Raw genomic sequence first — 57,671 nt, 5'->3', positions numbered from 1 at the left:
TGGTTTTGAGATCCCACAGTTTAATCGTCCGATCGTCGCTGCCAGTCGCTAAGGTTTTTCCGTCAGGACTGAACGCTACCGATCGCACCCAATTTTCGTGACCCTGAAGCGTTTTACAGCACTGTCCTGACTTGACATCCCACAACTTGACCGTTCGATCCTCACTCCCACTGGCTAAGGTTTGACCATCCGGGCTAAAGGCGACCGACCAGACCTGATGGGCGTGTTCTTGCAAAGTCTGGAGGCATTGCCCTGTCTTGAGATCCCACAGTTTAATCGTTTTATCATCGCTACCACTCGCCAGGATATTCCCTTGAGGACTAAAAGCGACCGACCAAACCCAATTGGTATGTCCTTGGCAGGTCAGTAAATTTTTCCCATCTGCTACTCTCCACACCCGCACCTCGCGGTTAGTATCCCCAGTCGCTAGAAGTTGTCCGTCGGGGCTAAAAGCAACGGCGAGGGCGAAGCTCAAGGGTTCTGTAAACACAGCTTTGGACAGGTCGGCATCAGCAAGATTGACCTGATGTAAATTCACTTCTCGTAAATCAGCCTGCCAGAGGGTGAGATGGGAGAAGTCATAACTTGTTAAGTCTTTTTGCAATTGAACGAGCAGATTGAGGATATTGCCACCTGCATATCCGGGTTGTCTCGACCATTCATTTCGTAGTTTTGAAAGCAGTTGAGTCAAATGACGCTCAACGTTGTATTGCCCGTGCAGTCGGGTCATTAAAGTGTTTAAAACGGTTTTAACAATTTGTTGAATCTGAATCTCTCGGATATAGTCTTTGCCCTGAGGCTTGAGCAAGGCGTGGCTGTGCAGGATGGAAATCAGGGGTCTCTGGTTTTCTGCTAACAATTCCCCATTTCCGACTTCTAAATGTTGAATTTCTTCACAGACTTGGGCAATCAATCGCTCAGTGATGTACTCCATCACCACAGGTTGCTGGGTATAGCTGCCTGACTGCTTTTCGAGCAGCGATCGCCAACTGAGAGAACCCAATGCTTCCAGTAGGTCTGCACGAGAAACGGTGGGAACGATATCCTCTGCCAATTCCGAGAAGGTTGTCCATTCTCGATTAATGGCAAGCCAAAACATAATTGTTTTTTCTAGGGGCGAGCATCGCTGACACTGCTGGTCTAGCAGTCTGTGAATCCCATTAAAAATTGTGGTATTTTGAGCGAGAAAATCTTGAATCTTGCCATCGAAAACATCTTGAATGGAAGTGGCAACAATCTTCAATGCCAAAGGATTACAGCCGTAGAACTGACACAAATGCTGTTGTTGTGCTTCAGTTCCAATCAATCCTTTTGCTTGAATTAATGCTTGAGCTGCCTCTGGTGAGCCGCTCAGTTGCAAGGTTCGCACAGGTAACGGTGAATTCCCATCAACTACGCCTTCTAAGATGCCGACTTCAGCAGGCTTCTCCCGACTGGTCAGCACCAGGCAACTTTGATGAGCGGTTTCTGCGATCGCTCGCAGCAGTTCCCCGTAGCCTTCATATCCCGGACGATACTGCCCCGGACAACTGACCTGAAAAAGGGTTTCTGCATTGTCTAGAACGATTAGGCAGCGAGAATTTCGCAGCCAATATATTAGTCGTTCAAGCTCACCGCCCGTCTCTTGTTGTTCCGATAGAAAAGAGATCGAGTCGTGCAAAAGAGTTTGGAGGGTGGGAGCATTTCGTAGCGATCTCCAAATTACAAAATCAAATTCTCCCTGGATTTCCTGCGCTAGTTTGGCGGACAAGGCAGTTTTTCCAATTCCACCTATGCCTAATAAGACAACTAGCCGACAGCGATACTGTAAAATGCACTGCTTGAGCGTGTTTAGCTCTTCTGTCCGTCCGTAAAATAGGCTTACATCGATGATTTCGCCCCAATCGCAACGAGGTTGCCTGTCGTTTTGAGGGGGTGTATTTAATTCAGAATTTGTATTGAGTAATTCAAAGCTTTTTTCTCGACTGCTTATCCCTTCAGAATCTTCATTCAGCAGGCGATCGTAGAGGTCGCGGGTAATCGGGCTAGGATCGATTCCTAACTCTTCCCGTAAAAGCGTCATGCAGCGGTGGTAGATTCGCAAGGCACTCGCGCGATCGCCATTAAGCGCGTGCAGTTGCATCAAGTCACCATAAGTTGCTTCGTTGAGCGAGTCCGCTTCTAACAACTGCTGGGCATAGCGCATCGCCGTCCGGATATCCCGTTGCTCCTTTAACAGGCGAACCAACCATTCCAATTCTTGGATAAAAATTTGTCGCAGTCGTTCCTGTTCCGGAAAAATCCATTCGTCGTAACAGTTGGGCAGTAAATCCCCCTGATAGAGGGCTACCGCCTCTTCTAACAGGGTTCGGACGGTTTTCCGGTCAGCCGCTCGTTCTGCCTCCTCCGCTTGAGCCACTGTCCGCTCAAACTCTGCAACATCTAACGTAAAAGGTGCGTCTGAGCGCCACTGTAGCGTTTTCGTATCTACTTCAATGAATCGATCCGCGTCCGGCAAAACCCGCCGTAAGTGGTGCAGTTCTCTTCTTAGGTTCGTTCGGGCTTGCTCGTCTGTTGAGTCAGCCCAAAACAGGGAAGCCAGCCGCTGACGAGGCTGAGGCGTGCCTCTGTGCAGCACCAGATATGCCAGCAACGATTGCGATCGCTCCCCGCTCACGTCTGTCACCGGCTTTTCGTCATAAGTTAGGCGAAAGCCACCTAGCAATACGATCTCTAAAGTAGGCAGCATCATATTTTTACTCTGCCCGTCCATTTGGTACTCAGTCTATAACGTTTCGCAGTTTACTGACAGCCGCTTGCGATCGCGGTTAATACTCATCAACTTATAACTGCTATTTGTCAGTGTTGTTAGAAATAAATTATTAAATTCCGAGAAAAAGCCGTTTGGGGCATTCTTGCCTTAAACCTCAACTTTCCAGTAAGTAAAAGTTGCTATTTTTATAAAAATAGTTCCCCGCCCCCTTCATTCATTGTTGTTGCAATATCATCTTCTGATAGTTTTTTGTTTATACGTAATACAATACTTAAAAAAATAACTTATATTTTAACTAGGTTTATTTTTCCTGCATTAAAGTAGTTAGCTTACGCTGATTATCCATAGAATGTTTATCGGTAAATATTTTTAGATATTGAAATTAAAATAATTAACGAATAACTTTATTTTCACTTTACAGATTCGGAGATTTTAGTAACTAACTCCGAGGCTCGACCTATTAAAGATTTCTCAATATCAACGTTATAATTTGGATGATTAATAATTGCATTTACGACTTCTCCCAAATCAGCATTCCCTTTCCTTGTTCCCAGTCCATTAATCGAGCATTCAATTTGCCTGACACCCCAACTGAGAGCTGCGATTGAGTTCTCTACTGCTAATCCCATATCATCATGACAGTGGACAGAAATCGTAGCCCGATCGATATTTGACACCCGATTAAAGAGCATATTCAGCAACCCTGAGAATTCTATTGGCGACGATAAACCAAGGCTGTCAGGGATACTGATTGTTCTGGCACCGTTTTTGATGGCTGTTTCAATTGCTTTGCAAAGAAAATCCGGTTGGCTTCGAGGAGCATCAAAAGCACTCCACTCCACATCCGCGCAGTAGTTTCTGGCAAGTCCAATAGAATCGTGTATCGCTTCTAACGTTTGTTCTTCAGCCTAGGTTGATTGATGTTTCAAATTAACTTGGGTGTAAATATGAATTCTGCCTCGTGCTGCTGGTTTAATTGCTAAAGCAACGTCCATCACTTCATTCGGTTTAGAATTTGCTAATCCACAAAGGGTTGATTGTTTGATTTGTTTGGAAACAAGAAAAATTTCATCAAAATCTTTCTGGATAGCTCCTGGATATCCCACTTCAATGGCATCAACCCGCATCTCCTCTAGAAGCTTGGCAAGCTGGACTTTTTGATGAATATCCATTTTGATTACCGGGCGCAAGTTCTCCATCCCGCATTGTAGTGTCGAAGATGATAATTTTTGGTAAAGATGGTTGTGCCATAGCCGGTTTTTTTCTGCATTTTTAGGTAAGCAGTTAGTAATTTTGACCAATCATTTGCTGCCAATCACTTTTCAAGATGCCGTATTGTTCGATATCTTCAAAGGTTTCTCCTTTCCGTAAATGTTGACGACGACATCCCTCATACTGCATCCCAAGTTTTTGCATGACTCGTCCCGAACCTGGATTGCGCGAAAAGTGCGCCCCATGAATGCGGTGCAATTTAAGTACCTCGAAGCCATATTGCAGTAGAGCTTTTGCTGCTTCAGTACAGTAGCCTTGTCCCCAGTAGGGCTTGCCAATCCAGTAACCGATCTCCGCATTGTTCTGTTTGGCATCAATCATCAGATTAACCGTCCCACAGAGTTCTCCAGTTTCCCGGAGTGCGATCGCTTGCGTGATGGCTTTCTTTTCCTTAAATGCTGCCGAATGAGCCTTAATCCACGCTTGAGCCATCCCATCTTCGTAAGGATGAGGAATTAGTGTTGTATCAGCAATTTCGCGGGCGCTGGCGAAGCGTTGCACATCAGGAGCATCTGGCAAGGTGAAAGGACGGAGGGTTAACCGTTGTGTTTGAATGGTGGGTGGTTGTATCTCTGGCTCCGACTCAGCAGAACGAGATCCACCAAACACGGCAAAGCTGTAATGCTTATACCAGCAGTCTACGTTCTGAAAACCGGCTGCTTCCAACCATTGGATTTGAGCGTCGAGAGGTGCTAGACGATCGTAGGTCATCCGATGTTGAGCGGCTCGGAGATGCTCCTCGGAGATCCCGCGATCGCGCACGGTATTCAGCCATTGTTGTTGATAAAATTGCTCCAGTTGGGGTGTTCTGCCTAAAACTTGATCGGCGTTGACAAACATCCCTCCAGGTTTGAGCGCATCGTAAATTCGTTGATAAAGATGCTGCTTCTCTGAATCAGACAGATGATGAATCGATAAGCCGGAGATAATCAGGTCATAGGAATCGCTCAAATCTGTCTTAACGTAGTCTCCAATCCATATTTTGGGAGATTTGCCCATCTGCTGGAATCGAGCCTTTGCTTGCTCTAACATCTCAGTCGCGAGATCCAGCAGTGTAAATTCAGCATTCGGAAACACTGCCTGAACCATGCCTGAGTAAAGTCCGGTCCCTGCACCTAAATCGAGAACGTTTAGGGCTGCTGTGCGGTCAAATGGGATAACCTGAATGGCTGTTTGGTAAAAGTCATCAAAACAGGGAATCAGGGTGCGTCGGAGCTTGTCGTACTCAGTTGCTGCTGTGTTAAATGCCTGTTGAATACTCATATCCTTGACGTTTACTTGGTTGTTACTGATACCATTTCACTTGATATCTGCAATAGATCCGTCTGTTGCCCGCCTCAAAAGCCAGTCCTAGCCAAGGATACAAGCCAATGAGCCAAGCACAATGGTAGCCAGCCGATTAAGCTAATTTTATGGGTCTTAAAACATTTGCAATTTTGATTGTGGCAACGCTGGGAATCTGGGAAACAAAAGGAGCGATCGCATCCTCCCCACCCCCTGCCCAGACGACTTCGGGCGATATGGCGACATCGGCACCCATTGAGGATGCTGCGACTCCAGCCGTAACCCAGGTGACGCCAGGATTGGCTCAGACAGCAAATCCCATTCCTGTTGTTGAATATGATGCCAAATACGGTGATTATCTGCCACAAACGATACCGCCAGTGTCCAGTGGGGAGGGCGTCCAGACTGCTGAGGTTGCCTCCAGAATTGTCAAAGATGTGCAGATCCGCTTTGTTAATAACAAAGGGGAGTCAGTCGATAACCAGAATCGACCGATACCCAGTCGCACCAAAAAAGATTTTATTATTGGCGAACTGAAACTCAAGCCGGGTGAGGTATTTCGTGAGGATTTGCTTCAGGAAGACTTGCAGCGATTGAGGCGATTAGAGTCTTTTGAGGATGTCAATGTTGTTGTGGAGGAAGCCACCGACGGGGTTAACATCATCTATGACATCCAGGAGAATCGCTTTCCTTCTATCACATTAGGGGGTGGCAATAGCGGCGACATCGGGCTTTACGGTTCGGTAAGCTATCGAGACGCCAATATCAACGGTGTCAACGATCGCTTAGCTGCCAAACTTCAGGTGAGTGGTAAGGATGTCCAGTTTAATACCCAGTTTACCAGCCCTTATCGGGCTGGGGAGCCAAACCGCTTGGGATATAGCGTTAGAGCGTTTCGCAATCGGGATTATTCCCGCACCTTCACCGATGAAATCGAGTTGCCCAATGGCGATAGTACACGGGAAGGACGATTTGGCGGCGGTGTGGCGGTGTTGCGTTCTTTCAATGGCTGGGATGGATCGTTGGGTTTGAACTACACCCGGATTAGTACCCGCGATGCTGATTTCAATATTGCACGGGTGGATGAATTGGGAACTCCCTTATCTGTCAGCAAAACTGGCATTGATGACTTGGTAACGGTGTCGTTCGGCGTGGCGAGAGATCGGCGCGATCGCCGTTCCAATCCGACTCAGGGTTCGCTGCTAACCCTGACCACGGAACAGTCGATTCCGATTGGGTTGGGCAGTATTTTGAGTAACCGAGTGCGAGCGAATTATATTCAATATGTCCCAGTCAGCTGGATTGGCAAGGGTAGGGAAACCGAAAATCCAGAAATGGTGGCTTTAAATTTGCAGACTGGGACGATACTTGGCGAATTTCCTCCGACTGAGGCGTTTAATCTTGGCGGATTCAATTCTGTGCGCGGCTATGGTTCTGGTAAAGTTGCTAGCGGTCGCAGTTATGCCTTGGCTTCAATCGAATATCGCTTCCCAATTTTGCAGTGGCTGGGAGGGGTTGTCTTTGCTGACTACGGCTCAGATTTGGGGTCTGGTGACACGGTGCTTGGGCAACCGGGTTTGCTGCGCGGTAAACCGGGGAGTGGTTTTGGTTACGGATTAGGATTGCGCGTCAGGTCGCCCTTTGGGTTGATTCGCGGCGATTTAGGCATTAGCGACCAGGGAGAAGTCCGACTTGAAGTAACCACGGGTCAGCGCTTTTGATGGAAAGGGGATATTTGGGCGATCGCGTTTAAGTCACCCTAAAAGAGCGATCGCTTTGTACGCTGCTACCAAAGGCTTGCGATCATCATTCAGAGGATTTTGCCAAGGGTTTTCTAGCGACAAACAAGTAGTTTTGACAGACTACAGAGAAAGGATATGCCAAAATGTCATCTAAAAAATCCCAACTCCATGCCAGCAGTGGGAAATTTCCGATTGCTTTGGGAAATACGCCCCACATATTTCTGGGTAGAAAACCATAACGCTGGACTTCTAGAACCTCAAATCCGGTTTCTTGGCAAAGCGTTTTGATTGACTGGCGAGTATAACGATATTGATGATGATATTTGTTAGGCAACCGGGAAGCGATCGCTTCAATCAGACTAAACTGATTCGGAAAATGGTAACAGATAAAAACGCCACCTGGTTGGAGCAAACGGAAGATTTCCCGTAAGCTGGTAATTTCATTTCCTCCAGTCTCTCTGACATGCTCTAAAACCCCTACAGATACGATTGCATTGAATTTATTATCTGGATAGGGAATGGCTGTTGGATCTTCAGCACTCCCTTTTCTAAATTCATAAGTTGAGCTGTTTAGAGTTTCCCGAACACAAAAGTCCTCAAAAGCAAATCCAGAGGTTTTATAGCCAGCCTTTACTAAGAAATAAGAAAAATGACCGTTCCCACAACCCCAATCTAATACTTCACTTCCTTTAGGAACATATTTTAAAAAAATTTTATATAGCCGAAGATATTGATTAGCACTGATTAAGCTTCTAAATTGCCACAAACTACAATTACTATTTTGCTCTTGAATCTTTATTAGCTCATGGGTGATGCCATTAATGTTTAAGTTACTCACAGTTGCTATTTTATTAGACATTTTATATAAGATACTTCGCCATTTTAAGCTACATTTTCCTTGAGAGTTTTAGCCAAAACAACCTTATAAAAAAATCCCCTACCAGAAGGCAGGGGATTTTGTTTTAATTACCTAAAATGCATTGATCCAGCGAACTACAGGAGATCAACCAAATTTACCAGCAGTAGAGGCAATCAGGAACGCGGCGTAGGTCAAGACATAGCCAACTGCAAAGTGAGCTAGACCAACCACGCGACCTTGGACGATGGACATAGCAACCGGCTTGTCCTTCCAACGAACTAAGTTCGCCAGAGGAGTGCGCTCGTGTGCCCAGACAAGGGTTTCGATCAACTCTTGCCAGTAACCACGCCAAGAGATCAGGAACATGAAACCAGTAGCCCAAACTAGGTGTCCGAACAGGAACATCCAGTCCCAAACCGCCAGGTTATTCATGCCGTAGGGGTTATACCCGTTGATCAACTGAGCGGAGTACAGCCAGAGGTAGTCGCGCAGCCAGCCCATGAGGTAAGTAGAAGACTCATTGAACTGAGCCACGTTGCCTTGCCAAATGCCCAGATGCTTCCAGTGCCAGTAGAAGGTTACCCAACCAATGGTGTTCAGCATCCAGAACGCAGCGAGGTAGAAGGAATCCCACGCGGAGAGTTCGCAAGTACCGCCACGACCGGGGCCGTCGCAAGGGAAGGCGTAGCCGAAGTCCTTTTTATCGGGCATCAGCTTGGAGCCACGAGCATCCAACGCACCCTTGACCAAAACCAGGGTGGTGGTGTGGATGGCGAGGGCGAATGCGTGGTGAACCAAGAAATCGCCAGGGCCAATTGTCAAGAACAGAGAGTTCGTACCGTTGTTGATAGCATCGAGCCAACCGGGAAGCCAAGGCCCACCAGCCATCGAGGCAACGCTATCAGGATTAGACAGGAGAGTATCCAAGCCGTAGAGGACTTTTCCGTGAGAAGCCTGAATGAACTGGGCAAATACCGGCTCAATCAGAATCTGCTTTTCGGGAGTCCCGAAGGCAACCACAACATCGTTGTGAACGTACAGACCCAGGGTATGGAAGCCCAGGAATAGGGAGACCCAGCTCAGGTGCGAGATGATCGCTTCTTTATGCTGGAGTACTCGATCGAGGACGTTACCTCTATTTTGTTCTGGATCGTAGTCACGTACCCAGAAGATACCTGCGTGGGCAAATGCTCCCAGCATCAGGAAACCAGCAATGTACTGGTGGTGTGTGTAGAGCGCTGCTTGAGTTGTGAAGTCCTTCCCGATGAATGCATAGGGAGGCATCGCATACATGTGCTGCGCTACTAGGGAAGTAGCAGTTCCCAGCGCTGCCAGGTGTATAGACAACTGGAAGTGCAAAGAGTTGTTGTAGGTGTCGTACAACCCTTGGTGAGGTAGGTTGAATTGACCTTCAGTCTTGGTGCCAAAGAAGTTTTTGGCGTTCAGCATATCTCTGATGCTGTGACCAATCCCAAAGTTAGTCCGGTACATATGACCGGCGATGATGAAGATGACTGCGATCGCCAAGTGGTGATGAGCCATATCCGTCAGCCACAGCGATTGTGTCTGGGGATGGAAGCCACCCAAGAACGTCAGAATCGCTGTTCCTGCACCTTGAGAGGTACCGAACACATGACCAGCAGCCTCTGGGTTCTCAGCGTAGACGCCCCAGTTGCCGGTGAAGAACGGTCCCAAGCCTGCGGGGTGAGGCAGCGTTGTCAGGAAGTTATCCCAACCTACGTGCTGACCGCGAGATTCGGGAATCGCAACGTGAATCAAGTGACCTGCCCAAGCCAAGGAGCTAACGCCAAACAGACCTGCCAGGTGGTGGTTCAGCCGAGGCTCGGCACTCTTGAACCAAGAAAGGCTAGGACTGAACTTGGGCTGTAGGTGCAGCCAGCCTGCAAACAAGAAGACTGCAGACAGGACAATTAGGAACACTGCACCTTGGTACAGATCATTATTTGACCGCATACCGATGGTGTACCACCAGTGGTAAACACCTGAGTAGGCAATATTTACTGGAAAAGTCGCACCACCTTGAGTAAAGGCATCTACTGCCGGTTGACCAAAGTGGGGGTCCCAAATCGCGTGAGCGATAGGACGCACATTCAACGGATCTTTAATCCACTGTTCAAAATTACCTTGCCAGGCGACGTGGAACAGGAGGCTAGAGGCCCACAGGAAGATAATTGCCACATGACCGAAGTGAGTAGCGAAAATCTTTTGATAAAGATTTTCTTCCGTCATGCCATCATGGCTTTCAAAGTCGTGAGCCGTTGCAATCCCGTACCAGATCCGACGTGTAGTCGGGTCCTGAGCGAGGTCTTGGCTAAATTTGGGGAATTTTGTCGCCATAGTCTCCTCAATTATCAGTGCTGAGTGCTGAGGACTCAGAGCATCATACTCTTTACTCAGCACTCGTTACTCAGGCTTAAATCATCCTATTGAAAGGATTCGCGCCTCGAAGAACGCCCATATCGTGACGATCGCGCCCAGGAGGAAGTGAGCTACCCCAACGGCCCGACCCTGAATGATGCTCAGAGCGCGAGGCTGAATAGAAGGGGCAACCTTCAACTTATTGTGAGCCCAAACAATCGACTCAATCAACTCCTGCCAGTAGCCACGACCGCTGAATAGGAACATCAAGCTGAAGGCCCACACAAAGTGAGCGCCCAGGAACAGCAGACCGTAGGCTGAGAGGGCTGTACCGTAAGACTGAATTACTTGAGCAGCTTGTGCCCATTGAAAATCACGCAACCAGCCATTGATAGTGATGGCACTCATCGCAAAGTTGCCTGCGGTGATATGATCCACCGTTCCATCAGCATTGACTGTGCCCCACACATCGGATTGCATTTTCCAGCTGAAGTGGTAAACCGCGATCGCAATGGTGTTGAACATCCAGAACAGACCCAGGAATACATGGTCCCAACCAGAGACCTGGCAGGTACCACCACGACCGGGACCGTCGCAAGGGAAGCGGAAGCCCAAATTCATCTTGTCTGGAATCAGACGAGAGCTACGGGCAAACAAGAAGCCTTTCAGCAGAATTAGAACAGTGACGTGAATTTGGAAAGCGTGAATATGGTGGATCATGAAGTCCGCCGTACCCAGCGCGATTGGCATCATCGCCACCTTACCGCCTACAGCAACGATCCCGCCGCCGAAGGCATAACTTACTGGTTCTAGCTGGTTAGGAGCTGTGCCACCAGGAGCCAGAGTGTGCAGGTTTTGCACCCACTGAGCAAACACCGGCTGCAACTGAATCGCCGTATCCGAGAACATATCTTGGGGGCGACCCAAAGCACTCATCGTGTCGTTGTGGATGTACAAGCCAAAGCTGTGGAAGCCTAGGAAGATACAAACCCAGTTGAGGTGGGAAATAATTGCATCCCGGTGACGAATCACCCGATCCAGCACGTTGTTCTGGTTCACTACCGGATCGTAATCCCGCACCATAAAGATGGTAGCGTGAGCCGCTCCGCCAACGATCAAGAATGCCCCAATCCACATGTGGTGGGTGAATATGGACAACTGAGTAGCGTAGTCAGTGGCAAGGTACGGATACGGAGGCATCGCGTACATATGGTGAGCCACGATGATGGTCACAGAACCCAGCATGGCAAGGTTGGTTCCCAACTGCGCGTGCCAGGATGTGGTCATGTTTTCATAGAGACCCTTATGACCGTCGCCTGTGAAGGGACCTTTGTGGTTCTCTAGAATTTCCTTAATGCTGTGACCAATCCCCCAGTTCGTCCGATACATATGACCGGCGATCAGGAAGAGTACTGCCAAGGCTAGGTGATGGTGTGCCGTATCTGACAGCCACAATCCACCTGTCTGGGGATTTAAACCGCCTTTGAACGTCAGGAAGTCAGCATACTGGCCCCAGTTCAAAGTCCAGAATGGCGTCAACCCTTGGTTAAAGCTGGGATACAGTTGGGCCATCAAGTCACGGTTCAAGATGAACTCATGAGGCAGCGGAATATCTTTGATGGCAACTCCTGCATCCAGGAGCTTGTTGGTGGGCAGCGCCACGTGAATTTGGTGAGCGGCCCAAGACAAGCACCCCAGACCCAGCAACCCAGCTAGGTGGTGGTTTAGCATTGACTCTACATTCTGGAACCATTCCAGTTTGGGAGCCCGCTTGTGATAGTGGAACCAGCCAGCAAACAGCATCAGAGCTGCTGCTACCAAGCCACCGATGGCAGTGCAGTACAGCTGGAATGTGTTTGTGAAGCCAGCTGCCCGCCAAACCTGGAACAAGCCGGAGGTGATTTGAATCCCGTGGAAGCCACCGCCCACATCGGCATTCAAAATATCTTGACCAACGATAGGCCAAACGACTTGAGCGCTAGGCTTGACGCCTAAAGGATTAGCTAGCCAAGCTTCGTAGTTTGAAAACTTAGCGCCATGAAAATACATACCGCTTAGCCAGATGAAGATCACGGCTAAGTGACCAAAGTGTGCGGCAAAAATTTTCCGAGATACGTCTTCTAAGTCACTGGTATGACTATCGAAATCATGCGAGAGGGCGTGAAGGTTCCAAATCCACGTGGTGGTTTTTGGACCTCTAGCAAGGGTGCGGTCAAAATGACCCGGCTGCGACCACTTCTCAAAGGAAGTAGGCACTGGATCTTTATCGACAACAACCCTTACTTTTTTCTCCTCTCGCTCCGGAGGACTGATTGTCATGAGGACTCTCCTCTCTCTAGACAAGGAACGAGTTCTGTCCCATTAGAAAATTAGATTTTAATGGGTAGGAAAGCAGGCTCTTTGAAGAACTACTTTCCCCAATTTATGGAATACCCGTTTTAAAGGGTTCGCTGAGAGGGAAGGGTTGTAAAACCACACCCTCTATCTTTGTAGATGATAGGACTAGGTTTACTGGGTATTTCGAGCCACTTAACAATAATTCAAATTTGGTCAAGTATTGATGCAACTTAGCTTGCACCTCCATATTTAGTGTTAAAAAGTCAAGAGGGATTAAATTTAGTTAACAAAACGCAACGATTAGCTCATTTAAAATCCGTGTCTTCTGGGTTGTCAGAGCCTGAAATTCACGGCATTGCGAGGGTGTAGTTGATGCTTTTGGGCTATAGTTCCCTATGGACAGGTCTTGATTTTTGATGTTGGTCGCGGAAGGAGTAGGAGTGCGTGTTGGGCATGAATCGCCGGTGGAACCCTCTAAGAACGATAGTTTCGTTACTGATGGCAACTGTTTTGGTAGGAAGTTTAGTCAGTTGTGGCGATCGCGCCCTGACGACCCCATCAGGTACCTCCAAACCCTCATCTTCTCTAAGCTCTGGGCAAATCTCAGAGGTATCTCCCCCCGAGGTCATTCAACAGCTGCGCCCAGCGTTGGAGAGTTATCAGCCTCAAGTCACCATCCTCAGTCCCCAAGCTGATGAAGTTCTTCAAGACACAACAGTGGCAGTGCGGCTCCAAGTTCGGGATCTACCCATCTTCAAAGACCCCCAACTCGGTCTTGGCCCCCATTTACATGTCATCCTGGACAACCAGCCTTACAAAGCCGTTTATGACTTAGAACAGCCTCTAGTCTTTGAAGATTTAGCTCCCGGAACTCACACCCTGCGAGTTTTTGCCTCCCGCCCCTGGCATGAGAGCTTCAAAAACGAAGGTGCTTACGCCCAAACAACCTTTCACCTTTTCACCAAGACAACGGACAACAACCCCGATCCAGGGCAGCCTCTGTTGACCTATAGCCGCCCCACGGGCAGTTATGGAGCCGAGCCAATTATGCTTGACTTCTACCTGACTAACGCCCCCCTGCACTTGGTCGCCCAGTCCAATCCCGACGACGAAATTGCCGACTGGCGAGTTCGCGTTACCGTAAACGGTCAAAGCTTTGTCATGGACAGATGGCAACCCCTTTATCTCAAAGGCTTTAACTCAGGGAAGAACTGGGTACAACTGGAATTTTTAGATGAACAGGGAAATCCAGTCACAAACGTCTTCAACAACACCGTGCGGCTGATTACCTACGAACCGAAAGGCAAAGATACCCTTGCCAAATTGGTACGCGGGGAACTCTCGGCGACTGCTGCTCGCGGGATTGTAAACCCCAACTACAGTGGTAAGACGCCAGTGCCGACAGCAACCCCTGAGTCATCTTTCACGCCGACGCCGACGCCGACACCGGAACCGTTAGCGCCTCCTGCCGTTGAAGAAACACCAGCGCCGCAGCTGAGTAAAGAAGAACCGACGTCCTCTGAAGTTGAGCCAGCCAAGCCAGCCGAGGCACCCCCAGCGACAAAACAGTTAGAAAAACCCCAAGGCGGATTCTTTAATCGTTTTCGGCGTTCAGAGGCTCCAGTTAGCCCACCACCTGCACTGCCAGTGCCTGAGGCAATTGAGGAGCCTTCTTCCTTAGCCATACCCCCAGAAAAGATTCCTCAACCAGGGACTTTACCAGAGATAACGCCAAGTCCAGCAGCAAGTCCTGAAGTAGAAACGGTTCCATCTACGCCCCCAGCGTCCCCAGCGCCAAAGCAGGTAGAGAAACCCAAAGGCGGATTCTTCAATCGCTTCCGGCGTCCAGATGCAGGTGTTGATACTCCTACGCGCAATTTACCGCCAGCCTTACCGGAAATAGTCCCATCGCCAGCGCCAGAAGAGCCGCTTCAGGTAGTACCTGCTCAACCAGATTTGCTACAACCACCGTCCTCGCCTCAGCCAACAGATTCTGTACAGCAGAAGACTGAAGAGACAACCCAATCAGCTCAATCATCCCCAACCTTCGCTCAAGCAAAACCAAAAGCCGATATCAAGGACGTATTGATTCCTAAACCTGCTGCGGCTCCACCGTTGCGGATTATCCAAGCTCCATCTGAGCCAGATATCCCCAGCCGTTTCTTCCAAAAATCAAAACCGGCAACACCGGAACTAGAAGTCCCAACAGCGGAAAATCCAGAGGATGCTCAGCTAGGGGAAGCTGCAACGCCTTAGAGATTGCTCAGGAATCCATAAATCGGTCTCAACAACAGATGTAGGGGCACGGGCTTTGTCCTTGCCCCTAGGAGCATAGATGGATATTGATTCTCTGAAAGCCCTAGGCTTACCGTGCTGCTTCGCGAATGCGTCTCTAAATATCTAAAATTCCCACCGATTCATCTTTAACCGAACAGTATCGGCTTTACAACATCCTTCTTGAGGAGCGCTCTGTTCCCATCGCGGTTAGTGAAAAAGGAGACATGATGACGCCCCGTGTTAGAGCGCCAGAATTTCCCCAAAACCAAACCTGGTTCAATACAGATCGTCCCCTTTCCTTACGTGAATTAAAAGGGAGAGTGGTAATTCTTGACTTTTGGACGTATTGCTGCATCAACTGTCTGCACGTCCTGCCAAAGTTGAAGTACCTGGAGCAGAAATACAAAGACAGCCTCACGGTGATTGGCGTCCACTCCGCCAAATTTGACAACGAAAAAGAAGTTGAAAACATTCGTCAGGCAGTTCTGCGCTACGACATTGAGCATCCAGTCGTCGTCGATAGCAATTTTGCTATTTGGAGTCAGTATGCTGTCCGTGCATGGCCCACTTTGACGATGATTGACCCCCAAGGTTACGTCATCGGCTATGTATCTGGGGAAGGAAATCGGGATGTCGTAGAGAAGCTGATTTTGCAGCTGATTCAACAACACAAAGAGAGAGGAACGATTAATTTTCAAGAACTCAGCCTTACTTTAGAAAAACAGCGGCAACCGTTGGTAACACCCCTGGCTTTTCCCGGTAAAGTGTTAGCGGATGAAACACGCGATCGCCTGTTCATCGCCGACTCCGGACATCACCGGATTGCGATCGCTACCCTTGCCGGTCAAGTGCTACAGATCGTTGGTACTGGCAAACAAGGCTTAACCGATGGTTCCTTTACAGATGCCCAATTTTTCGCTCCCCAAGGTATGGCACTCGACGCAGAAAATGACATTCTCTATGTTGCCGATACCGAAAATCATGCCCTGCGACAGATCGATCTAAAGAATCAAAAGGTTGACACAATTTCCGGTACTGGCGAACAAAGCCATCACCTTCGCTCCTACACGGGTACGGCACGAGAAACTCCGCTCAATTCTCCTTGGGATTTAGAAAAAGTAGGAAATCGCTTGTTTATTGCGATGGCAGGAGTCCACCAAATCTGGGAAATGCAGATGGAAAACGGCATCATTGTTACCTACGCAGGGATTGGAGCAGAATCATGCGTTGATGGGAATCTAGACGAATCTGCCTTTTCTCAACCCAGCGGGATTACCACCGACGGACAAGAGTTATACATTGCCGACAGCGAAATTAGCTCAATCCGTGGCGTCGGATTGGGTGAAAAGGCTCAGGTACGAACAATTTGTGGCAGTGGTGAGCTATTTGGGTTTGGGGATATTGATGGTAAAAGCTCTGAGGTTCGACTCCAACATTGTTTAGGCGTTGAATACGCCCAAAAATACCTCTGGATCGCTGATAGCTACAACCACAAAATTAAGCGAGTTGACCCGAAGACCGGCATTTGTAACACGGTTTTGGGAGATGGGACGGCAGGAAACCAAGATGGTCAAGGCACCAGCACCCAATTTTTTGAGCCTTCAGGAGTGAGTGCGATTGGCTCTCATTTATACATTGCCGATACTAATAACCATGCTATCCGTCGTGTCGATGTCGCCACGATGGAAGTGACAACCTTGAAGTTTCCTGGGTTGTGTGCGCCAGACGTCTGTATTCCTACCGCTGATTAAAATAAGAGACAAGACATGGGGATTTTAGATTTTGGATTGTAGAAGACTTATAGCGATCGCATTTTGTCAGCAGCCACTTCCAGCAATATATTTGTAGCGACCTTCAGGTGAAATAGTATTACACGGCACTCGTGTGCCTCTACTCAGTAATCTACAGCCCCAAGTACCTGCAAGACTCTCTCAATATTGTCTAAATCTCCCACAATCCGTCGCACAGGTTCAGGCCAAACCCTAACAAGGGTAGGTGTAGCAGAGATATGATTTGACTCCGCCTGTTCTGGATGTTTGAAGATGTCAATCACTTTCAAAGTGTAAGGATGACCCAGAGATTGCTCTAACAACTGATGCAGGCTTTGGAGAGTGTGTTCGGTAGAGCCATTATGACCGGAAACAAACAGGCGCAGAACATACCCAGGCGTCGAAACTGGGCGGAATGAAGGCTGGAAACCCGTGCGTTCTAAGCGCACAATCAAATCGTGATTTTCCCAAAGTTGGGGAAATTGGTGACGATAAGTTTCTAATACGATAGGATCGCCTAATTCTGAAGGCCAAGGAGCAACTTGCCAATTTTGCAAGTTGCTATTCTGGAAAATCCCATTCAGCAATGCCTGATGCCGTCGTACCGGCAAATAAACCTCAGCGGCAATTCGTAACTGCTGGGTGTAAGGATCGAGCCACCGATCGATCGTCGCGGTATAAACTGGCACTAAAAAATGGGGAGGTTCGGGTAATCCCAGCATTTCTTGAAGTCCAGCACACAGATGTAGGTGCCAGTGGCTCTGCTTATTGGGATCGATGCAATAAATTAAGTCTCCCCCTGGCGTAAACAGGGCAATACCTTTAAAGAGTTGGGGAAGAGAGAGTGGATCTTGAGTCAAGAAAAAGCGCCAAAATAATAAAAATGAAAGAAGAAACCCTTCTTCCATTTTTAATTTTTAATTTTACATTTTTAATTGTTACACCCGACCTCGGAGGAACTGAGCCATCTCATTCGGAGTGGGCGACATTTCCAGAGCAGTCTCTTCGGTGATTCGACCCTCATGGTAGAGGTCGAGGAGGGCTTTGTTCATTGTCATCATGCCGTCAAAGCTGGAGCCTAGCATGATTCCCGTAATTTCTTCGTACTTACCCTCCTTAATGTAGTCCTTGATTGCTTCGGTATTAATCAGGATGTCGTGGAAAGCCGCACGCTTGCCATCGGTCGTTTTGCACAATCCTTGGGAAATGATCGCCACCAGAGATTCAGCGATCGCTATTTTCATCGAATGCTGCTCTTCTGCTGAATACAGATTGAGAATCCGCTCAATCGTTTTCACAGCGCTATTGGTGTGCAGCGTCCCCATCACCAAGTGACCCGTTTGCGCCGCTTTGAGAGCAGTGTTAACCGTTTCTTTATCTCGCATTTCCCCGACCAGAATCAGATCGGGATCTTCCCGCAAAGCGGCTTTCAGCGCATTGTCGAACTTTAAGGTGTTCAACCCTACTTCCCGGTGCTTAATCAGCGACTTGCGACTCGTATGAACAAACTCAATCGGGTCTTCAATCGTGATGATGTGCTTTGCCATCTCCTTATTGATGTAGTCAATCATGGCAGCCATCGTGGTGGATTTACCCGAACCCGTTGGGCCTGTGACCAAAATCAATCCCTTATGGTAATGGGAAATATCCTTAAACACCTCTGGCAACCGCAGTTGCTCCAAAGTCAGAATATTGTTTGGAATCAATCGCATCACCATCGCTGGACCGCGCATCGAACCAAACACATTAATCCGGGCGCGAGAGAATTCATACTGGGTAACGCCGTCAAAGTCTAAGCGCTCTTCAAATTCCCGAATCTGAGCGTCAGTCATCACCTCTCGCAACCAGCTCATGAATGTCGCTTCATCCGTCTGCGGATAATCGGTCATCTCCATGTCGCCCCGTTTGCGGTAGCGAGGAATTTCACCGACACCTGCATGAATGTCGGAAATTCCGTTTTCATGAGCTTTAACGACGATTTCCTTTAAGGTGGGCTGTCCGGGACTAGGACCTGGACCCCTTGCAGCCGTTCGAGCCACCACCGTTGCTGCTGTTGCTGATGCTGCCGAAGCAGCTGTAGCAGGGGATCGAACTCCTGTCCCCGCTGCTGGAGGAGCCGCTTTCGGTGGAGCAGATACAGAAGCTGCCCCTGCACTTGCCGCTGCATGGGGAGAGGGCGGCGCAGTCATCTGCATCGTTTGCATGGGCTGCTGCTGAGTGGAAACGGTGGCAGCTGTATCCCTAGCCGGAGGTCGCATTCCTGGCGGGGGTGGTGGGGGAACGCGGGGTGGAGGCGGTGGTGACATGGGCGGACGCTGCGGTTCTGTCATCTTTCAACTACCACTGATTGAAAATTTGTAGGAATCGTTACAAAAAAAGCTAAGGATAGCCCGCGAATACGTTCTTTTAAGACGCAAAGCGATTCGGTGGAACACGCCACAGCTTTTATTTGAGGAGCCTTAAAAACTCCTATTCCTAGTTTTCCCAAAACTTTTGGTTCGCTAACATTCAACGCCAAAAATTCTCTTACCAGCTCAAAACAGCAGCAGTGGCAACTTAGCCGTCTGGCGGCGGTTTACCCGTTAGCCCTAGATGAGCTGGTTTATGAGAATACCCGTTGAAAGTTATAAGATATGTTAAGCGTACTGAAAGCGGGTTTGGTTGTTTCGCTCTGCCACTGCTTGGGCTACAAAATTGCTCGATTGGTGGAAAAGACTGAAACCTAGAACCTCTTCAAATTTCTATCTTTTGGATGATGGTCGTTTTATAAGGCAGTCTAATATAGAGCATTTGGAAAAGTTTCGCATCCATAAATCTTCTGGATTGACTGTAAATTTTGGTTAAGAACGGCTCATCTAAAGAAAAGGATTAACTATACTGATTTTCACTTAGTCGATACTAGGGGATCGATTAAAAGTCATTTTCCGCATATAAATTTGTTCTTTGACTATCAGGAGAAAAAATCGTGCAATTAAGTCACAATCAAGGTTTGGCAAAAGTGTATTCATTGTCTATGGTCAAGAGCTTTTTGATCTGGACTTTTACTTTAGGGGTTTGCTTGCTGGTGGTGGGTTTCCCCTTAGTTGTTTTGATGGTTACGGTTGGCGCTTTGTTAGCGATCGCTTTACAATCTGTACTGCCAGTTAGCGCAGTTTTGTTGGTCGCTGGAGCTTTAATTGGCGGGAATATTTTGGCAGTTGTCGCTGGTGCGGCATTGCTAACGCTGAAGGGTGTTAATCCTCAAGAAGTTCGTTGGTTGCACTGGCTGCATGGTGAAGCCAATCCGCTACATACCTCTGTCTATGCAGCTTGCCCACTAACCTGCGATCTAGATTCTTGAATGACCTGTGAACGCTTTTAATAAGTTAGTCTATTGTCTGCAAGAGTTCTGCGACCCGGCACCTGCCGGGTCTTTTCGTAGGAAAATGGCAAGCGTAGGATGGGAAGAGAAGTGCGATCGCGCTTCTCTCCCGATTATTCCCAATTAAGCTAAATTTCCATGCCGCCATCTCCTATCAAAGTTTGCATCACACTGGGAACCCGTCCGGAAGCCATTAAGCTAGCACCTGTTATCCAACAGTTTCAGGAATCGCTAACTTTTCAAACTCACATAATATTGACGGGTCAACATCGAGAGATGGTCGAGCAAGTCATGCAGCTATTTGGGCTGAATGCCGACCAAAATTTAGAAATTATGCAACATCAACAAACTCTGACAGATATTACTTGTCGTAGTTTGCGGGGGCTGGAAACTGTATTTAAACAATTACAGCCTCATTTAGTATTAGTTCAGGGGGATACAACCACAGCCTTTGCAGCAGCGATGGCAGCGTTTTATCAAAAAATTCCGGTCGGTCATGTGGAAGCGGGATTACGCACCGACGAGCTTTTTAATCCTTACCCAGAAGAAGCCAATCGGCGATTAATTTCTCAGCTAACTCAGTTACATTTTGCCCCTACAACCCTAGCGGTAGAAAATCTGCAACGTTCTGGAGTCACTGGCGAAGTTCACCACACTGGCAATACCGTCATCGATGCTTTATTAACCGTGGCGAAAAGTCAGCCGGATTGCCCGATTCCCGGTTTGGACTGGAGTGGATATCGAACGCTGTTGGCAACAGTCCACCGGCGCGAAAACTGGGGAGAACCCCTGCGGGGAATTGCGGAGGGATTTCTGCAAACATTAGATAAATTCCCGGATACTGCATTACTGTTGCCGCTCCATCGCAACCCGACCGTGCGAGAACCGCTACAAGAAGTTCTCGGTAATCATCCCAGAATTTTCTTAACAGAACCGTTAGATTATGCCGAACTGGTAGGGGCGATTCAACGCTGTTATTTGGTATTGACCGATTCTGGAGGATTGCAGGAGGAAGCACCGAGTTTGGGGAAGCCGGTACTGGTATTGAGAGAAACCACCGAACGACCAGAAGCGGTAGCAGCGGGAACTGCAAAATTAGTAGGAACAGAACCTAATCAAATCGTTGCAGCGGCAACAGAACTCCTAAGCGATCGCAGTGCTTATCAAGCAATGGCAACGGCAATTAATCCCTTTGGCGATGGTCGTTCTGCTGAGAGAATATTGCAAGTTGTTGAGAAACATTTCCAAAGCTGTTAACAAGTCGCGAATTCTTAAGGAAACAGAGCATCGCCCGTGGTGGGGTCAAAGACAAATAACTGGTTGAGGTCGAGCTGTACAGAAATGCGATCGCCGGAATGACCCCGCCAATCTGAAGCTGCCTGGATATTGATCGGTACCCCAGACGCCGGTAAATTCGCCCGAATCAGTGTCTCCCGTCCCAGCGGTTCTACAACCTTCACCTCAACCATCAGCAGTGAGTGCTGTAGAGGCAAGACCCCGTCCCGACCAAAGGCTTCGGGTTCTTGTTCGTTTTTAATCTTTAATTTTTCATTTTTAGTTGTTATATGCTCTGGGCGAATCCCTAACTCTATACCCTGTCCCTGTCTGAGTTGCAACTTGTCCTGAAGCGCTGGAGGACAAGATAAAGCCTGATCCCCCACCTGAAAAACTTCACCCGTATAAGTCGCGTGGAGAATATTCATCGGTGGATTGCCTAAGAAGGTAGCAACTATCAAATTTGCCGGTCGCGCATAAATTGTTTGCGGGTCGCCAATTTGTTGAATCCGACCGCGATTGAGTACCACAATTCGATCTGCTAGGGTCATCGCCTCTACCTGATCGTGGGTGACGTAGATCGTGGTAATTCCCACTTGTTGGTGTAATTGCTTAAGTTCTGCTCTGGTATCGTCTCGCAGCTGGGCATCCAGGTTAGAGAGGGGTTCATCTAGTAAGAATACTTGGGGTTGACGAGCGATCGCTCTCCCTAATGCCACCCGTTGCTGTTGTCCCCCCGATAGCTGCTTGGGTTTGCGGTCGAGGAGATGGGCGATATCGAGCGATCGCGCGACCGTCTCTACTCGTTCCTGCATCGTTTTCGCGTCAGTTCCACGCATCCGTAGACCAAAAGCCAAATTTTTAGCAACGGTCATGTGCGGGTAGAGGGCGTAGTTTTGGAACACCATCGCCACATCTCTTGCCCTAGCGGGAATCCCATTCATCAAGGTATTCCCAATATAGAGATTGCCGCTACTTTGCATATCCAAACCCGCAATTGTCCGCAAAATCGTGGATTTGCCACAACCGGAAGGTCCCACCATCACCCAGAACTGCCCATCCGGCACCTCGAAGGAAATATCCTCAATCGCAGTAGCATTATTAAATTTTCGGGTAATTCCTTCTAAGCGAACGTTTGCCATTGTTGTTAGAGATGAGTCAATTAGTCATTAGTTTATAGTTCAAAGCCCTAGTTTCTACTGCCCACGTTCCTCTAGCAATCTTCGTTCGCGTGGGATACACCAAAACTCTTACTCATTAAGCATTTCAGCTTGTTATTTAGCAATTCTCATTTATTTATAAACTTCTTTCATTTTTCTTCCTTGGCGCTCTCTTCGCCAACGCGGTTCATCATAGAATGACCCAAAACCACTAATTATCACAAAGTAGGCGATCGCTTTCTCGGACTTTGGGATTGTTTTCTAAATAGTCCTGCACCCAACTACAACTGCGTGCCAGGAGATTATCGAGATCCAGATTCCACAACATCACGGTTTTGTCCTTACTGGCAGAAGCAAGAATCTTGCCATCTGGACTGAAACTCACACTGGTAACGCGATCGCTATGACCTGGGAGCGTTTTAATTAACGTGTCATCCAGTCGCCACAATTGCACCGTGTTTTCCCAGGTCGTCGTGGCTAGAATTTGACCATCCGGGCTAAAACTAACATGAGCAACGCTATCCGTATGCCCTTTCAAAGTTCGATATAAAGAACCATCGCGCCGCCAAAGTTTAACCGTATTGTCATAACTCGCGGATGCGATTAGCTGACTATCCGGGCTAAAAGCGACATCCAAAACCCAACCACTATGTCCCGGTAAGGTTTGCAGATATTTTCCCTCGGCAGTCCAGAGTTTGACCGTATGATCGTCGCTAGCAGTCGCCAGTAATTCCCCGTCGGGGCTAAAAGCCACTGCATTAACGCGATCGCGATGCCCAGTTAAAGTTTTAATCAAATTGCCCGAAGTATCCCAAAGTTTTACCGTCTTATCACGAGAAGCAGAAGCAATCATTTTGGCATTGGGACTAAACGCCACATCCAAAACCCAATCGCTGTGCTTATTTGGCTCATTCAGGGGGTTGAGAAGCGTACCCGAGCGATTCCAGAGTTTCAACGTCTTGTCACGAGAAGCAGAAGCAATTAACTGAGAGTCGGGGCTAAAACTCACGCTATTTACCCGATCTTTATGTCCATTCAACGTAGCGATCAAAGAACCGCTTCTGTCCCACAACTTCACTGAATTATCTTGACTGGCAGAGGCAGCCATCTGACCATCGGGGCTGAAACTCACATCATATATCTGATCCGTATGCCCTCTTAAAACAGTGCGCGACATATCATTAAGTCGCCAGAATTTGACAGTTTTATCGTAACTACTAGAAGCAATCGTCTGACCATCGGAGCTAAAACTAACACTTGTCACCCCATCACTATGTCCCCGCAGGATTTTCAGCAGCTTCCCGTTGCGATGCCAGAGTCTCATTGTATTGTCATTACTGGCAGAGGCAATCATCTGGCTATTCGGACTAAAACTCGCTCCAAACACCCAGTCACTGTGTCCCTGAAGAACCCGGATCGTTTGTCCAGTTTGGTAGTTCCAAAGCCTGACTGTTTTGTCATCGCTTGCTGAAGCTAACAACTGCTTATCGGGACTGAAATTGAGGTTGGTTACTTTGCCAGTATGTCCCTTGAGGATTTTGTAGGGTTGCTCGACCGTCATGGAAGCCATGTTCCAGATTGTCACTGTTTTGTCGTCACTCGCCGATGCTAAAAATCGACCATCCGGGCTAAAAGTGGCGCTGGTAACTTTTCCGTTGTGTTTCAATGTTTTCAGCAACTTGCCGGTGCGATAGTTCCAAAGCTTTACCGTTTTGTCATCGCTTGCCGAAACTAATATTTGACCGTTTGGGCTAAAGCTGACGTGATTAACCAAACTACCGTGTGCTTTGTCAATCGTTCTTAGTAAAGTACCGTCTGTTTGCCAAAGTTTTATTGTCTTGTCAGAACCAGTCGAAGCTAAGAGGCGACCGTTAGGGCTAAAACTGACGCTGGTGACGCTCTCACGATGACCTGACAAGGTTTTCAGGATCTTGCCATCGCGCCGCCAAAGTTTTACCGTTTTATCGACGCTGGCAGAGGCAATTGTCTGACCATCGGGGCTAAAGCTGACGCTCCAAACGACATCACGATGTCCTTCCAAGCGATTGCGTTCTTGTACTCCGTAGATTGCCTGCTGCATCGCCGTAACGACGCGCATTTGGGTATCGGGTTCTACCCCAACTGCACTTTCGAGGCTTTTCCCTGCCCTCAAGGCTTCAATTAAGGCATCAAATTCTTTGTAGGAGACAAAGAGCGTTTCGGAAGAAGCACTCAGGGCGGTGAGTTGAGCATTTGTTTGCGCGATCGCTGCCAGCTTTCTTTGAGCTTCGGCTCGCAGCGCAAATCCTCCGGCAGAAACTGCCAGGATTGTCATCATAATGCCGACGCCGATCGTTCGCAATTGTTGTTTCCGTGCCTGATACAGCTTTTCCTCACTTTGTGCTAATTGGGCTTTCAAGTTCAGATCGGATTTTTGACGAATCCGATCGACTAGATAATCATGAACCAATTGGTAACGGGCTTCTGACCCTTCCCAAATTACGAAAACCAAACCAGATCCTACAAGAATTTCTAAAATTAAGTCTAGTAGAGGCATTTCCCCGCCCACTGCTCTTTCCGCCTCAAGCTGCAATACGGTTGCCAGCTCTTGCTTCGTCTTCAGAGGTCGCGTTCCTTTCTCGTTCGTCAATAAAAATAAAACGTTCCAAGCCAAAGCTTCATTTTCGATACCACAATCAGCAATGACTTTTTTCAGAAATCGCTCAACCAGTTCGGCTTTCGGATTCGCTCCCAATTGCTGATACTGTTGCATCGTGGTGATTTTGTCTTCTTCTTCCTGCAATTGGGCACCCACTAATTGCAATTCAATGGGGCGCACCTCTCCCAGTTCTTCAGCCAAATCTTCCACTAACCGATTAATTAACTGTGGCTCTAAATAAAAAAATGGAGAGCGTTCGGTTAAGCTTTTAACAATCTGCCGCGCATCCGGCTTAGAAAAATTCCCCAAATGGTAACGAATATCTTGGTTTAAAATGTCGTTATTTATGACATCTAAATACTGGAGTCGTTCGCACTCTAGTAAATAATGCAGATAGTCTTCTCGCAGAGACAAAATAACTTTTACAAAGGGAATGTTGAGGCAGTCGCGCAAAAATTCATAAAACTGCCGCCGCATCGCTGGATTAGTACAGACGAAAAAGAATTCTTCAAACTGGTCAAAAATCAGAACGGTTAACAGATTGCGATCGCTATTGTGTCGCAACTGTTCTAGGAGGTTGGCAGCAAGTAGTGTCGGCGGAACCACAGACATTGGCATTTCTTCAGCGCGATCGCTTTCTTCTAAGATTTCCTGTAAAGATAAAGTTTCTCCGCCCGTTCTCACTTCGCTGCTATCTTCTGACTCCTGTCCGGACGCGATCGGGACGGGAAGGTGTTGGGCGTCTTCCTCCTCTAAAGGGAGTTCTGATTCCTGGTTTCTGACTCTGAGTTCCTTCGATAATTGTCTAGCCAGCGTCCCTACCCAATCTTTATAAACTTCGATAACGACAGGTAAAACATCGCGTGCGCCGATGCTTTTGAGCTGGAGTGCTGGAACTAACCCAGCAGTGATAATTGAGCTTTTACCAACTCCAGAAGGACCGTGAATCACAATCAATTTGTAGTCATTGCGGCCGATCCGGTCAATGAGGCGAGTGACATCCTGCTGCCGACCAGAAGCAGCAATTTCCTGGGGAATCGACCCTCCCAAGCGCATATCTCCTCCAGATGTGACGCCTGGGTTCAGAGCCTGCCGGTAAGGCTGTAGGCGTCCGGCACCTGTAAAAGAACGGAACCCGTATTGATGCTCCAGGGAACGCTGCTCTTGCTTCAGTTGAAAGGCTTGCAGATAATCACCCTGCTGAAAGTAGAGCGATCGCAGTGCCTTGAGAATCCGCAAACATAAATGGGGATCGTACTGATGGTTACACTTGTTGAGCGCCTGTTCCAAGTTTTGAATCGCGGCAGCAGCTTGCCGCTGTCCCAAATGTTTCTGAGACTGTGCCAGCAGCAACAAATATAAACTTTCATACTGAGATTGCGGGATTGAGGCAGAAGTTGTCTGGAACGTTTCTTCCGCCAGCGTTGAAAGTGCCAGAGTCGCTTGCTGATACGCTTCTATCCAATTGGACTGGTTAAGCGCCACCTCCGCCAGAAAGCCAAAATCTTGAGCCTGCTGGAGGTTTGCATCATAAGTTTGATGCAGGATCAAAGCTTTTTCTGCCAGCTCCTGCAAATCCGCCCACGCTTCCAAACGCCGCAGCACTTCACAAAGGAATGAAATAAACTTAGCAACCAGTTCTGGACGTTGAGCTTCCTCAAAAACTTCAATGCACTGCTGAAAATAATCTCTCGCTTGCTTCCAGTGCTGGCGGCTCATTTCCGGTCGCAAGTTAGCCAAACGGGTATAGCATTGCCCCAAATGAAACAGCAGCAAACCCACTTTTAGGACTGAGTGCTGAGGACTAACGACACACAAAGAATCGGAAATCGTGGTGCTTGCCTCTTGACCCTCATTTCTGATGTTTTCCCCAGTCCGTACTTCGTGGCGCTTTGCTAACAGTTCTGAGTCTTCAGTCCTGAAATAAGCCAGACTTCGTTGATAATGGGCGATGCTTGACTGGATTTGATCGGTGGCGTAGTCATTGCGCCCCCGCACAAATTCGAGACTTGCCTGTAGTTGAGGCTCCAATTGTTGCCCGCGACGCCGCAAATCTGTCAAGGCCGACTCCAGTTCTAGGCGATGCTGGGAACCAACAACTAAATCGAGAGCGGAATGGTGCAACAACTCAAAATTGCTAGAATCTAGCTCTCTGGCAAATAGAGAGTCCGCTTTCTGCCGCAATAATTCGATTAACTCATCCCCTGACATCACAAATCGGATCGAAGAAGCTGCCCAGCTTTTGAAATCTGGCGCAAACCGAATCAGCTTTTGTAGCACCGCGTCGGAGAGCCACAACACGAGGGGGAAAGGAAACTGAGCGCGAAATTCATCGCGTACTTGATTGGTTGAGGTTAGCAGCTGATCGAGAGCGATTACCGACTCCAGCCCTAAGATCATCGCGGCGGACAATATTTCTGTTTGTCGAGACGTATTCCCTGGCTCTTCCAGCGCTTCCAAGATGGAGTTGTAAAGCGTCTTGACCGAATCTGCTAATATCACCTCGCGCACGGGAAACGGATTTTGTTCCCGTACCTGCTGCACCATCCGCTGTTGCAACAAGCTATAGTTGCAGCGCACCAAAATTAGCGAGAATTGCCCCTGAGAAAGGGCGATCGCTCTCAAGAGCGTCTTTAATGAGCGTTGGTTGTATGCATCTGCCTCTTCTGGTCGGCTCAGATCGGTCATTGCTTCTACGTTTGGCCTGCGCGTTCGATAGACAATATTCCTCTGCCAATGCTTTAGCAGTAGCGGTATTTTAAAAACGAATAGGCACAAATACTATTTTTAATCAGATGAACCGGCTTCGGAGCTGCTTAGGTTTTGCATTTGCAATTGACTGATAATTCGCCAGAATTATCGTCAGGCAGCTTTGTTATACGTGAGTTTTACAATTCCCAGAAATCGTTGATTAAAATAAGTTCCTCCACTCATTTCTGCCAAGATGTCTCTTTTCCTAGTGGCTTAAGCCAAGAGTCTTATAAAGAATCCAGATAGGGAACCATCTGGAACTGCGTACCCAGCAGGAATTTTCGGTATTGCTCCCAGCATTGGCATCCAGGAATGGTTTGCGAACCAACCAGGTTCGCAACTCCCCCTTTAGCAGAGGTTCTTGACGGCTGTTTCGGCAACTCACATCTTATTATGTAGTTATCAGAGAATAAACGATTTTTCTGATAAAAGAAAATAGTATCTGTCCTGAGCAAGGACTAAACTCTAACCGCTCCTGATATAATCCAGTGCCTCTAATCCGAGGTAGGCATCAGCTCATCCGGAAACTTTTGCGAATGTTTAGGACAAAGTTGTACTCAAGGGGATTCCTTGCCTACTCCGGGAAGGGAACCTCTAATCTCACGCTTCTATAGCTATGCCAGTCTTTGGCTACACAGGGCAAGTAGGAAGCCAGGGAATAACAGCGATTGGGTAGATTTCCTGGAAAGTCGTTTGGAGTACCTTACTAAAAAAAGCTCCGAGCCAGACTCAGTAGACTGGAGACTCGGAGAAAATAAGCGCGAATAGAAGAGAAGAACAGATGATAAAAAGCGCAATCGCCGAGCGAGGAAAATTGATGCTTCTGTCTACTTCCCGCATCAGCAAGCTGAAAATTCCCTTACCTCGATTAAAGCTTAGCTTCCAGAGACTTGAGAAACTCTGTGTTAACACCCGACTCGCGGGTAAGGGCGATTTTGCCGGTACGAGCAATTTCACGCAAACCAAATTTATTCAGCACTTGAACAATCGCCACCAATTTGCCTGGATCTCCCACCACTTCTAAAGTGAGCGCATCCTCCGCAATGTCTACTACCCTAGCGCGGAAAACCTGAGCCAGTTCAATCACTTCCGAGCGATTGGAGCTGGTAGCATTCACCTTCAGCAACATCAGCTCTCGTTCTACACACGGAGTATCCGTTATATCCTGGACTTTTAGTACATTCACCAGCTTGTAGAGCTGCTTGGTGAGTTGCTCGATTACCCGGTCATCTCCCGGCACGACCATTGTAATCCGGGAGATTCCGAGCTGTTCAGCTGGTCCAACAGCAAGGCTTTCAATATTAAATCCCCGACGGGCAAACAAACCGGCAATCCGAGTCAGGACTCCAGCTTCATCTTCAACCAAAACTGAAAGGGTATGTTTCATTTTATACAAAACAGGCGGAGGCGCGATGTTGCTTTCAACACGCTAAGCAATATTTTGCTTCCCTACAAGAAGCTACGTGGGTTGTAAGCAGTACGTTAGCAAAGACTTACTACCTACACGGTATGCGAAGGCAATGTTAACAGAAATTACGTTAACGAAGCTACATCTTAATGTTACTGTATAGCACCCCTTGGCTACAAAAAAACGGCTATCTCTGTATATTTAGGGATTTTTAGCCCCCGGAAAACCTTAAATCTTTTCATTGATAGATGTCTTGATTTAGTAATTTCATAATAATGGTGTAGTTCAGCTTAATTCGGAGCAAAAATACCTATGGGTTGGTTAAAAAGACTTTTTGGCATGGAAAAGCCGCAAAATGCACAAACTAATGCGGTACCAGCACCGACAGCTCAAGCTCCTGCCTCAACCGGCACTGCAAGTAGCAGCGAGACGATTCCGCCAGAGCGAGTGGGATTAACTGGAGAATATGACCAAAGCGGACTTGCCAAGCGGGTTGCTCTAGCTTTCGATCAAGATCCGGATCTGGATGATATTAATACGCTCTATGTAGCCCAAACCGGCGGCACAGTTGTGCTAAAAGGACAAGTTCCCAGCCAGCAAATTCTCAATCAAATGGTCTCGGTCGCCCGGAGTGTGGAGGGTGCCACGGGTGTCCAAACCGATCAAGTCACCATTGGCTAGAAGTTAGAGGCCTAGAAATTCGAGGCTAGAAGAAAAAATCGATAGGGTGGGAAGTGCCCACCCTACTTGGCGAAAAGCTAATCACTCACTGCTAACTGTTTTTGGGGTGTAGCAGAGCTATCTACCTGGTCTTCAGGCATCGTTTCAAGCCAGTTGAGGATAATCTGGTTAACTTCATCTGGACATTCGTCATGGGGACAGTGACCTGCATCCAGCTCAACCAACTGAAGCTTAGGGTTGATATCCCTAAATCGAGCCAGTACGCTAAAAGGAATCATTTTATCTTGCCGACCCCAAATCAAGAGCATGGGCGTGTTCAAGGTTGGCAGTAAGGTTTTGACACTGGGGCTAAATTTAGCACTGGTCATCGCTTTGAGGATGGCACCGAATGCTGCCGCCGAACCCCGATCTTGAGCAGGGCCTGCCAGAATATCTACCAGTTCGTCAGTAACAGCATTTGGGTTAGCGTAAGCGATCGCAGCCCACTTGCGGACGAAGGACGGACGCCTGACTAGATAAAAAACATTCTGGAGAATCACGGGTGAAGCCACAACACCTTTGACCCCTGCCACAACGGGTCGCAACCAGGCAGGAATTGCCTCTTCCTCCACGGAGGGATCGGGCAAACTCATCATCACAAAACCTTTCACCATCTCTGGATGCGCGGCTGCCACTGCCAGACACACCAGCGATCCTATCGAATTTCCAACTAATACCACTGGCTGCTGAATAAAAGTCCGCCAGAAATCATAAACTTGCTCTACCCAAAGATCGACTTTGTAGTCTGCCTGCGCCTTCCGGGATGCCCCAAATCCCAGCATATCTAGCGCATAAACCGTATGAGACTGACCAAGTACCGCTAGATTGTGTCGCCAGTGTCCAATGGAAGTCCCAAATCCATGCAGCAGCAACAAGGGGGTCGTCTTTTGTGTCGGTTGAGACGTCCGGATGTACGTATAGCGAGTCTGCCAACCCCGCCAAACCCAGTCTCTTTGACTGCCAATTCGATGCTGCCAATGCTGGGTCACGATCGCTTTTGCCTCAAATTAATAAGTTTTATAAACTTTATCTTTGTCTGTTGACTTCTATTTTAGTGGTTTGCTGCTAGAGCGTGTCTCATCACGGTTTCTGAGAAGTTAAGTTAACAAACCTAGACAAAACCGATACTGTATGGCTGCACAGAAAAAGTCCCTACCCCGAACACCAGACTTGCATCGTCTGCGTAAATTGCCAATCAGCAGTCGTTGAGGGGGAGATGGGAGCGATCGCTTTTTGGAAGTTACGTGAACAACTATAGACAGAAACTCTCCCATACTCAGTAGAATGGCAGATACAAGGAAAGAAAAACTTGGTTTCTTTGGGAATGAAATTGAGAACGCCAGGAAGCAGCCTGTAGCTCTAGTGCGATCGCTCAAACATTCAACAACCCACTGCTATCAAAATTAACCTCATCAACTAACCGAGCAAACATAACCCTAATGCCTGTGATTGAGAAAAGACGCACTCGCGATCTACCCCAAATTAACGAACGTATTCGTTTTCCCCAAATTCGCGTCATTGACACCGATGGCACGCAGCTGGGAATTATGACGCCAAACGAGGCTATCCGCATCGCTGAAGAAAAAGAGCTGGATCTTGTCCTGCTCAGCGATAAGGCAGAACCCCCCGTTTGCCGGATTATGAACTATGGCAAATATAAATTTGAACAAGAGAAAAAAGCGCGGGAAGCTCGGAAAAATCAGCATACGGCTGATGTCAAGGAAGTGAAGATGCGCTACAAGATTGAAGAGCATGACTATCAGGTGCGAGTTAATCAAGCCGAGCGCTTTCTGAAAGCGGGAGATAAGGTTAAAGCCACGATTACGTTCCGAGGTCGCGAAATTCAACACAGCGATTTAGCCGAGGACTTGCTCAAGCGGATGGCGACGGATTTACAGGAACTAGCGGAAGTGCAGCAAGCTCCCAAAAAAGAAGGTCGCAACATGATGATGCTGCTGTCTCCGAAAAAATAGCTCAGTAGTCGGCGGTCAGTAGTCAGTGGTCAGTGGTGTGGGGAAGACCAGGCGTCGCCCGAACAGTGGTCAGTGGCAAAAAAGAAACACTGACCACTGACTACTGACAACGGACAAAATACCAATGAAACTGAACAATCGCGCTTGGTCTTGGTCCGATTGGGGTCGGGGATTACTCCAGTGGGTCAATCTTCGTCCAGAAGAAGGAGAGCGAACACTATTCATGTTCGCTTTCTATACCACAACTTCCATCGGCATCATCTGGGCAGAAGCTAGTACTGTAGCCCTTTTTCTGAAAGAGTATGGCGCAGAGCAATTGCCCCTGTTCTATATCCTCTCAGCGGGTATCGGTTCGAGCCTGGGCTTTGTCTACTCTTGGATGCAAAAGATTTTGCCTTTGCGCTGGGTAGTTGTCCTAGTAGCCTCCCTTGCAGTCATCCCCCTTGTCCTATTCCGCCTGGGATTAGATATTGTCTATTTGGCTGGCGTCACAGTCTTTCTGATGCGGCTGTGGGTGGAAGCGATTAACGTCCTCAATGACCTCAACACTTCCATTACTGCTAATCAACTCTTCAATATCCGGGAAATTAAGCGCACCTACCCCCTCATTAGTAGTGGCATCCTCGTTGCAGATGTTGTCAGTGGTTTTTCCCTCCCCCTAATCCTCGCCACCGTTGGACTGAATAACGTTTCCCTAGTTGCTGTCGTGATGATGGGGTTGGGAGCTTGTAGCCTTTTTTATCTCACCCAGCAGTACAAGCAAGCCTTTCCGGATTCTCCCGTCAGAGCCAACTTAAATCAAGAAAGCGACTTCACATCCAGGCGTCTGAGAGGCCCCTTACAGCGCTACGTCATCCCCTTATTTGGCTTCTTCATCGTCGGGCAGATTCTGTTTTTGTTAATTGATTTTCAGTATCTGAGTCAATTAGAGCTGAACTTTGACAGCAAGGAAATTGCCAGTTTCCTCGGTTTGTTTAGCGGCATCGTGGGTTTATGCGAACTAGCAACCCAGTGGTTTATCTCCAGTCGAGCCATCGAACGGCTGGGAGTATTTGTTGCCGCTATGTTGTTGCCTGTGGCAATTATTATTCTTAGCTTGGTTGCTCTCACCGGGGTTACAGGCTTTTTTCTAGGTCTGATCTTCCTCAAATTTATAGACGAACTGCTGCGCTATACCCTCATGGCTGCCCTTGGGCCGGTTCTATTCCAACCGCTCCCCGATAACATTCGCAGCTCAATCATGGCTCAGGTGCGGGGCATCGCCGAATCCCTCTCAACAGGATTTACTGGAGCGGGGATTTTAGGCATCATCAGCTTGTTAGCCTTTACCTTTCACAACCTGTCGGAGAACTCGCTGCGATCGCTCCAAAGTTGGGTGTTTGTCGCCGTTATTATTATTTTTGCCCTCCTCTGGCTGTTAATTGTTTTCCTGCTCCGATCGAGCTATGTCGGCTTGCTGGTTCAGAGCGCTCAAGGAGAACGGCTAAGCGTTTCAGATGTCGATCTGCGAGTCCTCAAGCGTGCTGTCGTCGAAACACTGGAGAAACCAGGTACGGAAGCAGATAAACGCTCTTGCATCGAACTCCTGTGCCAAATCGACTTGGAGGATGTGGGCGAAATCCTTGCTCCGCTGCTCACTCACCTCACTCCAGCCTTGCAGCGCCAGAGCCTAGAAGCAATGTTGCTGACGCCGAATCCCACTTATTTAGACCAAGTTCAGGGGCTGATTGCTCAAAAACTCAATCCAGAAGTTCTCGCTGTCGCTCTACGCTATATCTGGCTAACTCAGGAAACCCCTGATATTAGCCAGTTACAGCCCTACCTCCGCCCAAACGTAGACCCGGTGGTACGGGGAACCGCCGCCGCCTTAATATTGCGCCGGGGCACCCCGACGGAGAAAGCCGAAGCGACCAATACCTTGCGCCGGATGCTGACTCATCAACGGGAACGGGAACGAGTCATGGGTTGTCGAGCGCTGGGAGAGGCAGATTATTTGCAGGCACTGCGACTTTATATTCCTAGTTTGTTACAAGATGAGTCTTTGCGCGTGCGCTGCGCCTTGCTAGAGGTAATTTCCTCAACCCGTTTACACGAATACTATCCGGCTCTGGTGCGAGGGCTTTACTACAAATCTACCCGCGAAGCCGCTCTCGGTGCGATTGTGCGTTTAGGAGATGAAGCGATTCCGATGCTGGTTGAGTTAGCACAAGATATCCACAAACCAGATTTGGTAAGGCTACAGGCTTGGAGTGCGATGGGTCAAATTGGCACGCCGGAAGCCCTCAATCAGTTAGTGGCTCATCTAAAAACCGGCTGGGGGACTACGCGACGCAATATCCTGCGGATTCTGCTCAAAATGCCCCACGAAACCGGAATCGAGGGGGTTCTCGACCGCTTAGGTCGCAGCGGTGTTGAAATGTTAATTGAGCAGGAAATGCTGTTTGTCGGACACTTGTATGCTGCTTTAGTAGATTTGTCAGCGGATGAACCAATTGAATCTTTTTTCGCCTCAACACGAGAAGCAAACCAGTCAGCGCTCTCATTGCTACAACGGGCACTTCTGGAAGAGCAGTCGGATGTGATTGAGCGGTGTTTTTTGCTGATGAAGTTTCTTTATCCGGCTAGCTCGATTCAAGCAGCAGCGTTTAATCTCCAATCTGATTCGCCATCGAATATCGCGCTGGGGTTGGAAATTTTGGATAATACTCTAGATATCGCTAAGAAGCGATCGCTCGTGGGAATTCTCGACCGGCGACCGGAGAAAGAAAAACTGCAAAACTTGGCAGAGATGTTTCCTTATCAACCGATGATTCAGAGCGATCGCCTGCGTCGGTTGCTGGATTTACGTCATTTTCTGTCAGACTGGCCTTTAGCATGTTGTTTTCATGCAGCACGTCAGGCGAAATGGAGTTTGACGCCGGAACAGACGCTGGTGTGTCTGCGCCATCCCACCGGCTTTGTGCGGGAAGCGGTTTTGGCTTATTTGAGAGCCGCTGCACCCCGTGCTTTGCAGGAAATGTTGCCCGTCCTGAAAAATGACCGCGATCGCCTTGTCGCCGCCCAAGTTCAGCAGATGATGGCAGAACTGGGACAATAGAGGGACTAGAGACTCTGGACTCTGGATGATTACCCTAATGACGATGGGCTGTTCTCAAGTCTAAAGTCTAAAGTCCAAGGTCTAAAAGTCTAAAGTCTAAAAGTCTAAAGTCCAAAGTCTAGAGTCTAGATTCCGATGTTAACCAGCGTTGAGCGCCTATTATTTGTCAGAGGCGTCCCGATTTTCCAGGAACTGCGGGATGATTTTCTGGTGCGGCTGGCTTCTGTGATGGATGAGCTATCCTTTCCAGCGCATCATACGATTTTTACCGAAGGACAAGAGGGGCGATCGCTCTATATTGTCGTTTCTGGTAGGGTACGGGTTCATTTTGGCGGGCGGGATTTGGCGCACTTAGAGCAGGGAGCCACCTTTGGGGAGATGTCGTTGTTTGATGCTGAGCCGCGTTCGGCTTCGATTACGACTTTGGAATCTTGCGAGTGTCTGATGCTGACGCAGTTGCAACTGTATGATGCGATTGATGAGACGCCAGGAATTGCGGTGAACATCATTCGTTTGCTGTCCCGTCGCATCCGCGAACTGAACAACAAGATCAACGTTTATAAGGCGGAAAGTCAGGAAGCAGATTTAAGTAAGGCGGGGAATTTGGGAGGATGAACTGCGAAGCAAGGAGAAAAAGCCAGGAAGAGACGCGATCGCATCCATTAGCCAAATTCTTTAATAGCTTAGTTAATTATCTGTACTGGCTTCCAACTATCCAACGATTTCCGAATTGAAGTTAATTCATCCATATATTCATTCAGTTGAGCTTTCCGCTCTTTTAAACTTGTCACAATTCGAGGGGGATTTACTTCCGGTTTTTGGGGTTTGGTTGCCAAATGTTCTAGCTCATTCCCTAATGCTTGAATTGGCTCATTAGTTAACGTCTCTGTACTTTGGGAAGCTGCCTTTTCTTGAATATTTTCAGCTTCTACGTCCCCGCTTACAAGACGGGTATTCAGGGAATCTTCTATTGCTTTAGCAGCTTTATTGAGTTCTGCCAAAACTCCATTTAAAAGATTCCAACCTGAATTTTCAATAATTGTTTGAAGCACTATTTCTTGAATAACAGGAATTCCGCTATCTTTTAGAACTTTTGGCGCAACTTCTATAGGCTGGGGAACTCTAAATTCCCCTTCCTCAGTTTCTTCTATATAATTTCCTAAAAATACTTGGACGAACTCTTTTGTATGACTGCTAGTTGCTGTGCTGTTTTGAATCAGTTTTGCTAAAAGTCCTTTTCTAGAATTTGCCGAATAGATAATCGGACTTGAAAAACCTAAGCCGATTAACGTTTGTTTGCAGATTTCAATAACTTCAGAAACGTCTATATGTGTGTTTTTCGGCTCAACCTCATTAACAATAAAGAAAACCTTACCTTGATTGACTGCTAAAATTTGGCGATAGTTCTCTATTATTTTTTTTAAAAAAACGGATACAGAATCATTTTTAAAATTATTCTCATTTAAAATAAATAAGATTACATCGGTATTTTCTAAGGTTTCTAAGATTATCTGTTCTTGCTCTGTTGTCGGGGTGAATTTTATAGATGCTTGCTCATTTTCAACAGACAGATCGCTTAGAGTAAAGCCAGCTAGAGATGAAAGCGTGCTAATTGCTTCAATCGGATGTTCTATTTCAAAGCGGATAGTCCAATCGGGATTATGTTGATTCCGAATAGATTGAGTATGCTCTAGAAATTTTTGGGCAATTTCGACCGCATCACCAGAAGCGATCGCAACAGGTTGCCGATGTCCTTCTCGATACTCTAGCAATCTATGCACTTGTCCAGAATCAATATGTCGGATATCGGTACGGCAGGCAGTAATCGCTTCAGCTTCACTCGGTAAAATATCTGCACCTATTAAGGCATTTAGGAAGGTGTTTTTGCCTGCATTCAGAGGAGCAATAACCGCAACTTGATACTTCTGCTCTTTTAAAGTATATAACGCTTTAGTAATGTCATTTTCGATGCGTTGTAACGCCTTGGTATCGTCTCTCTCCCCTTCGCGTGTTGCTCGAATTTCTTGAAGGGACTGTAAGAGTAGCCTACCTGTGATGTAAATGCTGTCGTGTGCTGCTTGAAACTGTTCAGAAGACATAGCAATCGTCCGCCGAAAGGGGCTAGCGTAAGTTAGCTAAAGCTTACATCAGCTGAACGCAGAAGAAACAAACAAGAGTGACAGTTGCGATAGCGAAACGCTGACTTGTCAGTTCGCAGGCTACTACACGCTCAAGCATTGCAGACACAAGTCGCGATCGCGTATAGCCCTTTGGGCATGAAAACAGCGAAGCGAGGCTTTAGTCTAGCGCCAACCTGTCGGTTCGCATCCGTCCACCCATCTTTTTTACGTCTCGCTTGACTCCTTCCGCGCTTGGGAAAAACGAAGACAATGCTTTAGAAATCGAGCCGGAATCTCCGGACAGCCGCAAAAATGAAGATGGACGTAGGAAGCATGAACGTGATGCACCGCCCACCCCTCACTGGTAACGGGACTGTTGGGATCGTACCCCCGAATTTGAAATAGCGGCGCTTCCGGTTCCTCAGTTAAGTGAGAACGGTGAAACTCATGCCCCCAAACGGTTCCCCCAGCCGGGAGGAGGGGACTTTCTTGCAGCGCGATCGCTTGCCGATACCCTAAACTCAGGCGCGAACTCATGGCGGCTGTGGTGGGTAAAACTCCTACCATCGGGAAAGAATTTCCCTCAAAATCTACAATTTTTTCGGACAAATACATTAAACCGCCACACTCGGCATAAGTAGGCATTCCCGCCAAAATTGCCTTCCGCACTGCATCACGAGTCGCGGTATTTTCAGCCAAGTTTTGGGCAAAAACTTCCGGGAAACCACCCCCAAAATATAATCCTTGAATGCCTTCTGGTAAGCTGTTGTCCGTCAGCGGACTCCAAAACACCAATTCTGCTCCCAGGGATGCCAGTATATCTAGATTGTCTTGATAATAGAAGCTAAAAGCGCGATCGCGGGCAACAGCAATTCTTAAGGGATCGAGGATATCCCGTGAAGGCTGGGATGAAGGATGAATTAATTCTATTGGTTGCTTTTGTTCTACCTTGAGAAGTGGCAAGAGGTGTTCCCACTCAAAGCAACTGTCTCCCAAATCCGCAAGTCGATCGATTAAAGCGTCCATCTGAGACAGCTCTGCGGTGGGCACCAAGCCCAGATGTCGGTCGGGAATAGTGATATTATCTTGTCGCCGCAAAATGCCTAGAACGGGCAAATGCAAGGGTTCTAGAGCATCTTTGAGCAGTTGCAGGTGGCGATCGCTTCCCACCCGATTTAACACCACTCCAGCAATCTTGATTCTAGAGTCAAAAGAACGATAGCCATGAGCGAGCGCTGCCACCGAACCAGATAACCGGCTGCAATCTAACACCAACAGCACGGGTAAATCCAAAAGCCGCGCAATATGAGCCGTACTTCCAAAGTCAGTGCTGAGTGCAAAATTTTCCGTTTCTTGCTCAAGATTTAACTTTTCATTCTGAATTCTCTTGACTCCGTCAAATAGCCCCATGACCCCTTCCACGAGGGCATAGTCGCTTCCGTAACGATGAGCAAGAAAAGACTGCTGCACGTAAGTTTCAGAGGTCAGTACCGGGTCTAAATTCCGGCAAGCACGACCAGTCACGTACGTGTGAAACATCGGGTCGATGTAATCTGGCCCTACTTTAAAAGATTGAACCTGGTAACTCCGACGACATAAAGACGACAGCAGGGCGAGCGTAACTGTCGTTTTGCCCACCCCGCTGCGTTCTCCGGCGATCGCTAATGCCATATTTACTCATTGCTTGTTGTTCATCGTTCATCTATGTTGCGATGAACAGTTGCTATGAACAATGAACAATTCGCGATTAACCATTCGCGCTCGCTAATTTGAGAATTGCCGTCGTGATCGCCATACTTTCTACGTAAAGCATATCTCGACTCCAGCGCCGTAACTGCTGACTTAACAAGAACTCAGCTTTTTGGTCAGACATCGGCGTTACCTGTTGAATCCGGCAAGCTTGGGCACCACCCCCCGCCTCCATCCGCATACAACCTGTTGTTTCGGAACACAAAACTGTACAACAGTCTGCATCCAGATTCGTCGAACTCAGGCGTAGCGCAATCAAGTCACCCGGTATATCACCCCAGTCAGCAGTAGGAATCCCTGCCAACTCCGCTTCTATTGTCCGCTGATCGGGAGCAACAAATTCAATCCGCTTGATGTCATAATCACCGCCTTCTTGTGTATAAGAAACGGGGTGCCACTGCAACCGGCTCGCCAGCCAACCAATAAACATCAATGCTTGGTCAGGATTGCCCTTTTCATAATTAATCGTCACTTTATCCACTTCCTTAAGAGCCTCGCGGCGCTCTGGTGGATCGAAAGCTTCGGCGGTTAATTCTTGCCACGGAGCCAGCCGACGCCAATTGAGGTCGGCAACCGGAATGCCTTGTTCCAGAAGGGTTTGTACCCGCAGTAAATCATCCTGTGGTTCGTTGAAAACACAGGAGTCAACGATCACAGAATTGCAGACTGCTGCCAGCCGCTTAAACAGAGCATCATTTGGATCGGGCGTACCCTTCCACCAGAGGAACTTAGGCAGACCGCCGATTAGCAACCCACTCACAATCCCACCGATACGTTCCAAAGCTTCGGCGGTGCCTTGCAGAGTAATGTATTCGCAGCAGATCAGGGTATTGTGACTTTGCTTTTGGATGGGGCAATAGGCTGAGACTTGAGCCGTCACGCCTTCATCTTCCCCAGAGACGGGGCATAAAGCAATGATCCGGCAGGGGTTCGCGGCAGCGATCGCATCCGCAATTCTAAAGCTATCTGAGGAAGACTGCTGACCATTACTGGCATCTGCCTCTTTTGTATTCCCATCGGAGCGCTTCTTTGCTTGCTCTACTCGCAGTCGGTCGAGGATTCCGGCATCCGTCTTGCCCGTTACTGGCAGTCCATAAGCTTTCTGAGCCGTCTTGATCGCCGCCTCCGTCAGCGGGCCATCAATTCCATCGATCGGGCCTTTGTAAAATCCTAAAGCTGCCAACAGCTGCTGAGTTTCCTCCGGTTCGTAAACCACAAAAGTAAATGTGGTTGCCCGCGTAGCCATCGGAGACTCGCCATTATCATTGTCGCTATTGTAGCTTTGCCAAATTTGATGCAGTTCCGCCTCAATTTCTGTCATTGAGACATCTTTGGGCGGTTGTATTGAAACAATCGGAAGAGATTGTGTTGCCATATTCAGTGATTGAAGAAAAGGTAATTGGTAAAAAGGTAATTGGTAATTGGTAAAAAGGTAATTGGTAAAAAGTTTTAAGTTGTAGAGACGCGATTTATTGCGTCTGAGTTTTGAATGGAAGAGTTTCTTCTAACTTCAAACTCAATACTTACAACTCTGATTACCCATTACCGATTACCCATAAACCAACTACAATCTGCGCCAGCGGCGTCCATCTTGATTAATCAAGAATTCTGCTTCCTCTGGCTCCCAGGTTCCCGCTTCATACTGGGGAACCGATGCTGGGTCAGTGCTTGCTTCCCAAGCGTTTAATGCCGGTGTTACGACACGCCACGCTTCTTCCACTTCATCAGCTCTCGTGAACAAAGTTTGGTCGCCTAACATACAGTCGATTAACAGCCGGTCATAAGCATCGGACGTTGCCATCCCAAACGAGGAACCATAGCTAAAGTCCATATCTACCGAGCGCGTCCGCAGTTCTGTTCCCGGCATTTTGGCTTCAAAACGCAGAGAAATTCCTTCATTCGGCTGAATCCGCATCGTCAGCACATTCGGACTTGCTTGCTGGGCGGCAGATTGAAAGATTAAGAAAGGAACTTCGCGGAAGTGGATGGAAATCTCGCTGACCTTCTTGGGTAGACGCTTGCCGGTTCGCATATAGAAAGGAACTCCTTGCCAGCGCCAGTTATCAATTAGCAGCTTCATTGCTACATAAGTTGGCGTCGTGGAGTTGGGATTGACCCCCGGTTCTTCTCGATATCCAGGCACCGGCTTACCCTTCATCCATCCAGCAGAGTATTGACCCCTAACCGCTGATAATTCCAGGTTATGCACGTCTGCCAGGTGAGTTGCTTGCAGAACCTTCATTTTTTCGGTGCGGATACTATCGGCATCTAGGGAATTGGGCGGTTCCATTGCCGTGAGGCAGAAAGTCTGCATCAGGTGGTTCTGCATCATATCCCGCAAGGCTCCGGAGCTTTCGTAGTACCCGGCACGGTCTTCGACGCCTACAGTTTCTGCCACCGTAATTTGAACGTGATCGACAAACTGTCGGTTCCAAATCGGCTCAAAAATTGCGTTAGCGAAACGGAAAACCAGGAGATTCTGAACCGTTTCTTTACCCAGATAGTGGTCGATGCGGTAAACCTGTTTTTCTTGGCAAACCTGCTGCACTACGCGGTTTAGGGCTTGGGCGGAGTTGAGATCCCGTCCAAAAGGTTTTTCAATCACCAGACGGGTTTTCAGGGGGTCATCGAGCATGCCCGCCGTACCCAATTGGCGAAGCGCTTCTGGGAAGAAATTTGGAGAAACGGAGAGGTAAAATACGCGGTTTCCTCGCGTCCCGCGCTGACCATCCAATTCTGCTAAGAAGGCTTTCAGTTTCTGGTAACTTTCGGGCTTGTCAATATCACCAGGGCAGTAGTATAGACCTTGGGCGAAGTCGTGCCAGAGTTCTTCGGAGCCAATCCCATCGCTAAATTCTTCGATCCCCTCGCGCATCTGCTCCCGGAAGTAGTCATGGCTCCACTCCCGACGCGCCACTCCGACAATGGTCATTTCCGCTGGCAGGCGTCGTTGCAGCTTCATCTGATAGAGAGCTGGCACGAGCTTCCGTTGCGTCAAGTCTCCGGATGCCCCGAAGATTACCAATATCTGCGGCTCTGGTATCCGTTCCTGCCGCAACCCAACACGTAAAGGATTTTCTAGCAGTGTGACCATAGAAGGATAGTTTTGAATTTTGAATCTTGAATTTTGAATTTTGAGTTTTGAGCTTTGAGTTTTAAATTCCTAGCTGAATTGATAACTTTGAATTATCAGATCCCTTTCTTAACTTAAAACTCAGCACTCAAAACTCAAAACTTTCTTACACGGGTTGCAGATGTTTGATTTTCTCTTCCAAGGATGCGGTTAGAGATTCAAAGGGCTTCACAAATTTCTCAATTCCTTCGACTAGCAATTCGTCCATCACTTCGTCTAGATTGATGTCGATGTCGGGGTCTTTGAGACTTTCAATCAGCTGGTAGGCTTCTTCCACCCCAGTTTCAATGCGAGAAGCAACGTCGCAGTGGTCGGCGCAGGCTTCGATGGTATTCGGTGGCAAGGTGTTTACTGTGTCTGGGCCAACCAGCTCATCCACATACATGACATCGCTGTAGCTGGGGTCTTTGGTGCTGGTACTTGCCCACAACAACCGCTGGACATTTGCACCTTTTGCTGATAGGGCTTTCCAGCGATCGCTCTTAACGATCTCTTTGTACTTCTGGTAGGCAATTTTGGCGTTAGCGATCGCGATTTTGCCCTTAATTGCGACAAGTTCTGCCTTTTTCTCGATTCTATCCACGCCTGCTTTCAGCATGGCATCAATACGAGCATCAATATTAATATCGATGCGGCTAAGGAAGAAACTCGCTACCGAGGAGATTCTGCTGATGTCTTTGCCTTCCGCTGCCCGCTTTTCTAAGCCGCGAATGTAAGCCCAAGCGGTCTCAACATAGCTCTCAACGGAGAATAGCAGCGTCACGTTGACGTTGATCCCCTCTGAGATGACTTGCTCGACGGCTGGCAAACCTGCCGTAGTGCCGGGAATCTTGATCATGACGTTATCTTTACCGATTTCTTGGTAATAACGCCGAGCTTCCTCAATCGTGCCTTGGGTGTCGTGGGCGATGTTTGGCGGTACTTCAATACTGACGTACCCATCCAGACCTTCAGAGGAGTCATAGACAGGGCGGAGGATGTCGCAGGCATTGCGGATATCCTCAAACACCAAGGATTCGTAAATCTTTTCAACGGGCAATCCAGCTTTGATCCCGGCTTCAATATCGGCGTCGTAGATGGCATTTCCAGCGATCGCTTTTTCAAAGATGGCTGGATTAGAGGTGATCCCGCAGATCCCTTTATTCTCAACCATATCTTTGAGTTCGCCGCTTTGAATCAAATCACGGGTCAAGTTATCCATCCAGATACTCTGACCGTATTGTTTGATCTCTAATAGATGATTGTTTGGCATATCTGTCATTTTTTGGCTCCTAACAATTGTCTTTGTAACGCTAGATCGAGAATGTTCCCGTTGAGCAGCTTGAAAGGTCAATGCGGGAATTTTTCAAGAAAGCAAAACCTTATTGAGGCACGCGCGATCGCGCGATCGCGTTTTTATCCTCATCCCATGCCCGTTTCTGAATAAAAGATTCCACCAAGGTGACATCTTCTTTGCTACCGATCAGCAATGGCGATCGCGCATGAAGGGCATTTGGCACTACGTCCAAAATCTCTTGCGTACCCGTACTTGCTCGACCCCCGGCTTGCTCTATTAAAAAGGCTAAGGGAGCCGATTCATACAGCAACCGCAATTTTCCTTCTGGTTTTTTCACAGTACCGGGGTAAAGGAAAACACCTCCTTGGAAGAGAATCCGGTGAATATCGCCCACCAGCGCCCCACCGTATCGAGCCGTATAGCCTTCCTGTCGATGAACATAGCGGATATAGTCTCGCAAGGGTTCTTCCCACTGCCAGAAATTTCCCTCATTGACACTATAAATAGAGCCGTGATTGGGAATCTGAATGTTTTCACTCGAAAGGATAAACTCGCCTAAGCTGGGATCGAGGGTGAAAGCATGAACCCCAGTACCAATCGAATAAACCAGCATCGTGCTAGGCCCGTATAGCACATAACCTGCGGCGATTTGTTTGCGCCCGTTTTGCAATAAATCACCGCCGGTTTGATTTTCATCCGTTCCTTCTTGTTGGCGAATTGCGAAGATGGAACCCACGTTGATATTGATATCTACATTCGAGGAGCCATCAATCGGGTCATAGAGCAGGGTATAGCGCCCGATTGGGCAATTTTCGGGAATATAGTAAGGCTTCTCCATTTCCTCGGATGCCAAACGGCAGACTAAACCGCTTTGCTTAAATACCGAGATAAATACGTCATTGGCATAGACATCCATCTTTTTGACGGATTCCCCTTGCACATTCACATCACCCGTAAATCCCAGCACGCCTTCGAGTAATCCTGCCCTGCTGAGTCGTCGCGCAATCAACTTTGCCGCGAGGGCAATGCGATTCATAATCGCGCTCAAGTCCTGGGCATCTGCCGAAAAGCTGTGGAGTTGCTGCAAAACGTGACGAGATAGCGTTGTGCAGTCGCGATCTAGGGCTTGTTCCTGAACGACGAAAGGCTGTTCCACGTTGGACATAGTTTTCGTCCTCCCTTTCAATAAATGCTTTGTTAACAGGGCAGCTCTCATTGAGCTACTGCCCCAACATATCAAGACCTGGTCGCTCTACCTTCTATCTTAGGGAGCCATTTCTCAGGATGGTGTTTAACTTTATATCAACTAAAGAAATAAAATCTTTAGACGCGCTTTATTGTCTAAAAGGCAACAAGGCTGAAATTAGATAATTACCGCTCGCAATCCAAAAAAACAAGATGGGAGAATACAAACGGATCGGAATCCTGACCAGTGGGGGTGACTGTGCGGGGCTAAATGCTGTGATTCGGGCAGTTGTCCGCTGTGCAAATGGTAAGTACGGCTGGGAAGTGTGGGGGATTTGCCGGTCTACGCTGGGCTTAATGAGCAGTCCGCCAGAAGCAATCAAGCTGGAGTTTGATAAGGTAGACCACTTGCTCACGATGGGCGGTACAGTTCTGGGAACGACGAACAAAGGAAATCCCTTTGCGTTTCCAATGGCGGATGGAAGTTTGCGCGATCGCTCAGAAGACATTATTGCCGGATACCATCAACTAGGCTTGTCAGCTTTAATTGGCGTTGGCGGGGACGGCAGTTTAGCGATTCTCCGAAAACTCGCGCAACAAGGCGGGATCAACTTAGTTGGGATTCCCAAAACTATTGATAATGATGTCGGTAGCACTGAGCGTTCTATCGGATTTGATACGGCCGTCAACATCGCCACTGAAGCCCTCGACCGATTGCACTTTACTGCGGCTAGCCACAATCGAGTCATGATCCTGGAAGTCATGGGGCGCGATGCCGGTCATATTGCCCTGAATGCGGGGATCGCTGGTGGAGCCAATGTGATCTTGATCCCAGAAATTCCTTACACCATTGAAAATGTCTGTCGCAAAATTCGGAATCGTCAAGCGATGGGCAAGAATTTCTCGATCGTCATTGTCTCAGAGGCGGTTTGCACGGCTGAAGGCAATCCAGTTAAGAATATGGATCGATTCGGCGAATGTCGATTAGGCGGAATCGGGCAGTATTTGGCAGAGGAGATTTCGATTGCCAGTGGTGCAGAAACTCGCGTGACTGTTTTAGGTCATGTTCAGCGAGGGGGACTGCCTTCGCCTCTGGATCGGTTACTGGCAACTGCCTTTGGGGTGGCGGCTGTCGATCTGATTGCTGAGGAAAAGTACGATCGCGTTGTTACCTGGCAAAACCGCGAAATTGTCAGCGTGCCAATTGCTGAAGCGATTGGACAATACAGGGCCGTAGATACCAACGATACTCTAGTCAAAACTGCTAGAGGTTTGGGGATTTGCCTAGGAGACTAAACGGCTAAAGTTCTGGGATCGCGGTGTAGAAATATTGAACAGAGCAATCTGCGATCGCGAAGCTTTCTGTTTCGCTCTACCAGCTTAGAGACTGAACTTAGGAACTTAACGAGCCGCCGGATTCTCCACCGCCACGACTCGTCTCTTGTGTAAGCCATCAGCATCGATTCTGCTCAGTGTTGAGAAGCGGTGGCAATGTGTGACAAAACCAGCACGGTTGTCCTTTTTCAGGAGTGTTTTTCAAACAACCGTGCTGATTTCGCCCTATCTCTCCTTAAAATCTGCTTCGCCTCGCGCCGCCGCGATCGTCCTCCTTGGGTCGTGCTTTATTCACTCTAAGCTGACGGCCCATCCATTCAGCCCCATCTAATTCTGTGATGGCTGCGTCTTCTTGGGCATCATCTGTCATTTCAACAAAAGCAAATCCGCGCATACGTCCCGTTTCGCGGTCTGTCGGTAAGACAACTCGCTTCACCGCGCCGTACTCTGCAAAGACTGCTGTCAAATCTTCTTCGGTCGCTTGGTAAGACAGGTTTCCAACGTAAATGGTCATGTGGATCGATAAAGCTGAACGAGGAACTAAAGTTCAGAACCCCTAGATGGCTAGATGTGACCCCTAATGCCAGGTCAAGACTTATTTACCAATGGTGAATTTTCATCAACCCAGCCCACAAATGTGGCTGCACGAGTCCCAAATCCGACCATTAATAGGACTGAACTTTTAGGTTTCGTCCTATCATAGCCTACTAATTTCATTGTGGGAGAGGATCTAGGGTACACGCTGAGCGGTTCTCTAATTATTAAAATTCCCTGACTTTTAGCAGTGGCTCAGAAGACATTGCCCAAGGGAGAATTTCAAAGATTAGGGAGGCTAAATTTCTCAGAAAAATCGACTGAGCCGCTGCCAACTTTCCAGCCGTCTTTATCTTTAACCTCCTTCAGCTTTCGATGCCAAGTTAGTCAATAGAAATTGACTGTGGGCCACTACCTTTGCCGTTACCACTGCCGTTGGAAGAAGCTGTAGGGGAAGGAGCTACACCTGCCTGTCCGTCAAGCCAGGTTTTCACGGGGTCATCATTCAGGTTGATGCGGAGTAAACCAGAAACCAATCCGCCTAAGAAAGCGCCTGGGTGCTGAGTGAATTCTTTAAAGAGCGGGGTTAGTTCATCGAGAAACATTGAGAGTCTCCTGTTGCTGCCTGATAGTAACTGATGTCTATCCGTCGATCGTAGCGTGTCCGATTGCGGGTATTGGTATGGGAAGATGCGATCGCATCTTCCCGAAAACAAGGTTTACGCCTCTAGCCAGACTTTTGGTCGGAGAATAAGCACTTATCCGAGTCGCACCCAGCGGGACCGACTTCCATCAAATAGCCTGAATCGTAGCGACTTAAGGCAGCATGAAAATTTTCGGTCTGGCGTCGCTTTTCGACTTCCTGGACTATCTGCTCATACTGCTCTTTGGCGATTGGCTCAAACGGCAAGCGCGGAAACGTCTGATGATCGTCGAAGCGAGCTAGAAGTGCCGCTGAGATGTAACCCTGATCGTCTCGGATTGCTTCGTAAATCCGAGTGCCTAACGCTTCGATCTCGCTCTCGCGCAACTCGATGGTCGCGGAGGTGTTGTGACGCACAAAGAATTTTTGAACTTGCATATAAAAATCCATTTGCGCGATCGCGTTAAACTTGCCAATCTCGATTTGATCGGCTCCCGGTAAATCCGCCCAAGCGACAGCAACGGGGATTTCTACCAGCCATTCCGAGCATCTGGGATCGAAGGGATCGTTCAGGAGATTGCCGTTTTCATCTTTATCAGACTGAGACGGAATCACGTTGTACCCGTAGTCAATACACGCCAGAGCAACTGGGTCATTCTTTCTGAAGGTGATCCGGCGCAGAAAACGTTGAGCTTTTGGCGGATGCCAGCCCGGTGAAGCGCCTGTCAGCAAGGATTTTGTCCCGGAAGGCTGAACCGTGGTGCAGCGGTTGGGGCGTTTGATGCCGTGGCGATCGCAATAATCCCACACCACCTGATGCACTGTTTCCAGCCAGCGCGTCAAATATTCCTGCTCCTGTTTCTTAAAGCTTAGTCCTGCCTCTGTTTCCGGTCTCCCTGCTTCCCACCAGCGCAACCAATCCACACCAAAGGCATTCACAAAGAAATCAAATAATCCTGTGAAAGAAACTCCCACAATTGGATCGAGTTCCCGTGACTTTCGATAGCGTTCTTCGACAAATTCGTGATTGAGCAGTGAGGCGACTGATAATGCTCCAGCCGTGAAAGCTTCCTCTTGTTCTTTATAGTTATGTGGGTCAATTTGATTGAGATGAACCTCCGAAAGGTTGCAGTGGAAGTTTGAGCCGATGATTTCCGGTTTTGTTATCCACTATTTCTAGTGGTCTCGGACTATATCTTCACCTGGTCTAGGTGGAGGGCGCTATCTGACCATTATTGGTTTCCCGCAGGTCTAGTCTCTGAACCTTCTCCAGCTCTGGGGCTACCTGCCTTACATCTGGAGCTTGGCTGCTGATTACCTTGCACCTTTTTGGGTGTTTAGGCTTCCAGCAATTCACCCTCTGACTATCTAACCTGTTCCCAGGTTAGGCGGCAAAATCTAAGCTACCGCAAGGATTCAAACCAACACGAGCTAATCGATGCTCTATCTCATCAGGAGATAGGTCGGGGTAGTGTTCTCCTAACCACTGTTCAGCCTTAGCTTGACTATAAGCTTGCAGAAAATCAGTTTTCAGCTCAGGGGTTTCTAATAGATCGCAGTTGGCTCTTGCTACTGCTTCTCCTGCCCATTGAATTGCGCCTTCCCCGGAATAATGCTGCTGACGAACAGAGGCAAGGCATTCTTCTAGAGTGGGTTTGTGGTGGAAAACTCTAGTGTGATTTGCCATGCGAAGCGCATCCCGTTCTGGATCGATGCGCCAGTTGCCGTTTTCATCTTGCTGCCAAAGATTGCCTTTCGCGTCGGCAAATTTTTCATCATCGCTAGAACCTTGCCTCATTCCAGCTGAGCGCCTGACGTTGCCAGCAACCACGACAACGGCGGCTTCATCTATTAATAAACAGCACTCAACCGAATTCAGACGCCTTCCTAGAGCTTTATTTAAAATTGACGCGCAACGTTCGTAAAGACCTGACAACTTCACCGGATTGGCAACGCCACCAAAGCCTTTGAGGGGTTCTCCAGCTGCTCGGACATCGCTGAGGTCGATGGATACCTGTACTTCTGCTGTGAAGCGCTCATCGCTCGATAATTCCAGCAAAGTTTGATAAGACTTAACCCAGCCTTGGCGACTGTCTCCGACGTAAATTTTGACTTTTTCGCCCTCTACTTTCACTTCTGTCAGTTCGCGGCGCTGCAACGCAGGAGTAGAGCCAATCTCACCTTGTACCGTCACCACAAGGCGATTGCGAATTTGTGGCAGTTGATTAATGTATTTTGGTTCGAGAACGGCTCCAGTGCCACACCCCATCATTGCCAAATCCATCATCAGACCGAAGGCACGCCAGTCTACTACATTGGTGCTGGTGCAGTTGTAGGCTCCTGAGAAGTTTTCGGGTCTTTCAATCCACTCGCTGCCGCCCACCCAGAGCCAACGTCCAGAGGCAAGAGCTTTCATCTGGCGCTGCATGCGATCGATCGTGTCAGCTTCTTTAGGGGTGAGCTTGCCAAGCTTCGTCAACGCCCTAATCGTGCGATCGCACACTTCATCCCAAGTCTCGCGCCCCGATTGGGTGCGACGGCTGTACGTCCTAAAAAATACAGGATTCGCAGCCGGTGCCGTTTCAGGAAACCGGCTCGTCTGGATTACTCGCTCAAGCTCTCGAACCATAGGTCAAGTCTGATTGGTTTTGGGAAAATTCACAGATCACTTACTATACGCGATCGCAGATATGGGGTCAAAGCTTGAAAAATCGAGGAAATTGCGCTATCCGTGTGGCTTTCTAGATAAAATTGGTACGGTAAAATACCCCATTGAGCGGCTTAATTGGTCACAGTCGTAATAGTTAAAAGCTCGTCAAAAGGCAAAAATTAAGGGCGATTGGCAGCCGCCCTTTCCCGTCGTTTGAGATTACTGTCTGGGTTTCAATTACCTTTTTGAGAGGCGGTGCAAAAGTTCACCAGCAAACTTAATTCACGAGCGCAATGGACAGGATCTTCCCAGTTACAAATACGCCCTGTCGCAGTCATTTCGCTCATCAAATCGGAGGGTAGCAAGCTGCAAAGTTACCAGATTGCGATCGCGTTAATTTTCCCAAATCCGTTAAAGGAGCGCCAGGAAACGACTATCAAACAACTCAAGATACTAAACTGATATTTTGGAAAATGGGTAATTGGTAATGGGGATGAACTCTTGACGATGATGCTTGCTCCCTGGCGATCGCTTCTTTCGGGTGCCCTACACCGTAACCGTAGCGAACCCCATTCTCGCTACTTACAGCTAGCCACCATCCAGGCTGATGGGCGTCCTGCTAACCGCACGCTCGTCTTTCGGGGATTTTTAGACAATACCAACCAATTAAAATTTGTCACCGATTCTCGCAGCCAGAAAGCCGATCAAATCGAGCATCACCCTTGGGCAGAAGCTTGCTGGTACTTTACCACCACTCGCGAACAATTTCGCCTCGCTGGGACGCTGACGCTGGTAGGAGCCAATCATCCTGATTCACTGCTCCAGCAAGCGCGTCAGGTGTCTTGGCAAGACCTTTCCGACGCCGCTCGCCTGCAATTTGGTTGGCCCCATCCCAGAGAAAGGAGAGCCGATGTCAGCACTTTTTCTCCGCCGCCACCCGACCCCCAAAAGCCGCTAGAGAGTTTTTGTCTCCTACTACTAGAACCCGTACAGGTCGATCATTTGGAGTTGCGAGGCGATCCCCAAAACCGAAGTCTTTATCGCCTCGAAAGTTCTCAAGCTTGGTCTATTCAAGCCGTAAATCCGTAAGAATTAAAAACGCAAAATTAAAAATTGAGAAATTCCATTTTTAATTTCTAATTTTTAATTACTCAAATCCCAGAACCATCTAAGAATTGCCGGATCAATCCATCTTGCACACGACAACTGGGCGCTGCTGCGGCTGGGATATCCGATACATGATGTCCGGCTCCTAAGGGAACAGGCATTGAGGCATGAGCCGGTTGTTGTAACTCTTGTACCTGTTGTTCTAGTGCTTCCAGACGGTCAACCAAAGCCCGAATTACCGCAGCCTCAGAATCAGGAAGGCTTCCATGTTCTAAGGGATTCACGCGGACGCCGGAACGATAAAGAATCCGACCCGGAACGCCTACTACCGTACAATCCGAAGGAACATCGCGCAATACAACCGAGCCAGCACCAATGCGGACATTATTGCCGATTTGAAGATTGCCGAGAACTTTGGCACCAGCACCGACTACGACATTTTCCCCCAAGGTAGGGTGACGCTTGCCACTTTCTTTCCCAGTACCGCCTAGCGTAACGCCCTGATAGATCAGAGCATAATCTCCCACAATGGCGGTTTCACCAATTACCACACCCATGCCGTGGTCAATAAAAACGCCCCGCCCGATTACGGCACCAGGGTGGATTTCAATGCCGGTAAAAAAGCGAGCTAAGTGGGAAATCAACCGGGGGATGAAGGGGATTCCCAGTAGTCTTAGCCAGTGTGCAAGGCGATGAAATAGCAGCGCTTGCAAACCGGGATAGCAAAATAAAACCTCCAGCCAGTTACGGGCTGCTGGATCGCGCTCGAAGATGATGCGAAAGTCAGCTAGAAGCGTAGATAGCACGAGTGGATATCCATTTTGGCACTACAGACCACTCACTATCATATCGTTCCGAGTGAGTTTCTAAGGTAGGGGAACCGCACCGAAGTTTTAAATTTTGGATGGCGGTGTGAGAATGATGACAGGTCAAGACTTAGACTCTAAATCATCTAAAAAATCTGGGGTTCTATTCTGGTTGCACAGAAAGCGTATAATCCCATCTTTGCCGCTCTTTGATGGAACCTACCCAAATACTATAGTTGCCTGATTTCCAGTCTGAGTCTGTGATACTCGCATCTTTGTTGGAACCCGTGTCATCGCCACAGCGAATGGTACCATCAGGCCCCTTGATGACTAGAGTGCTGTCCTTGCCTCCAGTATTTACTTTTACTGTCAGATTGGGGAAACCTTTCTTCACCACCATGATATGGTCGGGAGTTTCGTCGCCCCCATAACCAATACAGGGGTTGTTCTGGCGATCGCGATTCGCGATCGCTGACAGGGAGAATGCTCCGCTGGTATAACCAGTCACAGATGCCTTGCCACTTCCATCAACAATCAAACGGTCAAAATTTGCTTCTTTTGCTAAAACGGCTGTAGCGCTGAAAACGGTCAGTAAAGCTAGAATTCCAAAACGCCTAAATTGCATGGCAAGTACCTCTTCTCAACTACGGTATTTATTTTCTCTCCGTAGATGAGTACGGAATATAGATAAGCCTACTTATCGTTGTAATCAAAACTATTGTCTCTGAGGGCAGTATAGGTGACAGCTGTGTGTCTGCCACATTAATCACCATTTTTTTATGTCGTTCTAGTTTCTAGGAGGTTGTATGCCCCTCGTTATCTTGATGATGCTGCTGTTTATCACCAGCTGGTTTTTTTCAGAAGTTTTAGTTCTATTTCCTTTGAGCATTTTGAATTTAGTCTCAATCCCCCACTGGTTAGTGATGGTAGGAATTTTGATATTTTTTGCCTGGTGTTTTGGGGAATAATGCTCAACTGTGTGCGTGTTGGCTCAAAAAATCGAGAGCATCTTCAGCCTTTTAAAAAATGCAAATTAAAGAACTCCACCCCAGCGGGAAGGTTTGGGGTGGGGTTCTTTAAAATTCCGCTACTAATGCTCTAGCACCGGCTAGCAAGCAAGAGAATAGCCAATTAACTACTACTTAAAAGGGAGAATCAGCTAACTCGCGCTCAAGCTCAGCGTCTGTCACTAGAGGCAGTACAACCTGCTGTTCCGAATAAGGGAGAGAGTGGGGACTCTTAAAGGTTTTCTGAGCATCCGCTTTTTGACACGCCATCATGGTTTTGACGTGTTCGCCTTCGTCATCCCGGATGTTGACGAAAACGTCATAGAGGTTATCAACCGCAGGGCGGCGAGATTCGGGGACTACGCCGGTTTGAAATTCATCAAATAGGTAGAGATCGCCGTCCCGGTAGTAGTTGATCGCAACTTGGGGCGCGGGTTTGGTTTTCAATTCGGCTTCATGCTCGCGCAAGAAGGCGTCGTAGGTATGATGGGCGTGTTCTTCCACCATTTCCATGAAGTTATAGGCGGTGCGGGGCGACGCGATGTAAAGTCCTACAACTACCCAGTAGTAGAACAGGGCTGTGGTTTGGGCAAGGAAGCGATCGCTCCAATGTTGGTTTCCCCCTAACGATTCCATAATCAGTAGGTGGTGCATTTCATTCCAAGATTCAGCGAAGTGAACCTTGAGCCAGTCAGCTTTTCGCCACCAACCGAGGGTTTCGTAAAGGTGTAAAACTGATAGGAAGGAAAAATAGGGGACGCGAGCTACTGTTTCTAGCACGTAGAAGCGCTGATAAGGGCGATCGCGATAAAGCGTGTCGATCACGAACACAAGCACGCTAACCAGAAATCGAATCATTAAGTCCTCCCTTAGGAGTGAGAAGAATGGCTGAAAATTCAGCCTGGAGGAAGATGCTGTTGGGTTTTTCTTTCCTCTTACTTTGATCGTAGCGCTCCCCGTAGCGATGGGTATCGCCTGAGTGGGTGAACTAGGGTGAGAAGTCCGAACATTAGGGTTCGGGTTGCACTTACCTAACCCTCCAGACCTCTCCCCCAACCCCGCTCCGCTTCGGAGAGGGGTTGGGGGAGAGGTCTGCTAACTTGTGTATACACCGTAGGGAACGCGATTAGAGGGTTAGCTTCCTACAGCACCAAGCTCAAGTGAGAACCGCTGGGGGTTTTATACACTTCAATCCGAGTCTGGAAGGCTTCTTTGAATTGCGGCATATGGGTGACGGTGAGGATGCAGGCGAAGTCAGGCGCGATCGCATTAATTGCGGCAATCAAGCGATCGCATCCTTCCGCATCTTGGGTGCCAAATCCCTCGTCAATAATCAGCATTTGCAATGCCGTTCCCGCACGCTGCGCCAACAATTTCGCTAAAGCTAGACGAATCGCAAAGTTAATCCGAAACGCTTCTCCGCCAGAATAAGTTTCGTAAGGACGAGTGCCGCGAGCATCGGCAATTAAAATATCTAAAGTGTCAATCATTTTGCTGGCTTTTTTTGCGGAGCGCCCACTCCGCCCTGCTTTCTGAGTAACAAACTGTACGTGTAACTGGTTCCCACTAAGCCGAGAGAGGAGAGTATTGGTTTCTGCTTCCAATTGAGGCAGAATATTCTCAATCATCAGCGTCTGGATGCCATTTTTGCCAAAAGCTTGCCCTAATTCCTGATAAACGCGATATTGCTGTCGTACCTTGGCGTGCTGAGCAGTGAGTGCGTCATGCTGAGTTTGAAGCGTTTCTAGAAAATGTTGTTGTTGTTGCAAGCTTCCTAACTGGCGTTGCTTCTCGTCGAGTTGCAGACGCCGCCGCTGTATCTGCTGTTCAATCGTTATAATTTCGGCTTTCGTATCGGGTGTTTGTTGCAACTGTCGAACGGTGGTGTCTATTTGAGTCGTCATCTGTTGCAAATCTTGCGATCGCATTTGCAACGATTGCTCCAAATCTTGCGATCGCTTTAATAAAGAAGGATATTGCTGCTGCGCTGAAGCGAGTTCCTGATAGCGGACTTGCCACGACTGCGACTTGCGTAAAGCGGTTCTGAGGGCGTCGTGCTGCGATCGCTCGTAACCAATTTCCGCCATTTCTCGATCGAGTGCTTCAATCTGCCGCGATAATTCCGAATTTACTTGCAGTTGCTGCATTTGCGATTGCAGATTCGCAATTTTCGCCACCAATTCTGGCATCTGAGCGTCTATCTGAGCCTGACGCCGCTGCGCTTGTTTAACTTCTGCTTGCTTAATTTCTGCCCAGCGCCAGCGCTCTACCTCACCTCTGGCGAGGGCATGGTCTTGCTCATTGTAGTTAAGTTGTTGCAACTGTTGCTCAAGGTGGCGCAGTTCTTCTTGTCGATCCGGTGCATAGTTACCAGAGGCAAGCGATCGCTCAATTTGTTGCTTTTCTACCTCAATTTGTTGCAGGCGCGTCTGGATTTCAGCCATCGCAGAACTTTCCGCGGCTAACTGTCCCCGTTGTTCGCGCAAGGAATCGTAGTTTGCCAATGCTTGGGCAATTTCGGTAATTTCCTTCCGCAACCCCTGTAACTGGTACTCACAAACCGCGAGTAGCCCCTCTACATCCCAGAATTGATCTTGAATTCCCTGTTGCTGATCGTGGGTTTTTTGCACCACTAGCTGCCAGTGGTGTTCGTCGAGAGGGCGATCGCATAAAGGACAACTCGCATTTGGCGTCTGGATCAGTTGCAATTTTTGGTCGATTTCTGCAAGTTTAGTTTCGCATTCTTTTTGAGCCGCCTGAAGGCGATCGCGAGAACTCCGCTGTTGCAGCTCCTTCTCCTGCACCCGTTCCTGATAGACGCGCTTTTTGTCAAGTTGCTGAATTTGACTTTGAACTTGTTGTAATTGTTGTTGCAATTGAGGTAAGCGTTTTTGCCTGTCTTGCAATTGGGCAGCAGATTTGCGAAGTTCTTCTAATCTGGCAGATAATCGCGCTTGAGAGCGATCGAGTTCCATCTGCACCTGTCCGCGACGTTGCACCAGGGGGGCGACTTGTAACTGCAACCGATCGAGATAACTGACATAACCCCGCGCCTCTTGGAGTTGTTTTAATCCGGCTTCTACTTCTTCGGTGCGGCTGAGGATTTGCTGAATATCTGCCCTAGATTGCCGCACTGCTTCTAGCTGTCCTTGCGCTTGTCGGAGTTGCAGGTTAAGTTCGTTAATTTGCTGCTCAAGCCGTCTTTGGAGTTGTTGCCGTTGCTGTTGGGCATCTTGGTAAGCTTGTGACTTAGCGGTAAGCGTTTCTTCCTGGGTTTGCAAATCTTGGTAGTGAGCATACCCCGCTGTAATTTGTTCTTTTTGATTCAGTAAAGCTTCTAATTGTTGTTGTTGCAGTTGAGTTGTGGCAATTTCTTGGCGATAGCGATCGCAATCTTTTGTGAGATTTTGATATTGCTGCCGAACAAAGCTTAGTTGTTGTTCCCAAGTTTGCCGCTGATGCTGGATTGCGAGCAAACTTTGGACTTTTTCATTGTCAACAGTTTGGGCTTGCTGTAATTCCGCTAGTTGAGTTTCCAGAATTGGTTGTTGTTGAGCGATCGCATCTTTTTGTTGCAGTTGTTGCTTGATCGTCTGCAAATTCTGATCCAATTGCTCCGCCTGTCCTTTTAATTGGCGGGATAAATCTTTCGCCTGTTCTGCCAATTCTTCATATTGAGACAGTTTCAGCAAATCCGCGAGAATTTCTTTCCGTTCGCTGGGACGCTTGAGCATAAACTCATCCGCCCGTCCTTGACGCAGATAAGCCGAATTCACAAAAGTGTCGTAATCCAGCTTGAGGTGATGGACGATCGCTTCCTGCGTCGCCCGGATTCCGCGCCCGGTTAAAGAGCGAAAATCGCCGGATGATTGGACTTGAAATTCCAGCGATCCACCTTGTCCCCGGATGCGGGTGCGAATGATGCGATAGGTTTGGCGATCGCATTGGAAGGTGAAATCAACCCGAACTTCTTTCGCCCCGGCGTGGATGACATCGTCTTCTGTTGCAGCGCGGCTTTCACCCCAAATCGTCCAGGTGATCGCTTCCAAGAGGGAAGATTTACCCGCACCATTAGAACCGCAAATACAGGCGGTATGTAGACCGCTAAACTCTAAGGTAGCCTCGCGGTAGCTGAGGAAATTTTTGAGAACCAGTTGCTGTGGGATCATTCAGGCTATAGCGCCATACCTTTTATGAGAAGTAGCAGTACATCTGCACTATTGTTTAGTTTAACGGTTGAAAAATCAGGTTTTTGGCAATTAAGACCGAATTTGATGTAAAAATTTCTGCTGAATCAAAATATTCGTGGCGAATGGAATTCGCGGCTATACAAACGAAACCCGCCTGCGCGGGTTTTAGAAATGCTGTTAGCCATTGCTCTATCTCGGCTTTGCGCCTATCCTTCTGTTCTATTTCTTCCCGAATCATCCGAGAAGCAACTGCAATGATTTCCAAACTTTCTTCAGTTGTCATCTGCTAAGTGCTGCCAAGATTTCTGCTTTCGTCATCTGTTTCTTAGGTGTGTAGGGAATGCGATCGCGAGGTGCTGACTTATCAGTTCGCGCTTTCAAGGCTAGGTTACGCGATCGCGTCCTACCGATCATCCTAAAAAACTCAAACCCGCGCAGGCGGGTTTCGTCTGTGTAGCCGCGAATTCCATTCGCCCGGTTGATTATTTGCGCGATCGCCATCTGATATAGAGACAAAACCACAACACCGAAATCCGGTGTCTGACAGCCTTACTTTTTTTAAGCTTCCGGAAGCCTGCCTTAGCAGACTCTTCAATCAGCATTACAAGTAAGACATTAAGTATAAATGCTGTCATAAATTCACCTTCCAGCTCGTTTCTTCCATCATCTCGACACGATGGCTGCGATCCAGCGTGTGTATGAGCTAGAGAAGTTAAGTGCTTAAGCAAAATTAATTACATATTCGGTTCCGACTTTTTTTAGCACATTTTTGACATACTTTACTAAACTTTTCCAGTCCCGATAAGCCTCTATCTCTATCCATTCATATTTCATAAACTTCCATAAGATTTCAATTAAGTTGAGTTCGGGTGAATAAGGGGG

At 48.1% G+C, this 57,671-nt stretch carries 40 protein-coding genes and 3 pseudogenes (1 of these 43 running past the window's edge); 13 read left to right on the top strand and 30 right to left on the bottom strand.

Annotation, left to right across the window (positions count from 1 at the left end; genetic code table 11):
- From NDA06_RS09485 to NDA06_RS09475, 3 genes and pseudogenes are all read right to left on the bottom strand, one after another.
- Positions 1-2,731, bottom strand: the beginning of a protein-coding gene (locus tag NDA06_RS09485; RefSeq protein ID WP_190984674.1) for an AAA family ATPase. Its footprint begins 3,689 nt before the window's first position; the window shows 2,731 of its 6,420 coding nt (coding positions 1-2,731); the start codon lies at positions 2,729-2,731; its stop codon lies off the left edge, out of view.
- 431 nt (positions 2,732-3,162) lie between these two features.
- A pseudogene (locus NDA06_RS09480) lies at positions 3,163-3,879 on the bottom strand (2-isopropylmalate synthase).
- 157 nt (positions 3,880-4,036) lie between these two features.
- Positions 4,037-5,287: a GNAT family N-acetyltransferase gene (locus NDA06_RS09475; protein ID WP_199323958.1), complete on the bottom strand. Its 1,251-nt coding sequence runs from the start codon at positions 5,285-5,287 to the stop codon at positions 4,037-4,039.
- A gap of 149 nt (positions 5,288-5,436) precedes the next feature.
- Between NDA06_RS09475 and NDA06_RS09470 the strand changes: the two genes are divergently transcribed.
- Positions 5,437-7,029 carry a BamA/TamA family outer membrane protein gene (locus NDA06_RS09470; RefSeq protein WP_199323957.1) on the top strand — a complete coding sequence of 531 codons (1,593 nt, stop codon included), beginning with the start codon at positions 5,437-5,439 and terminating at the stop codon, positions 7,027-7,029.
- 85 nt (positions 7,030-7,114) lie between these two features.
- Here the strand turns inward: NDA06_RS09470 and NDA06_RS09465 are convergent, their stop codons facing one another.
- From NDA06_RS09465 to psaA, 3 genes are all read right to left on the bottom strand, one after another.
- The gene (locus NDA06_RS09465; RefSeq protein WP_348251710.1) at positions 7,115-7,888 is read right to left on the bottom strand and encodes a class I SAM-dependent methyltransferase; all 774 of its coding nucleotides are present in this window, start codon (positions 7,886-7,888) and stop codon (positions 7,115-7,117) included.
- 165 nt (positions 7,889-8,053) lie between these two features.
- Entirely contained in the window at positions 8,054-10,267 is a 2,214-nt protein-coding gene (psaB, locus tag NDA06_RS09460) for a photosystem I core protein PsaB (RefSeq protein ID WP_190410332.1), read from the bottom strand.
- Between the two features lie 81 nt (positions 10,268-10,348).
- On the bottom strand, positions 10,349-12,607 hold the full coding sequence (psaA, locus tag NDA06_RS09455) for a photosystem I core protein PsaA (RefSeq protein ID WP_190410333.1): 2,259 nt from the start codon (positions 12,605-12,607) through the stop codon (positions 10,349-10,351).
- A gap of 516 nt (positions 12,608-13,123) precedes the next feature.
- Here psaA and NDA06_RS09450 point away from each other — a divergent pair.
- Both NDA06_RS09450 and NDA06_RS09445 read left to right on the top strand, forming a co-directional pair.
- Positions 13,124-14,881, top strand: coding sequence for a hypothetical protein (locus NDA06_RS09450; protein ID WP_348251709.1), 1,758 nt, complete (start codon positions 13,124-13,126; stop codon positions 14,879-14,881).
- A 248-nt stretch (positions 14,882-15,129) separates the two neighbouring features.
- Entirely contained in the window at positions 15,130-16,653 is a 1,524-nt protein-coding gene (locus tag NDA06_RS09445; protein WP_190986131.1) for a thioredoxin-like domain-containing protein, read from the top strand.
- Between the two features lie 143 nt (positions 16,654-16,796).
- Here NDA06_RS09445 and NDA06_RS09440 read toward each other — a convergent pair whose 3' ends face one another.
- Together NDA06_RS09440 and NDA06_RS09435 are read right to left on the bottom strand one after the other, a co-directional pair.
- Complete coding sequence (locus tag NDA06_RS09440) at positions 16,797-17,579, bottom strand: circadian clock KaiB family protein (RefSeq protein ID WP_190986127.1); 783 nt, start codon at positions 17,577-17,579, stop codon at positions 16,797-16,799.
- 30 nt (positions 17,580-17,609) lie between these two features.
- Positions 17,610-19,001, bottom strand: coding sequence for a type IV pilus twitching motility protein PilT (locus tag NDA06_RS09435; RefSeq protein ID WP_190410336.1), 1,392 nt, complete (start codon positions 18,999-19,001; stop codon positions 17,610-17,612).
- A gap of 635 nt (positions 19,002-19,636) precedes the next feature.
- On the opposite strand from NDA06_RS09435, the gene NDA06_RS09430 reads away from it, so the two are divergent.
- The 3 genes from NDA06_RS09430 to wecB are packed head-to-tail and all read left to right on the top strand — an operon-like array spanning position 19,637 to position 21,289.
- Entirely contained in the window at positions 19,637-20,011 is a 375-nt protein-coding gene (locus NDA06_RS09430; protein ID WP_190410337.1) for a hypothetical protein, read from the top strand.
- Positions 20,012-20,018: 7 nt separating this feature from the next.
- Positions 20,019-20,159: a hypothetical protein gene (locus NDA06_RS09425; protein WP_190429288.1), complete on the top strand. Its 141-nt coding sequence runs from the start codon at positions 20,019-20,021 to the stop codon at positions 20,157-20,159.
- Between the two features lie 11 nt (positions 20,160-20,170).
- Positions 20,171-21,289: a UDP-N-acetylglucosamine 2-epimerase (non-hydrolyzing) gene (gene wecB, locus NDA06_RS09420; protein ID WP_190986126.1), complete on the top strand. Its 1,119-nt coding sequence runs from the start codon at positions 20,171-20,173 to the stop codon at positions 21,287-21,289.
- 14 nt (positions 21,290-21,303) lie between these two features.
- Here wecB and NDA06_RS09415 read toward each other — a convergent pair whose 3' ends face one another.
- The 3 genes from NDA06_RS09415 to ilvN form a co-directional block, all read right to left on the bottom strand.
- Positions 21,304-22,449, bottom strand: a complete 1,146-nt coding sequence (locus tag NDA06_RS09415; protein WP_190986125.1) for an ABC transporter ATP-binding protein — start codon at positions 22,447-22,449, stop codon at positions 21,304-21,306.
- A gap of 229 nt (positions 22,450-22,678) precedes the next feature.
- Positions 22,679-27,793, bottom strand: coding sequence for a hypothetical protein (locus tag NDA06_RS09410; RefSeq protein ID WP_190986124.1), 5,115 nt, complete (start codon positions 27,791-27,793; stop codon positions 22,679-22,681).
- 931 nt (positions 27,794-28,724) lie between these two features.
- The gene (ilvN, locus tag NDA06_RS09405) at positions 28,725-29,243 is read right to left on the bottom strand and encodes an acetolactate synthase small subunit (protein WP_190410342.1); all 519 of its coding nucleotides are present in this window, start codon (positions 29,241-29,243) and stop codon (positions 28,725-28,727) included.
- 333 nt (positions 29,244-29,576) lie between these two features.
- Between ilvN and NDA06_RS09400 the strand changes: the two genes are divergently transcribed.
- Positions 29,577-29,945, top strand: a complete 369-nt coding sequence (locus tag NDA06_RS09400; protein ID WP_190410343.1) for a BON domain-containing protein — start codon at positions 29,577-29,579, stop codon at positions 29,943-29,945.
- Between the two features lie 77 nt (positions 29,946-30,022).
- Here the strand turns inward: NDA06_RS09400 and NDA06_RS09395 are convergent, their stop codons facing one another.
- On the bottom strand, positions 30,023-30,973 hold the full coding sequence (locus NDA06_RS09395) for an alpha/beta fold hydrolase (protein ID WP_190677255.1): 951 nt from the start codon (positions 30,971-30,973) through the stop codon (positions 30,023-30,025).
- A gap of 450 nt (positions 30,974-31,423) precedes the next feature.
- Here NDA06_RS09395 and infC point away from each other — a divergent pair, with 450 nt between their 5' ends.
- The 3 genes from infC (at position 31,424) to NDA06_RS09380 (ending at position 35,669) form a co-directional block, all read left to right on the top strand.
- Positions 31,424-31,957 (top strand): translation initiation factor IF-3, encoded by a 534-nt coding sequence (gene infC / locus NDA06_RS09390; RefSeq protein WP_190410345.1) that lies wholly within the window; start codon positions 31,424-31,426, stop codon positions 31,955-31,957.
- 124 nt (positions 31,958-32,081) lie between these two features.
- On the top strand, positions 32,082-35,054 hold the full coding sequence (locus NDA06_RS09385; protein WP_190410346.1) for a HEAT repeat domain-containing protein: 2,973 nt from the start codon (positions 32,082-32,084) through the stop codon (positions 35,052-35,054).
- Between the two features lie 135 nt (positions 35,055-35,189).
- Positions 35,190-35,669: a Crp/Fnr family transcriptional regulator gene (locus NDA06_RS09380; RefSeq protein WP_190429295.1), complete on the top strand. Its 480-nt coding sequence runs from the start codon at positions 35,190-35,192 to the stop codon at positions 35,667-35,669.
- A 68-nt stretch (positions 35,670-35,737) separates the two neighbouring features.
- Here the strand turns inward: NDA06_RS09380 and NDA06_RS09375 are convergent, their stop codons facing one another.
- The 6 genes from NDA06_RS09375 to fbp form a co-directional block, all read right to left on the bottom strand.
- Complete coding sequence (locus NDA06_RS09375) at positions 35,738-37,153, bottom strand: dynamin family protein (protein ID WP_190986123.1); 1,416 nt, start codon at positions 37,151-37,153, stop codon at positions 35,738-35,740.
- 246 nt (positions 37,154-37,399) lie between these two features.
- Complete coding sequence (locus NDA06_RS09370; RefSeq protein ID WP_190986122.1) at positions 37,400-38,845, bottom strand: cobyrinate a,c-diamide synthase; 1,446 nt, start codon at positions 38,843-38,845, stop codon at positions 37,400-37,402.
- Positions 38,846-38,921: 76 nt separating this feature from the next.
- On the bottom strand, positions 38,922-40,298 hold the full coding sequence (gene opcA, locus NDA06_RS09365) for a glucose-6-phosphate dehydrogenase assembly protein OpcA (protein WP_190986121.1): 1,377 nt from the start codon (positions 40,296-40,298) through the stop codon (positions 38,922-38,924).
- Between the two features lie 189 nt (positions 40,299-40,487).
- Complete coding sequence (gene zwf / locus NDA06_RS09360; RefSeq protein ID WP_190526116.1) at positions 40,488-42,017, bottom strand: glucose-6-phosphate dehydrogenase; 1,530 nt, start codon at positions 42,015-42,017, stop codon at positions 40,488-40,490.
- Between the two features lie 145 nt (positions 42,018-42,162).
- Positions 42,163-43,308: a transaldolase gene (tal, locus tag NDA06_RS09355; protein ID WP_190986130.1), complete on the bottom strand. Its 1,146-nt coding sequence runs from the start codon at positions 43,306-43,308 to the stop codon at positions 42,163-42,165.
- Between the two features lie 109 nt (positions 43,309-43,417).
- Complete coding sequence (fbp, locus tag NDA06_RS09350; RefSeq protein WP_190410352.1) at positions 43,418-44,497, bottom strand: class 1 fructose-bisphosphatase; 1,080 nt, start codon at positions 44,495-44,497, stop codon at positions 43,418-43,420.
- A gap of 233 nt (positions 44,498-44,730) precedes the next feature.
- On the opposite strand from fbp, the gene NDA06_RS09345 reads away from it, so the two are divergent.
- A complete protein-coding gene (locus NDA06_RS09345; RefSeq protein ID WP_190677261.1) occupies positions 44,731-45,813 on the top strand; it encodes an ATP-dependent 6-phosphofructokinase in 1,083 nt (360 codons plus the stop codon).
- A 274-nt stretch (positions 45,814-46,087) separates the two neighbouring features.
- On the opposite strand, the gene NDA06_RS09340 is transcribed toward NDA06_RS09345, so the two are convergent.
- From NDA06_RS09340 to nrdJ (NDA06_RS09325), 4 genes and pseudogenes are all read right to left on the bottom strand, one after another.
- The gene (locus NDA06_RS09340; protein ID WP_190410354.1) at positions 46,088-46,366 is read right to left on the bottom strand and encodes an RNA-binding protein; all 279 of its coding nucleotides are present in this window, start codon (positions 46,364-46,366) and stop codon (positions 46,088-46,090) included.
- Positions 46,367-46,769: 403 nt separating this feature from the next.
- Positions 46,770-46,991 (bottom strand): hypothetical protein, encoded by a 222-nt coding sequence (locus NDA06_RS09335; RefSeq protein ID WP_190410355.1) that lies wholly within the window; start codon positions 46,989-46,991, stop codon positions 46,770-46,772.
- A 122-nt stretch (positions 46,992-47,113) separates the two neighbouring features.
- A pseudogene (gene nrdJ / locus NDA06_RS09330) lies at positions 47,114-48,184 on the bottom strand (ribonucleoside-triphosphate reductase, adenosylcobalamin-dependent); the annotation flags it as partial.
- 244 nt (positions 48,185-48,428) lie between these two features.
- Positions 48,429-49,658 (bottom strand): annotated as a pseudogene (gene nrdJ / locus NDA06_RS09325) (ribonucleoside-triphosphate reductase, adenosylcobalamin-dependent); the annotation flags it as partial.
- A 528-nt stretch (positions 49,659-50,186) separates the two neighbouring features.
- Between nrdJ (NDA06_RS09325) and NDA06_RS09320 the strand changes: the two are divergent.
- Positions 50,187-50,768 carry an Npun_F5749 family FMN-dependent PPOX-type flavoprotein gene (locus tag NDA06_RS09320; protein ID WP_190410357.1) on the top strand — a complete coding sequence of 194 codons (582 nt, stop codon included), beginning with the start codon at positions 50,187-50,189 and terminating at the stop codon, positions 50,766-50,768.
- A gap of 62 nt (positions 50,769-50,830) precedes the next feature.
- Here NDA06_RS09320 and cysE read toward each other — a convergent pair whose 3' ends face one another.
- Both cysE and NDA06_RS09310 read right to left on the bottom strand, forming a co-directional pair.
- Positions 50,831-51,592 (bottom strand): serine O-acetyltransferase, encoded by a 762-nt coding sequence (gene cysE, locus NDA06_RS09315; protein ID WP_190410358.1) that lies wholly within the window; start codon positions 51,590-51,592, stop codon positions 50,831-50,833.
- Positions 51,593-51,755: 163 nt separating this feature from the next.
- Positions 51,756-52,217: a hypothetical protein gene (locus tag NDA06_RS09310; protein WP_190410359.1), complete on the bottom strand. Its 462-nt coding sequence runs from the start codon at positions 52,215-52,217 to the stop codon at positions 51,756-51,758.
- A 181-nt stretch (positions 52,218-52,398) separates the two neighbouring features.
- On the opposite strand from NDA06_RS09310, the gene NDA06_RS09305 reads away from it, so the two are divergent.
- Positions 52,399-52,560 carry a hypothetical protein gene (locus NDA06_RS09305; RefSeq protein WP_190986120.1) on the top strand — a complete coding sequence of 54 codons (162 nt, stop codon included), beginning with the start codon at positions 52,399-52,401 and terminating at the stop codon, positions 52,558-52,560.
- Positions 52,561-52,734: 174 nt separating this feature from the next.
- Here the strand turns inward: NDA06_RS09305 and NDA06_RS09300 are convergent, their stop codons facing one another.
- The 6 genes from NDA06_RS09300 to NDA06_RS09275 form a co-directional block, all read right to left on the bottom strand.
- A complete protein-coding gene (locus tag NDA06_RS09300; RefSeq protein ID WP_190437738.1) occupies positions 52,735-53,457 on the bottom strand; it encodes an alternative oxidase in 723 nt (240 codons plus the stop codon).
- A gap of 284 nt (positions 53,458-53,741) precedes the next feature.
- Positions 53,742-56,768: an exonuclease subunit SbcC gene (gene sbcC / locus NDA06_RS09295; RefSeq protein WP_190986119.1), complete on the bottom strand. Its 3,027-nt coding sequence runs from the start codon at positions 56,766-56,768 to the stop codon at positions 53,742-53,744.
- Positions 56,769-56,823: 55 nt separating this feature from the next.
- Positions 56,824-57,072: a hypothetical protein gene (locus NDA06_RS09290; protein WP_190986118.1), complete on the bottom strand. Its 249-nt coding sequence runs from the start codon at positions 57,070-57,072 to the stop codon at positions 56,824-56,826.
- On the bottom strand, positions 57,069-57,305 hold the full coding sequence (locus tag NDA06_RS09285; protein ID WP_190986117.1) for a hypothetical protein: 237 nt from the start codon (positions 57,303-57,305) through the stop codon (positions 57,069-57,071). The genes NDA06_RS09290 and NDA06_RS09285 overlap by 4 nt, the downstream gene beginning before the upstream one ends.
- Positions 57,272-57,424 (bottom strand): hypothetical protein, encoded by a 153-nt coding sequence (locus NDA06_RS09280; protein WP_190677271.1) that lies wholly within the window; start codon positions 57,422-57,424, stop codon positions 57,272-57,274. Before NDA06_RS09280 ends, NDA06_RS09285 begins: the two co-directional genes overlap by 34 nt.
- Positions 57,425-57,509: 85 nt before the next feature.
- The coding region (locus NDA06_RS09275) for a transposase (protein WP_190985828.1) at positions 57,510-57,671 on the bottom strand (162 nt) is incomplete at its 5' end.

Origin of the sequence: Trichocoleus sp. ST-U1 (assembly GCF_039961835.1) — a bacterium.
GTDB lineage: Bacteria > Cyanobacteriota > Cyanobacteriia > Cyanobacteriales > FACHB-T130 > FACHB-T130.
Note: the sequence above shows the minus strand (reverse complement) of the source record. Positions and strands in the feature narration are given on the sequence as shown.

Excerpts from the sequence above, each read along its gene's own strand:
- NDA06_RS09475 (WP_199323958.1), bottom strand. The coding sequence starts at position 5,287 with ATGAGTATTCAACAGGCATTTAACACAGCAGCAACTGAGTACGACAAG.
- NDA06_RS09470 (WP_199323957.1), top strand. The coding sequence starts at position 5,437 with ATGGGTCTTAAAACATTTGCAATTTTGATTGTGGCAACGCTGGGAATC.
- psaB (WP_190410332.1), bottom strand. The coding sequence starts at position 10,267 with ATGGCGACAAAATTCCCCAAATTTAGCCAAGACCTCGCTCAGGACCCG.
- psaA (WP_190410333.1), bottom strand. The coding sequence starts at position 12,607 with ATGACAATCAGTCCTCCGGAGCGAGAGGAGAAAAAAGTAAGGGTTGTT.
- NDA06_RS09450 (WP_348251709.1), top strand. The coding sequence starts at position 13,124 with ATGGCAACTGTTTTGGTAGGAAGTTTAGTCAGTTGTGGCGATCGCGCC.
- NDA06_RS09445 (WP_190986131.1), top strand. The coding sequence starts at position 15,130 with ATGACGCCCCGTGTTAGAGCGCCAGAATTTCCCCAAAACCAAACCTGG.
- NDA06_RS09440 (WP_190986127.1), bottom strand. The coding sequence starts at position 17,579 with ATGGAAGAAGGGTTTCTTCTTTCATTTTTATTATTTTGGCGCTTTTTC.
- NDA06_RS09435 (WP_190410336.1), bottom strand. The coding sequence starts at position 19,001 with ATGACAGAACCGCAGCGTCCGCCCATGTCACCACCGCCTCCACCCCGC.
- wecB (WP_190986126.1), top strand. The coding sequence starts at position 20,171 with ATGCCGCCATCTCCTATCAAAGTTTGCATCACACTGGGAACCCGTCCG.
- NDA06_RS09415 (WP_190986125.1), bottom strand. The coding sequence starts at position 22,449 with ATGGCAAACGTTCGCTTAGAAGGAATTACCCGAAAATTTAATAATGCT.
- NDA06_RS09410 (WP_190986124.1), bottom strand. The coding sequence starts at position 27,793 with ATGACCGATCTGAGCCGACCAGAAGAGGCAGATGCATACAACCAACGC.
- ilvN (WP_190410342.1), bottom strand. The coding sequence starts at position 29,243 with ATGAAACATACCCTTTCAGTTTTGGTTGAAGATGAAGCTGGAGTCCTG.
- NDA06_RS09400 (WP_190410343.1), top strand. The coding sequence starts at position 29,577 with ATGGGTTGGTTAAAAAGACTTTTTGGCATGGAAAAGCCGCAAAATGCA.
- infC (WP_190410345.1), top strand. The coding sequence starts at position 31,424 with ATGCCTGTGATTGAGAAAAGACGCACTCGCGATCTACCCCAAATTAAC.
- NDA06_RS09385 (WP_190410346.1), top strand. The coding sequence starts at position 32,082 with ATGAAACTGAACAATCGCGCTTGGTCTTGGTCCGATTGGGGTCGGGGA.
- NDA06_RS09380 (WP_190429295.1), top strand. The coding sequence starts at position 35,190 with ATGTTAACCAGCGTTGAGCGCCTATTATTTGTCAGAGGCGTCCCGATT.
- NDA06_RS09375 (WP_190986123.1), bottom strand. The coding sequence starts at position 37,153 with ATGTCTTCTGAACAGTTTCAAGCAGCACACGACAGCATTTACATCACA.
- NDA06_RS09370 (WP_190986122.1), bottom strand. The coding sequence starts at position 38,845 with ATGGCATTAGCGATCGCCGGAGAACGCAGCGGGGTGGGCAAAACGACA.
- opcA (WP_190986121.1), bottom strand. The coding sequence starts at position 40,298 with ATGGCAACACAATCTCTTCCGATTGTTTCAATACAACCGCCCAAAGAT.
- zwf (WP_190526116.1), bottom strand. The coding sequence starts at position 42,017 with ATGGTCACACTGCTAGAAAATCCTTTACGTGTTGGGTTGCGGCAGGAA.
- tal (WP_190986130.1), bottom strand. The coding sequence starts at position 43,308 with ATGCCAAACAATCATCTATTAGAGATCAAACAATACGGTCAGAGTATC.
- fbp (WP_190410352.1), bottom strand. The coding sequence starts at position 44,497 with ATGTCCAACGTGGAACAGCCTTTCGTCGTTCAGGAACAAGCCCTAGAT.
- NDA06_RS09345 (WP_190677261.1), top strand. The coding sequence starts at position 44,731 with ATGGGAGAATACAAACGGATCGGAATCCTGACCAGTGGGGGTGACTGT.
- NDA06_RS09340 (WP_190410354.1), bottom strand. The coding sequence starts at position 46,366 with ATGACCATTTACGTTGGAAACCTGTCTTACCAAGCGACCGAAGAAGAT.
- NDA06_RS09335 (WP_190410355.1), bottom strand. The coding sequence starts at position 46,991 with ATGTTTCTCGATGAACTAACCCCGCTCTTTAAAGAATTCACTCAGCAC.
- NDA06_RS09320 (WP_190410357.1), top strand. The coding sequence starts at position 50,187 with ATGATGCTTGCTCCCTGGCGATCGCTTCTTTCGGGTGCCCTACACCGT.
- NDA06_RS09310 (WP_190410359.1), bottom strand. The coding sequence starts at position 52,217 with ATGCAATTTAGGCGTTTTGGAATTCTAGCTTTACTGACCGTTTTCAGC.
- NDA06_RS09305 (WP_190986120.1), top strand. The coding sequence starts at position 52,399 with ATGCCCCTCGTTATCTTGATGATGCTGCTGTTTATCACCAGCTGGTTT.
- NDA06_RS09300 (WP_190437738.1), bottom strand. The coding sequence starts at position 53,457 with ATGATTCGATTTCTGGTTAGCGTGCTTGTGTTCGTGATCGACACGCTT.
- sbcC (WP_190986119.1), bottom strand. The coding sequence starts at position 56,768 with ATGATCCCACAGCAACTGGTTCTCAAAAATTTCCTCAGCTACCGCGAG.
- NDA06_RS09290 (WP_190986118.1), bottom strand. The coding sequence starts at position 57,072 with ATGACAACTGAAGAAAGTTTGGAAATCATTGCAGTTGCTTCTCGGATG.
- NDA06_RS09280 (WP_190677271.1), bottom strand. The coding sequence starts at position 57,424 with ATGACAGCATTTATACTTAATGTCTTACTTGTAATGCTGATTGAAGAG.